The organism is Achromobacter sp. CF-sbj1-Ac2-l (assembly GCF_052698165.1).
This window is the reverse complement of the sequence record NZ_CP199855.1, coordinates 278,294-334,059: the sequence shown is the minus strand read 5'-3', so window position 1 is coordinate 334,059 and position 55,766 is coordinate 278,294. Positions and strand designations below refer to the sequence as shown.

General features: G+C 68.0%; 52 protein-coding genes (2 of these 52 running past the window's edge). 18 read left to right on the top strand and 34 right to left on the bottom strand.

Annotated features, from left to right (window positions below):
* The 3 genes in view from ACUDCK_RS01565 to fdnG are tightly spaced (at most 10 nt apart) and all read right to left on the bottom strand, a layout consistent with a single transcriptional unit that may run on beyond the window.
* On the bottom strand, positions 1-327 hold the 5' portion of the coding sequence (locus tag ACUDCK_RS01565) for a formate dehydrogenase subunit gamma (protein ID WP_049070779.1). The gene continues 321 nt to the left of window position 1, outside the view; 327 of the gene's 648 nt are visible here — the first part of the coding sequence; its start codon is at positions 325-327; its stop codon lies beyond the left edge, outside the window.
* Positions 320-1,219: a formate dehydrogenase subunit beta gene (gene fdxH / locus ACUDCK_RS01560; protein WP_175167235.1), complete on the bottom strand. Its 900-nt coding sequence runs from the start codon at positions 1,217-1,219 to the stop codon at positions 320-322. Before fdxH ends, ACUDCK_RS01565 begins: the two co-directional genes overlap by 8 nt.
* A gap of 10 nt (positions 1,220-1,229) precedes the next feature.
* Complete coding sequence (gene fdnG, locus ACUDCK_RS01555; RefSeq protein ID WP_155755547.1) at positions 1,230-4,298, bottom strand: formate dehydrogenase-N subunit alpha; 3,069 nt, start codon at positions 4,296-4,298, stop codon at positions 1,230-1,232.
* Between the two features lie 271 nt (positions 4,299-4,569).
* Here fdnG and ACUDCK_RS01550 point away from each other — a divergent pair, with 271 nt between their 5' ends.
* Both ACUDCK_RS01550 and ACUDCK_RS01545 read left to right on the top strand, forming a co-directional pair.
* The gene (locus tag ACUDCK_RS01550; protein WP_175167236.1) at positions 4,570-6,063 is read left to right on the top strand and encodes a DUF1254 domain-containing protein; all 1,494 of its coding nucleotides are present in this window, start codon (positions 4,570-4,572) and stop codon (positions 6,061-6,063) included.
* Between the two features lie 77 nt (positions 6,064-6,140).
* The gene (locus ACUDCK_RS01545; protein WP_054503644.1) at positions 6,141-6,638 is read left to right on the top strand and encodes an acyl-CoA thioesterase; all 498 of its coding nucleotides are present in this window, start codon (positions 6,141-6,143) and stop codon (positions 6,636-6,638) included.
* Positions 6,639-6,994: 356 nt separating this feature from the next.
* Here ACUDCK_RS01545 and ACUDCK_RS01540 read toward each other — a convergent pair whose 3' ends face one another.
* The 7 genes from ACUDCK_RS01540 to ssuE all read right to left on the bottom strand — a co-directional run bounded on the left by ACUDCK_RS01540 (position 6,995) and on the right by ssuE (position 13,106).
* The gene (locus ACUDCK_RS01540) at positions 6,995-8,008 is read right to left on the bottom strand and encodes a sterol desaturase family protein (protein WP_175167237.1); all 1,014 of its coding nucleotides are present in this window, start codon (positions 8,006-8,008) and stop codon (positions 6,995-6,997) included.
* 2 nt (positions 8,009-8,010) lie between these two features.
* The gene (locus tag ACUDCK_RS01535; RefSeq protein WP_175167238.1) at positions 8,011-8,805 is read right to left on the bottom strand and encodes a polysaccharide deacetylase family protein; all 795 of its coding nucleotides are present in this window, start codon (positions 8,803-8,805) and stop codon (positions 8,011-8,013) included.
* Positions 8,789-9,769 carry a YVTN family beta-propeller repeat protein gene (locus tag ACUDCK_RS01530; protein WP_443609984.1) on the bottom strand — a complete coding sequence of 327 codons (981 nt, stop codon included), beginning with the start codon at positions 9,767-9,769 and terminating at the stop codon, positions 8,789-8,791. Before ACUDCK_RS01530 ends, ACUDCK_RS01535 begins: the two co-directional genes overlap by 17 nt.
* 174 nt (positions 9,770-9,943) lie before the next feature.
* Complete coding sequence (locus ACUDCK_RS01525; protein ID WP_054503647.1) at positions 9,944-10,819, bottom strand: DUF2950 family protein; 876 nt, start codon at positions 10,817-10,819, stop codon at positions 9,944-9,946.
* 23 nt (positions 10,820-10,842) lie between these two features.
* The gene (locus tag ACUDCK_RS01520) at positions 10,843-12,144 is read right to left on the bottom strand and encodes a DUF3300 domain-containing protein (protein WP_175167239.1); all 1,302 of its coding nucleotides are present in this window, start codon (positions 12,142-12,144) and stop codon (positions 10,843-10,845) included.
* Between the two features lie 119 nt (positions 12,145-12,263).
* Positions 12,264-12,479, bottom strand: coding sequence for a TOBE domain-containing protein (locus ACUDCK_RS01515; protein ID WP_006227327.1), 216 nt, complete (start codon positions 12,477-12,479; stop codon positions 12,264-12,266).
* Positions 12,480-12,512: 33 nt separating this feature from the next.
* Entirely contained in the window at positions 12,513-13,106 is a 594-nt protein-coding gene (ssuE, locus tag ACUDCK_RS01510) for an NADPH-dependent FMN reductase (RefSeq protein ID WP_175167240.1), read from the bottom strand.
* Between the two features lie 183 nt (positions 13,107-13,289).
* On the opposite strand from ssuE, the gene ACUDCK_RS01505 reads away from it, so the two are divergent.
* Positions 13,290-13,727, top strand: coding sequence for a universal stress protein (locus ACUDCK_RS01505; RefSeq protein WP_175167241.1), 438 nt, complete (start codon positions 13,290-13,292; stop codon positions 13,725-13,727).
* Positions 13,728-13,748: 21 nt separating this feature from the next.
* Here ACUDCK_RS01505 and ACUDCK_RS01500 read toward each other — a convergent pair whose 3' ends face one another.
* From ACUDCK_RS01500 to ACUDCK_RS01485, 4 genes are all read right to left on the bottom strand, one after another.
* A complete protein-coding gene (locus ACUDCK_RS01500) occupies positions 13,749-14,765 on the bottom strand; it encodes a 2Fe-2S iron-sulfur cluster-binding protein (protein ID WP_175167242.1) in 1,017 nt (338 codons plus the stop codon).
* A gap of 11 nt (positions 14,766-14,776) precedes the next feature.
* A complete protein-coding gene (locus tag ACUDCK_RS01495) occupies positions 14,777-15,256 on the bottom strand; it encodes a GlcG/HbpS family heme-binding protein (protein ID WP_054503652.1) in 480 nt (159 codons plus the stop codon).
* A 24-nt stretch (positions 15,257-15,280) separates the two neighbouring features.
* Positions 15,281-16,741, bottom strand: a complete 1,461-nt coding sequence (locus ACUDCK_RS01490; RefSeq protein WP_175167243.1) for an aldehyde dehydrogenase family protein — start codon at positions 16,739-16,741, stop codon at positions 15,281-15,283.
* 117 nt (positions 16,742-16,858) lie between these two features.
* Complete coding sequence (locus ACUDCK_RS01485; RefSeq protein ID WP_054503654.1) at positions 16,859-18,391, bottom strand: hypothetical protein; 1,533 nt, start codon at positions 18,389-18,391, stop codon at positions 16,859-16,861.
* A gap of 222 nt (positions 18,392-18,613) precedes the next feature.
* Between ACUDCK_RS01485 and ACUDCK_RS01480 the strand changes: the two genes are divergently transcribed.
* Complete coding sequence (locus ACUDCK_RS01480) at positions 18,614-19,351, top strand: sulfite exporter TauE/SafE family protein (protein WP_054503655.1); 738 nt, start codon at positions 18,614-18,616, stop codon at positions 19,349-19,351.
* A gap of 77 nt (positions 19,352-19,428) precedes the next feature.
* Positions 19,429-20,145, top strand: coding sequence for a GntR family transcriptional regulator (locus tag ACUDCK_RS01475; RefSeq protein WP_054503656.1), 717 nt, complete (start codon positions 19,429-19,431; stop codon positions 20,143-20,145).
* Positions 20,146-20,215: 70 nt separating this feature from the next.
* On the opposite strand, the gene ACUDCK_RS01470 is transcribed toward ACUDCK_RS01475, so the two are convergent.
* From ACUDCK_RS01470 to ACUDCK_RS01455, 4 genes are all read right to left on the bottom strand, one after another.
* A complete protein-coding gene (locus tag ACUDCK_RS01470; protein WP_054503657.1) occupies positions 20,216-20,566 on the bottom strand; it encodes a 2Fe-2S iron-sulfur cluster-binding protein in 351 nt (116 codons plus the stop codon).
* Positions 20,563-20,904: a ferredoxin gene (locus tag ACUDCK_RS01465; protein ID WP_081273588.1), complete on the bottom strand. Its 342-nt coding sequence runs from the start codon at positions 20,902-20,904 to the stop codon at positions 20,563-20,565. Before ACUDCK_RS01465 ends, ACUDCK_RS01470 begins: the two co-directional genes overlap by 4 nt.
* A 61-nt stretch (positions 20,905-20,965) precedes the next feature.
* Positions 20,966-21,304, bottom strand: coding sequence for a 2Fe-2S iron-sulfur cluster-binding protein (locus ACUDCK_RS01460; RefSeq protein WP_054503658.1), 339 nt, complete (start codon positions 21,302-21,304; stop codon positions 20,966-20,968).
* A 62-nt stretch (positions 21,305-21,366) separates the two neighbouring features.
* The gene (locus ACUDCK_RS01455; RefSeq protein ID WP_006387284.1) at positions 21,367-22,098 is read right to left on the bottom strand and encodes a TenA family transcriptional regulator; all 732 of its coding nucleotides are present in this window, start codon (positions 22,096-22,098) and stop codon (positions 21,367-21,369) included.
* Between the two features lie 225 nt (positions 22,099-22,323).
* Between ACUDCK_RS01455 and ACUDCK_RS01450 the strand changes: the two genes are divergently transcribed.
* Entirely contained in the window at positions 22,324-22,533 is a 210-nt protein-coding gene (locus tag ACUDCK_RS01450; RefSeq protein WP_054503659.1) for a hypothetical protein, read from the top strand.
* A 97-nt stretch (positions 22,534-22,630) separates the two neighbouring features.
* On the opposite strand, the gene ACUDCK_RS01445 is transcribed toward ACUDCK_RS01450, so the two are convergent.
* A complete protein-coding gene (locus ACUDCK_RS01445; RefSeq protein ID WP_054503660.1) occupies positions 22,631-23,047 on the bottom strand; it encodes a ribosomal maturation YjgA family protein in 417 nt (138 codons plus the stop codon).
* A gap of 143 nt (positions 23,048-23,190) precedes the next feature.
* Between ACUDCK_RS01445 and sorA the strand changes: the two genes are divergently transcribed.
* The 4 genes from sorA to ACUDCK_RS01425 all read left to right on the top strand — a co-directional run bounded on the left by sorA (position 23,191) and on the right by ACUDCK_RS01425 (position 28,666).
* On the top strand, positions 23,191-24,426 hold the full coding sequence (sorA, locus tag ACUDCK_RS01440; RefSeq protein WP_175167244.1) for a SorA family sulfite dehydrogenase catalytic subunit: 1,236 nt from the start codon (positions 23,191-23,193) through the stop codon (positions 24,424-24,426).
* 14 nt (positions 24,427-24,440) lie between these two features.
* On the top strand, positions 24,441-24,764 hold the full coding sequence (sorB, locus tag ACUDCK_RS01435; protein ID WP_054503662.1) for a SorB family sulfite dehydrogenase c-type cytochrome subunit: 324 nt from the start codon (positions 24,441-24,443) through the stop codon (positions 24,762-24,764).
* Between the two features lie 118 nt (positions 24,765-24,882).
* Complete coding sequence (locus tag ACUDCK_RS01430) at positions 24,883-26,586, top strand: MFS transporter (RefSeq protein ID WP_175167245.1); 1,704 nt, start codon at positions 24,883-24,885, stop codon at positions 26,584-26,586.
* A gap of 16 nt (positions 26,587-26,602) precedes the next feature.
* Positions 26,603-28,666 carry a site-specific recombinase gene (locus ACUDCK_RS01425; protein ID WP_175167246.1) on the top strand — a complete coding sequence of 688 codons (2,064 nt, stop codon included), beginning with the start codon at positions 26,603-26,605 and terminating at the stop codon, positions 28,664-28,666.
* Positions 28,667-28,684: 18 nt separating this feature from the next.
* Here the strand turns inward: ACUDCK_RS01425 and ACUDCK_RS01420 are convergent, their stop codons facing one another.
* The 4 genes from ACUDCK_RS01420 to ACUDCK_RS01405 are packed head-to-tail and all read right to left on the bottom strand — an operon-like array spanning position 28,685 to position 33,337.
* The gene (locus ACUDCK_RS01420; protein WP_445659285.1) at positions 28,685-29,662 is read right to left on the bottom strand and encodes a Csu type fimbrial protein; all 978 of its coding nucleotides are present in this window, start codon (positions 29,660-29,662) and stop codon (positions 28,685-28,687) included.
* 8 nt (positions 29,663-29,670) lie between these two features.
* The gene (locus tag ACUDCK_RS01415) at positions 29,671-32,016 is read right to left on the bottom strand and encodes a fimbria/pilus outer membrane usher protein (protein WP_420867708.1); all 2,346 of its coding nucleotides are present in this window, start codon (positions 32,014-32,016) and stop codon (positions 29,671-29,673) included.
* Between the two features lie 56 nt (positions 32,017-32,072).
* Positions 32,073-32,792 (bottom strand): fimbrial biogenesis chaperone, encoded by a 720-nt coding sequence (locus tag ACUDCK_RS01410; RefSeq protein ID WP_217481217.1) that lies wholly within the window; start codon positions 32,790-32,792, stop codon positions 32,073-32,075.
* Between the two features lie 29 nt (positions 32,793-32,821).
* Positions 32,822-33,337, bottom strand: a complete 516-nt coding sequence (locus ACUDCK_RS01405) for a Csu type fimbrial protein (RefSeq protein WP_064527227.1) — start codon at positions 33,335-33,337, stop codon at positions 32,822-32,824.
* A gap of 509 nt (positions 33,338-33,846) precedes the next feature.
* On the opposite strand from ACUDCK_RS01405, the gene ACUDCK_RS01400 reads away from it, so the two are divergent.
* Together ACUDCK_RS01400 and ACUDCK_RS01395 are read left to right on the top strand one after the other, a co-directional pair.
* Positions 33,847-35,256, top strand: a complete 1,410-nt coding sequence (locus ACUDCK_RS01400) for an MFS transporter (protein ID WP_054503667.1) — start codon at positions 33,847-33,849, stop codon at positions 35,254-35,256.
* A 143-nt stretch (positions 35,257-35,399) separates the two neighbouring features.
* Positions 35,400-37,022, top strand: a complete 1,623-nt coding sequence (locus ACUDCK_RS01395) for a methyl-accepting chemotaxis protein (RefSeq protein WP_054503668.1) — start codon at positions 35,400-35,402, stop codon at positions 37,020-37,022.
* A 40-nt stretch (positions 37,023-37,062) separates the two neighbouring features.
* Here ACUDCK_RS01395 and hutI read toward each other — a convergent pair whose 3' ends face one another.
* From hutI to hutC, 6 genes are all read right to left on the bottom strand, one after another.
* Positions 37,063-38,280 carry an imidazolonepropionase gene (gene hutI, locus ACUDCK_RS01390; RefSeq protein ID WP_064527225.1) on the bottom strand — a complete coding sequence of 406 codons (1,218 nt, stop codon included), beginning with the start codon at positions 38,278-38,280 and terminating at the stop codon, positions 37,063-37,065.
* A 28-nt stretch (positions 38,281-38,308) separates the two neighbouring features.
* The gene (gene hutH / locus ACUDCK_RS01385; RefSeq protein WP_054503670.1) at positions 38,309-39,838 is read right to left on the bottom strand and encodes a histidine ammonia-lyase; all 1,530 of its coding nucleotides are present in this window, start codon (positions 39,836-39,838) and stop codon (positions 38,309-38,311) included.
* A gap of 29 nt (positions 39,839-39,867) precedes the next feature.
* Positions 39,868-41,298, bottom strand: coding sequence for a purine-cytosine permease family protein (locus ACUDCK_RS01380; RefSeq protein ID WP_054503671.1), 1,431 nt, complete (start codon positions 41,296-41,298; stop codon positions 39,868-39,870).
* Positions 41,299-41,364: 66 nt separating this feature from the next.
* On the bottom strand, positions 41,365-43,056 hold the full coding sequence (gene hutU / locus ACUDCK_RS01375; RefSeq protein WP_410546377.1) for a urocanate hydratase: 1,692 nt from the start codon (positions 43,054-43,056) through the stop codon (positions 41,365-41,367).
* A gap of 140 nt (positions 43,057-43,196) precedes the next feature.
* Complete coding sequence (locus tag ACUDCK_RS01370) at positions 43,197-43,799, bottom strand: HutD/Ves family protein (protein ID WP_175167249.1); 603 nt, start codon at positions 43,797-43,799, stop codon at positions 43,197-43,199.
* Complete coding sequence (hutC, locus tag ACUDCK_RS01365; RefSeq protein WP_175167250.1) at positions 43,796-44,539, bottom strand: histidine utilization repressor; 744 nt, start codon at positions 44,537-44,539, stop codon at positions 43,796-43,798. Before hutC ends, ACUDCK_RS01370 begins: the two co-directional genes overlap by 4 nt.
* Positions 44,540-44,672: 133 nt before the next feature.
* Here hutC and ACUDCK_RS01360 point away from each other — a divergent pair, with 133 nt between their 5' ends.
* Positions 44,673-44,963, top strand: coding sequence for a metal/formaldehyde-sensitive transcriptional repressor (locus tag ACUDCK_RS01360; RefSeq protein WP_006392430.1), 291 nt, complete (start codon positions 44,673-44,675; stop codon positions 44,961-44,963).
* Between the two features lie 25 nt (positions 44,964-44,988).
* The gene (locus tag ACUDCK_RS01355; RefSeq protein WP_054503674.1) at positions 44,989-46,098 is read left to right on the top strand and encodes an S-(hydroxymethyl)glutathione dehydrogenase/class III alcohol dehydrogenase; all 1,110 of its coding nucleotides are present in this window, start codon (positions 44,989-44,991) and stop codon (positions 46,096-46,098) included.
* Between the two features lie 137 nt (positions 46,099-46,235).
* Here ACUDCK_RS01355 and speB read toward each other — a convergent pair whose 3' ends face one another.
* From speB to ACUDCK_RS01340, 3 genes are all read right to left on the bottom strand, one after another.
* The gene (gene speB, locus ACUDCK_RS01350; RefSeq protein ID WP_054503675.1) at positions 46,236-47,282 is read right to left on the bottom strand and encodes an agmatinase; all 1,047 of its coding nucleotides are present in this window, start codon (positions 47,280-47,282) and stop codon (positions 46,236-46,238) included.
* Positions 47,279-48,679: a sodium:solute symporter gene (locus tag ACUDCK_RS01345; protein WP_175167251.1), complete on the bottom strand. Its 1,401-nt coding sequence runs from the start codon at positions 48,677-48,679 to the stop codon at positions 47,279-47,281. Before ACUDCK_RS01345 ends, speB begins: the two co-directional genes overlap by 4 nt.
* A 62-nt stretch (positions 48,680-48,741) precedes the next feature.
* On the bottom strand, positions 48,742-48,912 hold the full coding sequence (locus ACUDCK_RS01340; RefSeq protein ID WP_175143666.1) for a hypothetical protein: 171 nt from the start codon (positions 48,910-48,912) through the stop codon (positions 48,742-48,744).
* Between the two features lie 21 nt (positions 48,913-48,933).
* On the opposite strand from ACUDCK_RS01340, the gene ACUDCK_RS01335 reads away from it, so the two are divergent.
* The 4 genes from ACUDCK_RS01335 to ACUDCK_RS01320 all read left to right on the top strand — a co-directional run bounded on the left by ACUDCK_RS01335 (position 48,934) and on the right by ACUDCK_RS01320 (position 54,082).
* A complete protein-coding gene (locus ACUDCK_RS01335) occupies positions 48,934-49,851 on the top strand; it encodes a LysR family transcriptional regulator (RefSeq protein ID WP_054503677.1) in 918 nt (305 codons plus the stop codon).
* Positions 49,852-49,913: 62 nt separating this feature from the next.
* Positions 49,914-50,744, top strand: a complete 831-nt coding sequence (gene panB, locus ACUDCK_RS01330) for a 3-methyl-2-oxobutanoate hydroxymethyltransferase (RefSeq protein ID WP_175143664.1) — start codon at positions 49,914-49,916, stop codon at positions 50,742-50,744.
* 122 nt (positions 50,745-50,866) lie between these two features.
* On the top strand, positions 50,867-51,976 hold the full coding sequence (locus ACUDCK_RS01325; RefSeq protein WP_054488422.1) for a YcjF family protein: 1,110 nt from the start codon (positions 50,867-50,869) through the stop codon (positions 51,974-51,976).
* A 24-nt stretch (positions 51,977-52,000) separates the two neighbouring features.
* Complete coding sequence (locus ACUDCK_RS01320) at positions 52,001-54,082, top strand: sensor domain-containing protein (protein ID WP_116791698.1); 2,082 nt, start codon at positions 52,001-52,003, stop codon at positions 54,080-54,082.
* A gap of 21 nt (positions 54,083-54,103) precedes the next feature.
* Here the strand turns inward: ACUDCK_RS01320 and ACUDCK_RS01315 are convergent, their stop codons facing one another.
* Entirely contained in the window at positions 54,104-55,162 is a 1,059-nt protein-coding gene (locus ACUDCK_RS01315) for an ornithine cyclodeaminase (protein WP_175167252.1), read from the bottom strand.
* 172 nt (positions 55,163-55,334) lie between these two features.
* On the bottom strand, positions 55,335-55,766 hold the 3' end of the coding sequence (locus ACUDCK_RS01310; protein ID WP_175167253.1) for a LysR family transcriptional regulator. Its footprint extends 513 nt past the window's final position; only the last 432 of its 945 coding nucleotides appear in the window; its start codon lies off the right edge, out of view; it ends in the stop codon at positions 55,335-55,337.

Sequence of the window (55,766 nt, the reverse complement as noted above, 5' to 3'; positions counted from 1 at the left end):
GACTTCCGGCAGCTTGTCCTCGCGGTTCTCGACCACGTCGTTGAGCTGGCTGAGCCACTGGCGGTCGGCCTTGGTCATCAGATTGTGGCGCCACATATGACCGGCGAACACCACGAAGCAGAAGAACATCACCAGCCCGATGAACGGATGCAGGATGCGGGTCCAGGGACCGCCGCCGAACAGGTTGGTGAGCCAGAACATCGATGGATGGAACAGCGCCAGCCCGGACAGCGCCAACAGGATGAACGTGAGGGCGATGATCCAGTGGTTGGTGCGCTCGCCGGGGGAATAGCGCTTGATCCGGCGGTGATGGCGGTCGTCACTCATGGCGGATCTCCTGTTCGGCGCGACGTTCGTCTTCCTCGTCGACCTCGTTGCGGCCGACGCGGGCATAGTGGAAGAAGCCGGCCAGCGCCGTCAACGCCATGGCGGCCACGCCCAGCGGCTTGGCGATGCCCTTCCACAGCGAGACCATCGGGCTGATCTGCGGCTCCTTCGGCAGCCCGTGGTACAGCCCGGGCTGGTCGGCGTGATGCAGCACGTACATCACGTGCGTGCCGCCCACGCCCTGCGGGTCATACAGGCCCGCCTGCTCGAAACCGCGCGATTTCAGGTCCTCGATGCGCTCGGCGGCGTGCTGCTTCATGTCGTCCTTGGTGCCGAACACGATGGCGCCGGTGGGGCAGGACTTGACGCAGGCGGGCTCCTGGCCGACGGCCACGCGGTCGGAACACAGGGTGCACTTGTACGCCTTGTGGTCCTTCTTGCTGATGCGCGGCACGTTGAACGGGCAGCCGGTGATGCAGTAGCCGCAACCGATGCAGTTCTCTTCGTGGAAGTCGACGATGCCGTTGTTGTACTGGATGATGGCGCCCGGCGACGGACAGGCCTTCAGGCAGCCCGGATCTTCGCAGTGCATGCAGCCGTCCTTGCGGATCAGCCACTCCAGGTCGCCCTGCGGGTTCTCGTATTCCGAGAAGCGCATGACGGTCCAGGAATGCTCGGTCAGGTCGGCCGGGTTGTCGTAGACGCCGACGTTGGTGCCGATCTCGTCGCGCAGGTCGTTCCACTCCATGCACGCGCTCTGGCAGGCCTTGCAGCCGATGCACTTGGAGACGTCGATCAGCTTGGCCACGGACCCGGTGATGGGTTCGCGGATGCCGGGCGGCGGCGTGGTGGTGGCCGAGCGCCGTTTGATGTCGAGGGATTGCATAGACATGAGCGCTCTCCTAGATCTTCTCGACCTGCACCAGGAACGACTTGAATTCCGGTGTCTGCGAATTGCCGTCGCCCACGAACGGGGTCAGGGTGTTGGTCAGGAAGCCCGGTTTGGCAATGCCGACAAAGCCCCAGTGGATCGGGATGCCGACGTGGTAGACGGTCTTGCCCTCGATGGTCAGCGGGCGCAGGCGCTTGGTGACCAGCGCCACCGCCTTGATGTAGCCGCGGTTGGACGACACCTTCACGCGCGAACCGTTGGCGATGCCCAGTTCCTTGGCCATGACCTCGCTGATCTCGACGAACTGCTCGGGTTGCAGGATCGCGTTGATGCGAACGTTCTTGGTCCAGTAGTGGAAGTGCTCGGTGAGGCGGTAGGTGGTGGCCACGTAGGGGAACTTGTCCACCGTGCCCATCGCCGCCAGGTCGTCCTTGAACACGCGCGCCGCCGGGTTGCTGGTGACGCCCTTGGCCTTCGGATACAGCGGGTTGTAGCCCAGCGGCGTCTCGAACGGCTCGTAGTGTTCCGGGAACGGCCCCTCGGCCATGCCGGCGCGCGCGAAGAAGCGCGCCACGCCCTCGGGGTTCATGATGAACGGGCCCATGCCGCCGTCGGGGTTTTCATCCCCCTTGAAGTCGGGGATGTCGGCGCCGACCCAGGCCTTGCCGTTCCACGAGATCAGGCTGCGGCGCGGATTGAACGGCTTGCCCGCGACGTCACAGGAGGCGCGGTTGTACAGGATGCGGCGGTTGGCCGGCCAGGCCCAGGCCCAGTTCAGGGTCTGGCCGATGCCGGTCGGGTCGCTGTTGTCGCGGCGCGCCATCAGGTTGCCGCCGGGCCCCCAGGCGCCGGCGAAGATCCAGCAGCCGCTGGCGGTGGAACCGTCGTCGCGCAGCTCGGCAAAGCCGGCCAACTGCTCGCCGCCCTTGCGCGTGACCTTGGTCGGGTCCTTGGGGTCGACCAGGTCCACCAGCGCCTTGCCCGAGTATTCCTTGGCCAGCTCTTCCGCGGTCGGGCTCTGCGGGTTGGAGTACGGCCAGGACAGGTTGACGATGGGGTCGGGGTACTTGCCGCCCTCTTCCTGGTACATCTTGCGCAGGCGCGTGAAGATCAGCGACATGATCTCGATGTCGCTCTTGGCCTCGCCCGGAGGCTCGGCGCCCTTCCAGTGCCATTGCAGCCAGCGCCCGGAGTTCACCAGCGCGCCGTCTTCCTCGGCGAAACAGGTGGTGGGCAGGCGGAACACCTCGGTCTGGATCTGCCTGGGATCGACGTCGTTGGCCTCGCCGGCGTTGCGCCAGAATTCCGAGGTCTCGGTGACCAGCGGGTCCATGATGACCAGGAACTTGAGCTTGGCGAAACCGGCGTTCAGCTTGGCCTTGTTGGGCGCGGCCGCCAGCGGGTTGAAGCCCTGCGCCAGGTAGCCGTTCATCTTGCCCTGGTTCATCAGCTCGTAGACCTGCAGCATGTCGTAGAGCTTGTCGAGCTTGGGCAGGTAGTCGAACGCCCAGTTGTTCTCGGCGGTCGCGGCCTTGCCCCACCAGGCCTTCATCAGGCTCACGTGGAACTTGCCGTAGTTCTGCCAGTAGCTGAGCTGGTTCGGCCGCAGCGGCTTGAGCGCGCGCGCGGCGATGTACTTGCCGTAGTCCTGCTCGGGCTCGTTGGGCAGCGTCATGTAGCCGGGCAGCAGGTTCGACATCAGGCCCAGGTCGGTCAGGCCCTGGATGTTCGAGTGCCCGCGCAGCGCATTCATGCCGCCGCCGGCGATGCCGATATTGCCCAGCAGCAGTTGCACCATGGCGCCGGTGCGGATGATCTGCGAACCGATCGAGTGCTGCGTCCAGCCCAGCGCGTACAGGATGGTGGCGGCCCGGTCGGTGGTGGCGGTGGACGCCAGCATCTCGCAGACCTTCAGGAACTTGTCGCGCGGCGTGCCGCAGACGCGTTCGACCATCTCTTCGGTATAGCGCGAGTAGTGCTTCTTGAGCAGTTGGTAGACCGAACGCGGATGCTCCAGCGTCGGATCGGTCTTGACGTAGCCGTCGTCGCCGCGCTCGTAGTCCCAACTGGCCTTGTCGTAGGTCCGCTTCTCGGCGTTGTAGCCGGAGTACAGGCCCGCGTCGAACGCGAAGTCCTCGCGCACGATGTAGGAAAAGTCGGTGTAGTTGCGCACGTACTCGTGCTGGATCTTGTCGTGATCCAACAGGTACTTGATGACGCCACCCAGGAAGATGATGTCGGTGCCGGTGCGTATGGGCGCGTAGAAGTCCGCCACGGATGCCGAGCGCGTGAAGCGCGGATCCACGACGATCAGCTTCGCCTTGTTATGGGCTTTCGCTTCCGTGACCCATTTGAACCCGCAGGGGTGGGCCTCGGCGGCATTGCCGCCCATGATCAGTACTACGTCCGCGTTCTTGATGTCGACCCAATGGTTCGTCATCGCTCCACGGCCAAACGTCGGGGCAAGACCTGCCACCGTCGGGCCATGTCAGACACGGGCTTGGTTGTCGAACGCCAGCATCCCCATGCTGCGCACGGTCTTGTGCGTGATGTAGCCGACCTCGTTGCTGCTTGCCGAGGCGGCCAGCATGCCGGTGGTCAGCCAGCGGTTGACCGTCTTGCCGTCTTCGGTCTTTTCGACGAAGTTGGCATCACGGTCGGCCTTCATGAGCTTGGTGATGCGCGTGAGCGCGTCGTCCCAGGAGATCCGTTCCCACTTGTCCGAACCGGGCGCCCGGTATTCCGGGTACTTCAGGCGGTTGGGGCTGTGGATGAAGTCGATCAGGGCCGCGCCCTTGGGACAGAGCGTGCCGCGGTTGACGGGGTGGTCGGGGTCGCCCTCGATGTGCATGATGCTGGCGCGGGCATTCTTGGCGCCATCGCCCAGGCCATACATCAGCAGACCACAGGCGACCGAACAGTAGGGACAGGTGTTGCGCGTTTCCGTCATGCGCGCAAGCTTGTACTGGCGCACCTCGGCCATGGCCGTGCCGGGGGCTACCCCCAGCAATGCCAGGCTCGAGCCAGCCAGCGTGGTACCGGTCACCTTGAAGAACTGGCGGCGGTTCATGTTGACCATGAAGCACTCCTCTCCGGGTGAATAAGGGGAAAGCGCGGGCCGGTCCGGGGAAAAGCCCTACGATTTCCAAGGATTTGCAAGCAAGTATAGGCGCAGCGCGGGCGAGTTGCCATGCCTTGCGTCCCCGGAACGCAAAATCGGTCAATGAGAACGATTTACGCCCAGGATCGGCGTTTTTCGCGGATTTTGGATGATCGCGAGACTGCTACCATTGCCGACGGCGGGTTCCGGCCCGCTTTTCCGCCCGTCCCGCATTCCCGTTGGAGCGCCGATGCGCCGTCTTGCCCCCCTGGCCCTGTCCCTGTCGCTGGCCGCCCCCAGCCTGGCGCCCGTCCCCGCGACCGCCACGCCGGCGCTGAGCCCCGCCGCCGCCGCCACCGAGTCCGCCCGCGAAGCGGCGATGGAAGGCTATCTGTACTTCTATCCGCTGCTGACCCTCGACCTGACCCGGCGCCAGTTCACGCACCCCGCGCAAGGCGCCGACGGCGCGCCCGCCAACACCTTCCAGCACACGCGCACCCTGCCCCGCCCCGGCGCAGCCGCGCCCTGGGCCAACCCCGACATGCTGCGCAGCGCCGCCTGGCTCGACCTGACGGCGGGTCCCGTGGTGCTGTCGACGCCTGACAGCCATGGCCGCCTTTACACCCTGACCCTGCTGGACATGTGGAACGACGCCTTCGCCACGCTGGGCAAGCGCAGCACCGGCACGGCGCGCGGCAACACGGCGATCGTGCCGCCGGGGTGGAGCGGCACGCTGCCCTCCGGCATGCCGCGCATCGACGCGCCCACCGCCTACGTCTGGGCCCGCGTCCTGATCCAGGCCGACGGCCCGGCCGAGTACGCCGCGGTCAACGCGCTGCAGGACGGCTTCACGCTGACCCCGCTGGCGCAATGGAACCTGCCGCCGCAATCGCAGCGGATCAAGGCCGACCCCTCCCTGGATCTGAAGACCCCGGTGCGCGAGCAGGTCGATGCCATGCCGACCGACGCCTTTTTCGTCCGCGCCGCCGAGCTGCTGCGCCGCAACCCGCCGCACGCCACCGACCAGCCGGTGCTGGCCAAGCTGCGCCGGGTCGGGCTGATCCCCGGCCGGCCGTTCGATTTCGACAAGCTCGACAACCCGGTCAAGCAGGGCCTGCGCCGCGGCCTGCGCGAGGCGCGCGAACGCATGGAAGCCGCCGCTGGCGCCACCCTCAAGAGCGTCAACGGCTGGCAACTGGAGACGGCCAGCCTGGGCGCCTACGGCAATGCCTACCTGCGCCGCGCGCTGGCCGCCCAGGCCCAGCCGGGCTCGGGCCTGCCCGAGGACCTGACCGCATTGCTGCTGGCGGCCGACAGCCTGGGCCGACCGCTGGATGGCGCGCATCGCTATGTGCTGCATTTCGACAGCGGCCAGTTGCCGCCGGCCAGCGGCCTGTGGTCGCTGGCCGCCTATGACGGCCAGGGCCTGCCCATGGCCAATCCGGTGGACCGCTACTCGCTGGGGAGCCGCGATCCGCTGCAATACAACGCCGACGGTTCGCTCGACCTGGTGCTCAGCCGCGCCGCGCCGGAGCCCGGCGCCCAGGCCAACTGGCTGCCGCTGGCGGCCAGCGGCCCGGTCTACGTGCTGCTGCGCGCCTACGGCGCTGGCCCGGCGCTGTTGGACGGGCTGTGGACGCCGCCGCCCGCGGTGCGCGACGAGCCGGCGCCCGAACCCGAGGCGCAACCGGAGCCGGCGCCAGCCGCCCAGCCTCCGACGCCCGCGCCCGCGAAGAAACCCTGACAAACCTGCCGGGGACGGCGATATGACAGGGTTTCGCCACTACCATAGGCGTTTTGTCGCCGAGTAGAACGCCCGCCATGGACGAAGCCTTTAGCCACCAACTGTCGATGACCATCCTGATGACGCCCGATATGGCGAACTTTTCAGGCAATGTGCACGGCGGAACCATCCTCAAGTACCTGGACCAGGTCGCCTACGCCTGTGCGAGCCGCTACGCCGGCCAGTATGTGGTGACGCTGTCCGTCGACCAGGTCGTGTTCCGCGAGCCGATCCACGTCGGCGAGCTGGTGACCTTCCTTGCGGCGGTGAACTACACCGGCCGCACCTCCATGGAAATCGGCATCAAGGTGGTCACCGAGGACATCCGCAGGAAGCTGGTGCGCCACACCAATAGCTGTTACTTCACGATGGTGGCGGTGGACGACAACGGCGCCCCCACCGCGGTGCCGCCGCTGGCGCCGCGCAACCTCGAGGAAAGGCAGCGCTTCGAAGCCGCCCGCCTGCGCCGCGAGCTGCGCCAGGAAATGGAACGGCGCCACGACGAAATCAAGCGCGAAACCACCCATGAGGGGTGAATGCCCCCACGCCGCGCGTGCTTCGCACGCTAGCTGCCCCCCAAGGGGGCTGCCCGCCCTTGGGGCGGCCCGGCGGGCGGAAGGAAAGGGCCCCCACGCCGCGCGCGCTTCGCGCGCTAGCTGCCCCCCGCGGGGGCTGCCCGCCCTTGGGGCGGCCCGGCGGGCGGAAGGAAAGGACCCCCACGCCGCGCGCGCTTCGCGCGCTAGCTGCCCCCCAAGGGGGCTGCCCGCCCTTGGGGCGGCCCGGCGGGCGGGCGGCTATTCTTGCGACGAACGGCGTCCAGGTCACAGGTGAGCGGACATGAAAACCGGGCCTTGAGGCCCGGTTTTTTTTGGCGACGGCGCAACGCGGCGCGTCACGCGCCTTCGGCCGCGCCCGGCGGGCGCGATGGCGGCGCCGTCATGGCCGGTTCGCGGTCGCGGCCGACCATGCGCTTGAGGCCGAGCCACTGTTGCGACCAGAAGCCCTGGCCGTAGTCGCGGCCGCCCAGTTCCGGCTGCTGGTCATGGATGCCGGTGGGGCCATAGCCGACGCCGAAGCGGGCCGAGCGGAACAGTACGTCCCAGACCGGGAACAGCGCGGCGAAGTTGTAGCCGCCGGCCGGGCCCGGCGTCGAGGCGTCGTAGGCGATGGAATGGTGATGGCGGTGGAAACGCGGGCTGACCAGCAGGCGTTCGCCGATGGCGCCGAAGTGCATGCGCAGGTTGGCGTGCGAGAAGCTCTGCGCAAGCTGCGTGATGGCCACGATCGCCACGAACTGCGCGGGCGGCACGCCCACCAGTTGCGACACGAACACCACCACGACGTCGCGCAGCATGTCGTCCAGCAGGTGGTTGCGGTCGTCGCTCCACATGGTCATCTGGCGCTGGCTGTGGTGCACCGCGTGCAGCGCCCAGAGCCAGGCGAAACGGTGCTGGGCGCGGTGGTACAGGTAGTCCACCAGGTCGAACAGCAGCAGGTAGATGATCAGGCTGACCCAGGCCTGGTCGGTCACGCCGGGCCAGTACTGGTCGAGCTGGAACGGCGCGAAGCCCCAGATGTGCAACTGCCCGAAGATGCTGTCCCAGAACGGATCGATGGTGAAGAACAGCGCCAGGCGGAACACGCCCAGGCGATGGATCAGCGTGTAGAGCACGTCGATGCCGATCTGGCGGCGGTCGGTGACCGGCTCGACCGGGCGCAGGCGCTGCAGCGGGCCGAACACCAGCAGCAGCACGGCCACCTGCAGCAGGCCGACCAGCAGCCACATGGTGGCGTCGTAGCCGTCCTCGATGAAATTGCTCAAGCCCAGGTGGAACAGCGCCGGCTGCACCAGGGTTTCGAACAGCCATTGCTGGCAGTTCCCGAACCATTGACTAAGCGTATCCATGATCAGTGATGCGTGGCGATCCAGTCGCGGTAGGCGGGATGCGTATCCAAAGTGGCAAAACAATAGCCCTTGCGCTGCAGGCCTTCAATCAGCGGCTCCAGCACGGCGGGCGCCCAGGGGTCCTGGCGCGACCAGATGCCCAGGTGGGCCAGCAGGATGTCGCCGGGCTTGATGGTGCGCAGCGCCTGGTCCAGCAGCTTGGCGTTGGGGTACTTGTCGCTGGGCAGTTCGTCGCCCAGGAAGCCGGCCGGCGCCCAGCCCACGTGCTCGAAGCCGCAGGCCTTGGCCGCGCGCAACAGGGCTAGCGAGGTCTTGCCGCCCGGCGCGCGGTACAGCGGCAGCATCTGTTTGCCGGTCATCTGCGTGAAGCGGGCGGCGGAGCGCTTGATCTCGGCGCAGTACTGCTCGGCGGTCCAGGTCTCGCGCTTGCCCGTGTCGGGGCCGGCGCTGGGCTTGACGCGGAACTTGCCGTCCGGCAGGTCGCCCTGCCAGTAGACGTGGTCGTAGGTGTGCGAGCCGAACGCGTGGCCCTCGGCCGCGCGCGCCTTCCACCACGGCGCCCACTGGTCGTCCAGGCTGCTGCCGTCGGTCAGCGTGCGCTCGTTGGCCAGGAAGAACGTGACCTTGACGTGGTGGCGCGCCAGCACGTCGGCGATCAGCGGCGCCACGCCCATGTGGCCGGTGTCGAAGGTCAGGTAGACCGGCTTGTCACAGGACGCGGGGGCCGCCGTGGCGGCCTGCGCCGCCAGCGCCAGGCAGACGGCGGCGGCCAGTTGCCGTTTAGCGGGTCGGCGCATGGTTCAGCGTCCAGACGCCGTGCGGCGACTTGCCGACGTTGACCTGCTTGACGACTTTCTTCTGCTCCAGGTCGACCACGGTGAGCTTGCGGGCCCAGCGCGACGTGACCAGCAGGGTCTTGCCGTCGGCCAGCACGTCCATGCAATCGGGGCCGCCCGGCACCGGGAAGGTGTCGACCACGGCCAGCGTCTGCAGGTCGATGCGGCTGATGGAGTTGGCGGTGCGGTTGCTGACGAACAGGTGGCGCTGGTCGCCCTGGGCGCGGAAGGCGTGCGCGCCGGCGGCGGTCTTGATGCGCGAGATCAGCTTGGCGGGGCCTTTGCTGACGTCATAGGCCTCGACGTAGGAATCGCCGGTCAGCGCCACCAGCAGCGTTTTCTGGTCGGGCGTGAGGAACACGTCGGCTGGCGTCTTGCCCACGGAAACGGTCCACTTGGGCGTCTGCGTGGCCAGGTCGATGGCGATGAGCTGGTCGCTGTCCTGCAGCGTGACGTACGCCGTGGTGCTCTTGGCGTCGATCATGATGTGGCTGGGCGTCTTGCCGGCCGGGATGCGCTTGACCAGTTTCAGGTCGAAGCCCTTTTCCAGCGGCTTCCAGGCGTAGATGTCGATGTGGTCCAGGCGGTTGGCGGCCGTGACGAACCACTTCATGTCCGGCGAGAACTGCAACTGGTAGGGGTCGACGATGCCGGTCAGGGTGCGCTGCACCTCGCCGGTCTTGGGATCCATCAGCGTGATCGAGTCGCCGGTGGCGTTGGCCACCATCAGCGACTTCTTGTCAGGCGTGAGATACAGGTGATGCGGTTCCTTGCCCGTGGGGACGCGCCGCAATTCCGTGTACGTGGCGGGATCGACGATGCTGACGTTGGCGTCCAGGGAGTTCAGGACGAAGATCGGGGCCGACGCCGCGGCGGCGCTGAGCGCCATCCCTGCGCCCAGGATGGCGCAGCGGACAAAATGCAAGGGATTCAATTTCCAGGTCCGACAAAAGGGGATCGGGCACCGATCCCAGCGCTCGCCATTTTGGCATAGCCGCCTGTCAAAAAACCGTAAATCCGACCGTCCGGGCCATGCGACAGCCAGGTTGCGGCACGGCTACAACGCTCGCGCCGCCACACCTGCAACAATCGTAAAAAATCATTTGGCGCCAATGGGTTGCGGCGTGATGTTGTTCCAGGTTCCGAACGACACATCGGTGCCCTGGAGCGTGGCCGCGCGGCGTGCCGTGGCCGGGCCCAGGTCAGCCTCGCGCACCCCACCCCGCGCCCCGATAACAAAACTGCGGATGCCGGTATGCCCGTAGCGCGCGGGCCAGGCCAAGATCCCGTAGTCCTGCCCGTCGCGACCGGGCAGGACCTTGTAGCGATAGCCGTAGTAGGCGTCCGCCACCGGCACGTCCGGTCCCATCGCCAGCGCATCGGGGCCGAAGGCCTGCGGCGGGTAGCCGGGCAGTTCAGGCCAGTACAGTCCGTCCAGCGTGCCTGGCCGGCTCACCAGGCGGTCGGCGTAGCGGCCCTGGCCCACGCCGTCGCGGTAACGCGCCTGTGCCGCCTGCAACTCGCGCAGGGTGTCGATGGCGTTCAATTCGTTGCGGCCGATGCTGCGCCGCTGGATCTCCGCCTTGCCGGCGGCTGGATCGAAGCGCCATCCCCGCGCCACGCGCACAATGGGCACCGGCATGGTCCAGCCCGAATCGCCCACGCCCAGCCAGGCGCGCCGTTCGCCGTCGGCCACCACCTCGTGCTTGCGGGCCCAGGCGGCCAGGAAGCGGTAGACATCGTCCTGCCCGACCCCGCCAGGCACGATCTGGCGATGGTCCGGCCCCAACACCTTGGCGAGGGCCGCGGCATCGCTGGTAGCCAGCGCCTCGCCGAAGGCGTCGGCCGCGGCTTGCGGCGTGGGATAGACCGATTGCGCCACGGCGGGCGCGGCCAGCAGCGCCAGGGCCAGCCAGGCGGCGCCCGCAGCCCGGCGCGCCCATTGGCCGGGGGCACGGACGAGCGCATTCATCATCGAAACTCCGCTGATCATGGTGACTACCTCCGTCCGCCGAAATGTCCGCCACCGCCGCCGATATGACCGCCGCCTCCGCCATGCCAGCCTCCGCCCCCGCCGCGTGGCGCGACCCGGGACTCGCCGCCCCGCTGCACCTGCTGCCGCATGCGATCGCCATTGCCGGCGTCACGCAGGGCGCTGCCGCCGTTGTTGACGCGGGCGCGGTCGCGCGCGGCGGCCGCGTCGGCGCGCTGCCGCTGCGCCGCCGCCTGCCGGTCCTGCGCCGAAAGGTGGCCCGGCCCCTGGGCCCGCGTGCCCGCGCCGCCCTGCCCCAGGTTGCCGCCGCGCGGTCCGGTGTGTCCTTCGATGGGCTGGCCGGTGCGCCCCTGGAACGATTGCGCGGCGCGCTCGCGGGCCGCGTCGCGCGAGGCCGGCGCGGGCGTGGGCCGTCCCTGCGCCCGGTTCCGCAGCCCGGCCTGGCGCTGGCCGTCGAACTTCTGGCGAGTGGCCGCATCCGCGTAGGGCGCGTTGCCGCGGTTGGCGGCGTTATGCTGCCAGGCGACGTGGTTGCCGTTGATGTTGGCGGCGTTGATGCGCTGGTTGACGTTGATGTTGTTGTAGCGGTTGACGTTGATGTCCACGTCGTTGTGGCCCCAGTCGAAACCGCCCCACAGGGAATCGACCGCGGCCACGCCCAGCCCAAAGCCGATGCCGGCCACCAGCGAGGTGGCGAACACCGAGCCCGGCGGCGGCGGGTAATAGGCGGGAGGATAGGCCGGATACGGCCAGGCGCCATAGACCACGGTGGGGTTGTAGCTGGGCACGTAGATCACCTGCGGATCGGCCGGCTCGATCACCACCACGGTCTTGCCGCCGGTATCGGTCGAGGTGACCTTCTGCTGCGGCGTGCTCTTGAGGTTGCCGGCCTGCTTGGCCTGAGCCCGCAGCCGCTGCACCGAGTCCATGACGGCGTCAGGCTGCGCCAGGAAGGCGTCGCCCACCGATTTCACCCAGGCGGGCTGGCGCCCCATCATGTCCATGACCGAGGGAAACGCCACCAGCGACTTGACGCTGGGATCCCAGGATTCGCGCTCGACCGCCTTGACGGCCGCGTCGCCCGACTGGCCGGTATGCGCGGCCGACCATTGCGCCGCGGCGGCAATGTCGTCGGGATAGGTGGCCCCCATGAGGACCTGGGACAGAAGGGAGTCGGGGTAGAGCGCCACCGGCGCCAGCAGCTGGTCCAACTGCCCCTTGTCCAGCTTGGTCTGCGCCGTGGCGGGCAGGCAGATCGCCAACCCGAGGCACAGACAGCCGAGGAACCACGCTTGCAGTCGACGCATTTCCCGTTCTCCGTGATCGCAACGCAAAAGCCACAAACCTGGAGTGAACCGCCGGATACCGCGCAGACAATATATACCGAAACCGGCGCCGGACAAGCGCCGATTTCGGCGGCGGGCGCCTACAGCTTGGCGACCGAAACCTCGGTGGCCTTGACGAAGGCCAGCACCTCGGTGCCCACCTGCAGATCGAGTTCCTTGACCGAGCGGGTGGTGATGACGGACGTGACGATGCCGGCGGGGGTGTCCACGTCGACCTCCGAGACCACCGGGCCCAGGATGATTTCCTTGATCTTGCCGCGGAACTGGTTGCGGGCGTTGATGGATTGAATGCTCATGGTCCTGCTCCTGAAAAAAACCGCGGGTGAATTTCAGATACCGAAGCCGCCGGCCAGGGCGAGCTGGCCCAGGTTGAACGCCGCGGCGATCTGGCCGGGCGGCGGCTCCGTCAGCTCCGCCACCCGCTCGATGGATTCGTCCAGCCGCGCACGCACGTCTGCATCGATGAAAACCTCTCCCTCGCCGCCCAGCCGCACCTGCTTGTCGGTGGCATAGACCCCGGCCAGGATATGGCGCGCGCCCAACGCCGATAGCACCGGTTTGAGCCCATATTCCAGCGCCAACAGGTGCGCCGGGCTGCCGCCGGTGGCGATGGGCAGCACCACCTTGCCCGCCAACGCCTTCTCGTCCAGCAGGTCCAGCACGGCTTTCAGGCCGCCAGCGAACGAAGCTTTGTAGACCGGGGTCGAAATGAGTACGGCGCCAGCTTGCGACACACGGGCGCGCAGCGCCACAGCCGCCTCGCCGGCGTAATGGCCCTGGATCAGATCCTGCGCCGGAATGTCAAGCAAGCCCATCGCATCGACCACGCGTCCCAGAGTCTGCAAGCGCTCGCTGGCATGGCGCAGCAAGGCGGACGAGCGCGACCGCGCGGACGGGCTGCCGGCAAGAGCGAGAAGGCGCATTGGACGGGTTCCAGGGGATGACGAAGACGGGATGAGATGGGGACGAAGAAGGGATGGGGCGATTCTGTCATCGCCGGGCGGGCCGGGAAAATACTTACTCGGCATGAGGTTATGCGGGCCTGGGCACGGGCCTATACTGGATTCGCCCTTGCTGGACGTTCCTTTTCTCAAAGGAGACGCAACATGTACAGGCATCTGCTCATCGCCGTGGACGGCTCCCTGCTGTCCGAGTCGGCCTTCAAGAAGGCGCTCGTTTTCGCCAAGGAAATGAACGCCACCATCACCCTGCTGCGCGCCATCCCGGAGGATCACCTGACCGTCTACCAGGCGGAAATGCTGGGCGCCCACCAGCCGCAGCATACCGACCAGGCACGCAAGAACGCCACCGGCTACCTGGAAGGCCTGGAGGCCGAGGCGCGCCACGCCCTGGTGCCTTGCGAGAGCGCCGTGGTGGTCAACGACCACCCGCACGAAGCCATCGTCGACACGGCGCAGCAACGGGGCTGCGACCTGATCGTGATGGGGTCGCACGGCCGCCACGGCATGACCGGCTTCCTGCTCGGCAGAGAGACCCAGCGTGTGCTGGCGCGCACCAAGCTGCCGGTGCTGGTGTTCCGCTAGGGATCGCCGCGCGAGCCCGCGCTACGGCATCGCCGCCGTGGCCGGCGCATGCTGGAAGGTGAAGCTGTCGGCGTACACGTGGTCGAGGCTGGCGCCGCGCCCCGCCAGCAGCGTGGTCGCCTCGCTGATCATCGCCGGCGCGCCGCACAGGTAGAAAGCGTGTTCGGACAGGTCGCCGTGGTCCGCCAGCACTGCCTGTTGCACATGGCCGCGCCGGCCCTGCCAATCGGCGCCCGCGCGCGACAGCACCGGCACGAAATTGAACTCGTACAGGCGCCCGGCCCAGCCCGCGATCTGGTCGCGCAGATACAGGTCGGCCTCGGTCCGCATGCCCCAGTAGAGCGTCACCGGCGGGCAGTCGTCGTTGTCCAGCAACGATTCTAGGATCGCCTTGATCGGCGCGATGCCGGTGCCGGTGGCCATCATGATCATCGGCCGCCAATCTTCCTCGTGATAGCTGAACACGCCCAGCGGCGCCTCGATCTCGAGCGCCGCGCCCGGCCGCGCCTGCCCCAGCCACTGGTCGGTGTAGCGGCCGCCCGGAATGCGGCGCACGTGGAAATCCACCAGGTTGCCGGCGGGCGCCGAGGCCATCGAGAAGCTGCGGGTGGCGCCGTCGGGCAACACCACGTTCATGTACTGGCCCGGCGCGTAATCGAGCGGCGTGTCCGGCGGCAGCGCCAGCGTCAGGTGGATGACGTCGTCGCACAGCGCGGCGATGCGGTGCACGGTGGCGTCCAGGCGCCGCGGCTCGGCGAATTGGCGCGGGTTGGCGACGCTGATGCACAGATCGCTGCGCGGCCGCGCCTGGCAGGCCAGCGCATAGCCCTGGGCCGCCTCTTCCGGCGTCAGCGCCATCGGGAATTCTTCGTAGTCGACCGCCCCTTCGGCCAGCTTGATACGGCAGGTGCCGCAGCCTCCGAAGGTGCATTCGTGCGGCAGCCGCACCGAGGCGCGCTCGGCCGCCTGCAACACGGATTCATCCGGCGCGACCATGAAGGCCTGGCCGGTCTCGAGGATCTGGACACGGTATGCCATGACGACAGCGCCTATTTCTTGATGTCCGCCTGCACCAGCACCTTCAGGCCGCGCGGCTCCAGCATTTCGGCCAACGCCCCCAACGCGGCCAGGCCGGCCTGGGTGTCCTGCTCGCCGTTGCCGCCGCTCAGGCCCACGCCGCCGATGACCTCGTCGTTGACCACGATGGGAAAGCCGCCCACGAACGCGGCGAACCTGCCTTCGAAGCTCCATTGGATGCCGAAGGCTTCGTTGCCGGGCAGCGCCGGCCCGTTGGGGGGGGTGGTGAACAGGTGCGTCGAGCGCTTGTGGCCGGCGGCGGTGAAGGCCTTGTTCCAGGCGATCTGCGGGCCGGTGATGCGGGCGCCGTCCATGCGCTCCAGCGCGATCGGATAGCCGCCGTCATCAACGATGCACACCGATTCCAGCACGCCGATCTGTTCCGAGCGAGCGATGGCGGCGCGCACCATGAGGCGCGCTTCTTCGAGTTCCAGCCGATAGATCTGCTTCATGTTGCTTGACTCCAGGTAGGGCCGTCAGCCTGCGCGGTAGACGGTCTTGATCTGCGTGTAGAACTCCAGCCCGACCCGGCCCGATTCACGGAAGGTCGAGGTGCTGGAACTTTTCAGGCCGCCGAACGGCGCGTTGATGAGATTGCCGGTGGTGGTGCGGTTGATCTTGACGGTGCCGGCCTGGATGTCGCGGGCGAAGCGATGGGCGTAGCGCGCGTCGCTGGTGGCGATGGCGGCGGACAGGCCGTATTCGGTGTCGTTGGCGCAGGCGATGGCCTCGTCGTAGCCGTCCACCGCGATCAGCGCCAGCACCGGTCCGAAAATCTCCTCGCGCGCGATCCGCATCTGCTGCGTCACGTCGGTGAACAGGGCCGGCGTCACGTAATAGCCGCGCTCGAAGCCGGGACCGTCCAGGCGCTCGCCGCCGATCAGATGGGTGGCTTCCTGCTTGCCCAGCGCGATGTAGCTCAGCACCGTGTCGAGTTGTTTACGGGTGGCCAGCGGACCCAGGTCGAAATTGCCCTCCAGGCCATTGCCGATGGTCAGCTTGGCCATGCGCGCCAGCAGCTTCTCGGTGAACGCCGCCAGCACCTTGCGGTCGACCAGCAGCCGGCTGGTGCCGGTGCAGGCCTGGCCGCTGAGCGAGAACCCGCCCTTGACCGCCAGGTCCACCGCGCGATCCAGGTCGGCGTCGGCCAGCACGATCAGCGGGTTCTTGCCGCCCAGCTCCATCTGCGTGCGCGTGGTCAGGCCGGCGCCGCGGTGGATCTGCTCGCCAGCGGCGGTCGAGCCGGTGAAGGAAATGGCGCGCACCGCCGGCGCCGTGGTGATGGCCTGGCCCACCTTCGAGGCCGGTCCCGTCACGAAATTCAGCACGCCCGGCGGCAGGCCCGCCTCGACCAGCGCCTGCGCCAGCCGGTAGCCGGACAGCGGCGCGTCCGACGACGGCTTGAACACCACTGTGTTGCCGGTGATCAACGCGGGCGCGATCTTGCGCGCCGGAATCGAGATCGGGAAGTTCCACGGCGAGATCACCGTCACCACCCCCAGCGGCTCGCGCTGGCTGTAGACCACCATGTCCGGATCGTCGTTGACGAAGGTCTCGCCGGTGAACGACTGCCCTTCCACCGCGTAGAAACGCAGGGTCTGGGCCGAGCGCAGCACTTCGTCGCGGGCCAGCGCCAGGCCCTTGCCTTCCTCGCGAGTCAGTTCGCGCGCCACGCTGTCGGCGCGGTCCTCCAGCAGTTGGGCGGCGCGGAACAGGATGGCGGCGCGCTTGGAGATCGGCGTGTCGCGCCAGGCGGGAAAGGCGGCGGCGGCCGCCGCCACGGCGCGGGCGCCATCGGCCGCGTCCGATTGCTGGAACCGTCCCACCACGTCGGCGCTGTCGGCCGGGTTCAGGTTCGGCACTGTCGCGCCCGAGGCGCAGGCGACCCATTCGCCCCCGATGTGATTCAGAAATGCCTGCTGCGAAAGCTCGTCCACGGAAGTCCTTCCTTTGCCGGGCTGGCCGGGATGCCCGGAAATTGGCCGTCTGAGGTAATTTCTGAACATTGTATACTTTAATCTAAATGGTTCGATCCACGTAAACCCGAACCGGCGTCAATGCCAGATCAGCACGGCGCAGATCGTGGACACGAACAGCGCCAGCAGCACGGGCAGCAGCAGCGCCCGCACCAGCGACAGCACGTGGACCCGCGCGAACCCCGCCACCGCGATCAGCGACGACCAGGCGATCAGGGTGCCGCCCCCGGTCCACACCGCGCCCATCTGGCCCACCGCCGCCAGCGTCGCCGGATCCACCCCGACCACCGGTCCCAGCGCGCCCGACAGCGTGCCGGTCAACGGCAGGCCGGCGAAACCCGAACCGTCGATGCCGGTGATCATCCCCACCAGCAGCACGCCGAACGCCACCAGGAAATGGTTCTCCGGGATCAGGTGCTGGCCCGCCGAGATCACTTCGAACAACAGCCCGGGAGCCTGGGCCTGCGGCATGCCCAGGATCTGCGCGGCCGTCTCGTTGGCGCCGACGAAGAAGAAGCCGGCGATCGGCAGCACCGAGCCCATCGCCTTGAAGGCGAACACGAAGCCGTCGGTGACGTGCTCGGGGCAGACGTCCAGCATCTTGCGCGGCCCTTCGGCCGCCAGCGTCACCAGCATCATCACCACGAACGCCACGCCGCCCACCAGCGCCGCCGCGTCGCCGCCGCGCAGCGCAGGCAGCGACGGGAACAGCCGCGGCAGCACCATCACCGCGATCACGCCCAGGAAGGCCAGCGGCGTCACCACCGCGAACACGCGCGACCAGCGCACCCGGCGCCGTTCCTCGTCGTTCAGCCCCGGGCCGCGCGGCAGCGCCGGGTTCGCACCCATGGTGCCGCGCGCGAGTTCGGCCTTGTCGAACGATCCTGAGTGCTCGATCTCGGCCAGGCTGCCGTCCTGGGCGCGCGCCTGCCAGGCCGACAACAGGCCCGGGTCGGCCGGCACGATGTGCTTGCGCACCAGCAGGTAGGCGACGGTCAACGCCACCGCGCCGGTGATCAGCGACAGCACCAGCGCGCGGTCCGCCACCACCGCGGCGCTGACCGCGGCGCCCGCGGCCTTGGCGCTGATGCCGGGCGCCACGCCAATCACGTAGTCGGACGACAGCGCCATGCCCTGACCGGCGATGGCGATCGCCATGGCCCCCGCCAGCGGCGGCAGCCCGGCCGCGATGGCCGCCGGCAGCAGGATCGCCGAGACCAGGGGCACCGCCGGCGTCGGCCAGAAGAACAGCGAGATCACATAGGTACAGAGGGCGATGATGAGGAACGACGAATGGCCGCCGCGCATCACCCGCCGGAACGGCTGCACCATGCGCACGTCCGCCTGCAGCGTCTTGAGCGCATTGAGCAGGGCGGTCATGAAGGTGATGACCAGGAAGATGTTGAAAAGCTCTTTGGCGGCCACGAAGCTGGCCGAGAAGATGCCGATCAGCGCGCTGATCGGGTTGCCGGTGATGGCCAGCACCACCAGAAAGGTGCCGATGACCGACGGCACCACCACATTGGCCCGCAGGATCATCGTCAGGATGATGGCGGCGACGCTGACCAGGTACATCCAGTGAGCGGCGTTGAGGACGACGTCCGATTGCATGCGCTATTCCCCTTGTGACGTGGCTGTTGAATCGCCACTTCGGTATACTATATTTCGTTATGCGTCATACCAACCGAAATATGCATCGCCTAGGGAAACCGATAATTCTGAAATTTCGATGAATATTCGAGGAAAATCAGTGCATTAAGTTGGCGCATAGGCCCAATCTTGGTGCATGGGCGATTTTGATTCAGACTACGGTATACAAAAAGAGACTGCTGCATGCCCATCGCCGTTCCCGATCTCTGGCATTTCGCCGCCATGGCCGCGGTCGTCTTCGGCGCCGCGCTGGCGCAGGGCGTGGGCGGCATCGGCTTTGCCATGTTCGCCGCGCCGGTGGCGGCGCTGTGCTTTCCGCAGTTGGCGCCCGGCCCGCTGCTGACGCTGGGCGGCTTCATCTCGCTGCTGACCGCGCTGCGCGAACGCGGCGCGATCGACTGGCCGGCGGTCGGCTATGCCCTGACCGGGCGCGCCGCCGGCACCCTGATCGCCATCTACGCCATGGCGCGCTTCGCGCCGCAGGCGCTGGGCCTGCTGTTCGCCGCCATGATCCTGGCCGCCGTCGGACTCAGCGCCGCCGGCCTGCGCTTTGCCGCCACCCCCGGCCGGGTCTCGGGCGCCGGCGTGGCCTCGGGCATCATGGGCACCATGACCTCAGTGGGCGCCCCGCCGATTGCCCTGGTGTTGCAGCACGCCGAGCCGCCGCGGCTGCGCGCCACGCTGGGCATGGTGCTTTTCCTGGGGTCGATCTTCTCGCTGGCGATGCTGGCGCTGGCCGACCGCTACACCGGTTACCACGCCGCGCTGGCGCTCAGCCTGGCGCCGTTCCTGCTGGCCGGCTTCGCGGTTTCCGGCCGGCTGCGCTCGCGGCTGCCGCCGCGCGCGGTGCGCGCCGTGCTGCTGGCCGCCTGCGCCATCGGCGCGCTCGGGGTGATCGCCAAGGCCCTGTGGCTCGGCTGACGCCACTCGCCAACACCGTCGACGCGCCGCCCGGTAATACAATGAAGACTGTATCCATTCCGCCAGACCCGCTCGCCATGACCACTTCGCCCGTCAGCTCGCAAGCCGTAGACATGCAGCAATCTGCTCCGCTGAAGATCGGCGAGCAGCACCCGCAGTTGTTCGCGGTCATCCGCGACAAGCTGCGCGAGCGCATCCTCAGCGGCGAATTCACGCCGGGCGACCGCCTGGTCGAAGGACGCCTGTCGGAGGAAATGGGCGTGTCGCGCATCCCGGTGCGCGAAGCGCTGCGGGCGCTGGCCGCCGAAGGGCTGGTCACCATCGAGCCGCGCCGCGGCGCGTCGGTGTCGGTGCTGTCGGACGCGGTGGCCTACGACATGGTGGAAGTGCGCGCCACGCTGGAAGGCCTGAACGCCAAGCTGGCCGCGCAACGCCGCGACGACAAGACCGTCGAACGCCTGCAGGCGTTCCTGCGCGAAGGCACCGAGGCCGCGCGCAGCGAGCAGTTGGACAAGTTCCTGGCGCTGAATTCGCAGTTCCACGAAATGCTGGCCACCATCGGCGGCAACGTGGTGCTGACCGACCTGATGCGTTCGCTGCGCGACCGCACCGCGCTCTTGTTCGCCCCCAGCAACATGCACCGCGCCAAGCAGAACTGGGACGAGCACTCGCAGATCCTGAACGCCGTCATCGCCGGCAACGGCGACCTGGCAGCGCTGCTGGCCAGCCAGCACGTGCACAACGCCGCCAAGGCCTACACCGAGACGCGCCAGGCGCACTCATCGGCCGCCTGAGCGCGGGCGCGGCACCCCGGCGCGTTCGCCGCCGCCCGACCGTTGCGATGTGGCGGCCAGCGCGCGACCGTCATGGCGCGGCGGGCGCCGCTTGCGCCGCCGCGTCCGTCACCACGCCCTTGCCGTCGCGCACCACCCACGACACGGCCACATCGCCCAGCACGAAGGTCTGGCAAGCCATGCGATAGCCGGCCTCGAAGTCCTCGGGCCGCAGGTGCTTGCGTTCCTTGGGCTTGATGGCGTCGGTGTTCTCGATCCCCTGCTCGATGCGGCACTTGCAGGTGCCGCACAGGCCGCCGCCGCACTTGAAAGGAATGCCACCCTTTTCCTTCAGCGACACCCGCAGCAGATTGCTATTCTCCGGGGCCTCGGCCACCTTGCCGCCATTCGATATAAACGTGATCTTGACCATGCTGCTCATTGCTCCGCGGCGACGCGGTCGGGATGCCGCGTCAGGGTGGTATCGATGCTGCCGAAGCGGGTCAGGTGGATAAGCTCCTGGCGCGCGGCGTCCAGCGACGCGAAGGCCTCCAGGAACTTGGACGGCACCCGGTTCACCACATAGGGCGGCGTTTCCTCGGTGACCACCAGCCGGCTCGGTCCGCGCAGCCGCGCGATGCTGAAGACGGCGCGCAGGCGGCCATCGCAGGCGTAGTCGTAGGTCTCGACGATCTCGGCCAGCGCGTCCGCCTCGGTGCGGTACACGCCCGGCTTGGACGTCAGAATCACGAACACGGCGTCATTCGCGTCGCGGGTCATGCGGGGTTCCTTTGCGGATTGTGTTCGGGGAGGGCCTGGCGGCTGCCGCCGTGGACGACGGCTAGCGCTGCTCGGCGGCGGCAACGACCTCGCGCGGCGGCGCCGTCTCGACGTCCTGCGCCAGTTCGATATCGTGGTCGAGCCATAGCTGGCAGGCCAGCCGGTAACCCGCGTCGATGCGCTCGCCCAACTGCTTCTTTTCCTTCCAGTTCACCGGCGGCAGGTGTTCCCCCCCCGACAGCACGCGGCAGGCGCATTTGGCGCATTTGCCCATGCCGCATTCGTAACGCAGGTGCGGAAAGGGAAACTGCCGGATGCCGGCGCGCACCACCAGGTTGGCGTTGTCCGGCACCACCCCGGTATGGGTCTGGCCGTCTTTGTGGAATACGACGGTAGGCATGGATCAGGTATCCGGTAGCGCCCGCCGCCGCCCGCGCGGGCGGACGGCGGCGGGCTGGGGACTCAGGCGGCCAGGCCGAGCTCGGGCAGCGCGATTTCCTGCTGCACGTAGTCGGTATAGAGCGCGGTGGTGTAAAGCAGCCGCATCTGCGCGCCGATCTCGCAGATCTTCAGGCAGCGCTGCTGCAGCTCCACCGTGTTGGCGTGCTCCAGCACGATCTGGTAGCCGCGCTCGCCATGGATCTCGTCGGACACGATGTGCAGATCGAAGAACTCGACTTCCTCGTCGGTGAAGCCATATTTCTCGCGCAGGGTCGGCGTCTGCTTGCGGTAGATCGACGGCACCTGCGATTCCAGTCCCACCACCAGGCCGGCCACGGCCACGATCGGGTCTTCGCGCATCGCCACGGCGTAGCACCAGCTTTGCAGCGCTCGCGTGGTGGGCGACATGTTGTCCGGATTGGTGACCCGTTCGCGGGTGGTGCCGCAGGCCTCGGCGAAGCGGATCAGCAGGTCGGTATGGCGGTCGCCGCCAATTTCCTCTTCATACATGTTGGCCAGCAGAAAATCCTTGGCCTCGGTGTAGGTGTCAGGCGTGCGGGCGTACAGGTAGCCCAGGTAGTCGGCGAACGGGCCGACGTAGTGGTAGTGGTTCTCGGCCCAGCGCGACAGGTGTTCGCGGCTGAGCTTGCCTTCGGCCCAGGCGATCGAGAACGGCGAGGCATTGGCGCTCTTGCCCTTGATTGCGTTTTCCAACGCGGTACGGAATTCATCTCGGTTCATCAGTTCAGCCATGACACGCTCCAGGTCTGGTGAGGGAGGGGCGGCCGAAGTCTTCGACCGATTATGAACATTGTATACCGTCTACCGTTTTGATCGACTAGGGTATTCCCGTTGCGGGTCGCCCATAAAAGGGACGGCCTCCTCTGGTATCAAGGACTTGGCGCCGGTTGCCACGGTTGGCGGCGAGGGCGACCGACTGGTACAATGAATACACTTTCAATGCAATACGGAAATACCATGACCACCCGCCATCCCCTGGGAGACGCCCCCATCGGCCAGCAGTTGCTGGCGCACTACGCCGGCCGCGATGCCGTGCGCCATGCCACGCCCCTGTTCCCCTCGTCGTGGTCGGAATGCCTGGCGCCGTTCCGCAACGCCCGGCTGCGGCCGCAAGCCGCGCCGTCGGCCCAGGCCGACAAGCGCACCCCGGCCATCCAGCCGGGCTGACGCCGGCCGCCTGCGTTCCCGTCACGACGGGCGCGATCCATCCGGGGCGCCTCGCGCGCCCCGTCGCCTGAAAATTGATTGCTCGAGGCCCGACGGCCTAGGTCCCGGCGACCCGGGAGCCGACCGATTGGCGACCCGACTGCCACCGCCGCCGCGCCCCGGCCAGCAGTAGCACCAGGAAGAACCCCAGCGTGTAGGCCAGCACATCCCACCAGTCCGGCACGCTGCCCAGCAGGATGCGCAGCACCGGCTGTTCCAGGCGCCAGCCGAACAGCCGCGCCAGGTACTGTCCGAACTCCACCGCGTAGCCGGTCAACAGCGCGGCGATGGCCAGCGGCAGCACGCCGGCACGGATGAAGCTGCGATACACCAGATAGGCCCACCCCACCGCCACCACATCGCCCACGAACCCGCGCAACAGTGGGTAGGGCTTGCCCAGGGTGGCGATCAGCGCCTCCACCACGGTCACGGCAAGCAGGGCGGCGAACGCCGATCGGTCGAAGGTCAGTCGCATCGGGAGGTCAGGCGCGCGGGGCGCGGAAAACGCGGTTATTGGAACGGCCGACGCAACTGTTAACGCATTTGTCAGGCCGGCGGGCGTAGCCTGATTCGACCACGCCGCAGGCGAGGGTACTAGAAAAACACGAGGAGACATGCATGAGCGCATTCGATACGGATGGGCGCAGGCGCTTCCTGCGCCAAGCCTGTACCCTGGGCGCGACCGGCACACTCGCCGGCCACGCCCTCGCCAGCCTGGCGGCCCCCGCCACCGTCACCCTGCCATTCGCCAATGGCGAACGCGACCTGATCGCCTACCCCCAAAAACGCCCCCTGATCCGCCAGACATCGCGGCCGCCGCAGTTGGAAACGCCGTTCGCGGTCTTCAACGACAGCGTGATCACGCCCAATGACGCCTTCTTCGTGCGCTATCACCTGGGCAACATCCCCACCGCCATCGATGCCGCCGCCTACCGGCTGCGCATCGGCGGGCGGGTAAACACGCCGCTGGAACTGTCGCTGGCGGACCTGAAGCAGCAATTCGGCCAGCCGGTCGAGCTGGTGGCCGTAACCCAGTGTTCCGGCAACAGCCGCGGCTTCTTCGAGCCGCGCGTGGGCGGCGGCCAGCTCGGCAATGGCGCCATGGGCAACGCCCGCTGGCTCGGCATCCCGCTCAAGCGCGTGCTGGAGAAGGCCGGCATCCAGGCCGGCGCGCGCCAGGTCACGTTCCAGGGGCTCGACCGCCCGGTGCTGCAGGGCACGCCCGCCTTCGTCAAGGCGCTGGACGCGGCCCATGCGCTGGACGGCGAGGTGATGCTGGCCTACGCCATGAACGGCGCCGACCTGCCGATGCTCAATGGCTATCCCGTGCGGCTGGTGGTGCCCGGCTATTACGGCACGTACTGGGTCAAGCACCTGGCGGACATCCAGGTGCTTGACCAGGAGTTCGACGGCTTCTGGATGCAGAAGGCCTATCGCATCCCCGACAACGACTGCGCCTGTACGCCCGCGGGCAAGGCGCCGGAGAAGACCCGCCCCATCGGCCGCTACAACGTGCGCAGCTTCATCACCAGCCTGGCCGATGGCGCCCGCGTCGCCAAGGGCGCACGGATGCAGGTGCGCGGCATCGCCTTCGACGGCGGCCGCGGCATCCGCGAGGTGCAGTTCTCGGCCGACGACGGCAAGACCTGGCACGCCGCCACGCTGGGCCCGGATCTGGGACGCTACTCCTTCCGCGAATGGCATGCCGACTTCACGCCGGCCCGGGCCGGCCGCTACGCGCTCAAGGTGCGCGCCACCAACCAGGCCGGCGACACCCAACCACTGGAACCGCTGTGGAATCCGGCCGGCTACATGCGCAACGTGGTCGAAACCGTGCGCATCGACGCCGCCTGAGCCAGGAGCCCGCCATGATCCCCTTCGCCCGCCTTGCCCTGGCGCTGGCCGCCGCCGGCGCCGTCGCGCCCGCGTACGCCCTGGACATCCAGTTGCCCCAGGAAACCGCCACGCTGCATCCCGGCGCCGGCCCCGGCGCCCAGGCCGCCACCCTGTGCCTGATGTGCCATTCGGTCGATTACCTGTCATCTCAGCCGCCCATGCCCCTGGGCTTCTGGGATGCCGAGGTCAGAAAGATGGTCGGCACCTACGGGGCGCCGATTCCGGCCGAACAGGTCCCTCTGATCGTCGAGTACCTGAACCAGGCCTACCCCGGCCCGGCCCCCGCCAAACCCTGATCGCGTCCGCCGCGCCGCGCTCGACGGGCGCGCGGCGTCTTGCCTTAACCCGGACCCTCAATAGGCGTACCATTGGACAGCCCCCGCCCGCCGTCGCCGGGCGATCACCGAGGCTTCCATGCTCCAGCCCGTTTCGGCCAACAACGATCTGCCTCCTTCCTCGCCGGGCGCGGCCGCCGCCGCCCCCAAACCCGTCCTGCGGGTCAGCACGCTATCCCCCTTCGCCTTCCCGGCGTTCCGCATCATCTGGATCGCCAACCTGTTCGCCAACCTGGGCACCTGGGCGCAATCGGTCGCCGCGGCCTGGGTCATCACCACAGAGCAGAGCAGCCCGCTGATGGTCGCCATGATCCAGGTGGCCGCCGCCTTCCCGCTGGTGGCGCTGTCGATCCTGACCGGCGTGCTGGCCGACAACTACGACCGCCGCAAGGTCATGCTGGTCGGCATGCTCCTCGAGCTGGCCGGCGGCATCTTCATCACCGTGCTGGCGTTCATCGGCCTGCTGCACCCCATCACCCTGATCGTGTCGGTCTTCTGCATCGCCATCGGCAGCGCCATCGTCACCCCCGCCTGGCAGGCGGCGGTGGGCGAGCAGGTGCCGCGCGAGCACATCGGCAGCGCGGTGCTGCTCAACAGCGTCAACTACAACGTGGCGCGCGCGGTGGGGCCGGCCATCGGCGGCCTGCTGCTGGGCGCCGCTGGCGCGCCTGTCGTGTTCCTGCTGAACTGCGTCTGCTACGGCAGCCTGATCTGGGCCATCTGGCGCTGGCGCCGCGATGTGCCGCCACGGCGGCTGCCGCCCGAACGGCTGCTCGAAGGCGTGGTCGCCGCCCTGCGCTACACCCAGCATTCCACCGTGACGCGCGTGGTGATGCTGCGCGCCTTCGCCTTCGGTCTGTCGGCCAGCGCGCTGTGGGCGCTGCTGCCGCTGCTGGCGTACGCCCACGAAACCGGCAACGCGTTGCTGTACGGCTACATGCTGGGCGCGCTCGGCGTCGGCGCCATCCTCGGCAGCGCCGTGGTGCGTCGCCTGCAGGCGGCCTGGGGCGCCAGCGGGCTGGTGACGGTCGCCGCGGGACTGCTGGCCGCCTGCCTGCTGATGCTGGGCCTGACCAGCACGCTGTGGCTGGCGTTTCCGGCGCTGCTGGTGTCCGGCGCCTGCTGGATCGGCGTGCTGGCCACCTACAACACCACCGTGCAGATGCTGGTGCCCGACTGGGTCAAGGCGCGCTCGCTGGCGCTCTACCAGACGGCGATCTTCGGCGGGCTCGCGGCGGGCTCGTTCATGTGGGGCCACTTCGCCGGCACCATGGGCGTGTCCGGCGCGCTGTCGGCGGCGGGCGTGATGCTGGCCATCACCGTCGCGCTGCTGTACCGCTCGCGGCTGCCGGAGCAGGTCAACACGCAATCGCTGGCGCGCGCCGACGCCACCGAACCGGCGCTCTCGGCCGCCGGCTTCGACACCCGGCACGGCGCCGTGCTGGTGGCGGTGCAATACCTGATCCCCAGGGAAAAGCTGTCGGCCCTGATCGACGCGGCGCGGCCGTTGCGCCTGTTGCGGCTGCGCAATGGCGCGCAGCAATGGCAGTTGTTCCGCGACCTGGAGCGCGACGGCATCTGGCGGGAAGTGTTCCTGGTGGAAAGCTGGATGCAATACCTGCGCATGATCGACCGCATGACGCTGGCAGACAAAATGGTGCTGGACGGCCTGCTGGCGCTGCATGAGGGCGACACGCCGCCAGTGGTGTCGCGCAACGTCAGCTATCTGGCAATGAACGAGGCGCAGGGCTTCTCGCTGCGCCGGGAACCCGAATCCCTCTGACCCGCGAGGTCCGACCATGGCGATCTCCCTCTGGCGTAAATGGCGCGCAGCGCGCCATGGCGGCCCGCAACTGGACACCCTGCTGGCGAGCGCCGACCCGGACGCGCCCCTGGCGCAGCGCAACCTCTGGATGGTCGACCTGTGCCGCTGGATCGACCGCCCCGCGCGCGACCCGGCCGAGGACGGACGCCATCCGCAACACGCCCGCCTGCGCTACGTGCTGCAGGTGCTCGAGAATAATCCGGCGCTGGCGGCGCCGGTGGCCGCCACGCTGCGCTCGCTCATCACCGACAACGACCCCACTTCGCTGCTGTGCGATACCGGCGTGGCCTCGCACCCCGGTTTCTGGGGCGAGTTCTGGGAACGGGCGCAAGCGCGGCTGCTGCCGCCCCCGCCCAATCGCAGCGACATGTTCGGCCTGTTCTCGCTGATCTTCCGCAAGGCCCACGACGCCGCCTGGATCGAAGCCCTGGACGAGCAGACCCGCGCCCGCCTGCGCCGGCTGCTGCGGCAGGGCGACGGCCTTGCCCACGCCGACCCGATGGCGCCCGAGCCACCGCCGCAGCACCTGGTCGAGGCCCTGACCAGCAGCATCCAGGTCCTGGCCAGCCAGGTGCGCGCCACCGGCCTGAGCCAGGACATCCGCAGCCGCCTGCCGGGCCGGGTGCGCGAGAGTCCATTCTTCGCGTTGGCCGGCGCCGCGGCGGAACTCTGCGACAGCGGCCCGGATACGCCGCGCGACGTCTTCGGCAGGCGGCTGAACGTGTTCCGGGCGTTGCTGGACAGTTGCCGCGACGCCACCCGCGGCGTCTACGCCGAGCTGGAACAGAACGGCGTATCGGTCGAAGTGGTGTTCCAGATCGAGCGCATGAAGCTGCGGCTGGCCCGCATCGAACTGCTTCTGGGCGTGTGGGTCGATCCCACCCAGCGCAACAAGTATGCCCACCTGATCGCCGAACTGGTCCGTTCGACCCAGGCGCGCAGCAGCATCCGTCACCTGGCGGCGTCGTCGTTCGCGCAACTGGCGCGGCGCGTCATGGACCGCACCGCCGAGACCGGCGAGCACTACATCGCCCGCGACGCCGCCGAATACCTGTCGATGCTGAAGGCATCGGCGGGCGGCGGCCTGGTGATGGTGCTGACCGTCTACCTGAAGTTCTTCATCGTCTCGCTGCACCTGGACAAGTTCATCGAGGGCCTGCTGGCCTCGCTCAACTATGCCGGCGGCTTCCTGGCGATCCATTTCGCGCATTTCACGCTGGCCACCAAGCAGCCGGCCATGACCGGCCCGGCGCTGGCGCACCGGCTCGACGAGGCCAACACCCCCGAAGGTCGCGAGGCCTTCCTGGACGACACCCTGTCGATGATCCGCTCGAACGCGGCGGCTATCCTGGGCAACCTGGCCGTGGTGTTCCCGCTGGCGTGGGCCGTGCAGTGGGTGGCGCAGCATTGGCTGCAACGGCCCCTGATCGATGCCGAGAAGGCTCAGGCCACGCTGGACTCGTTTTCCCTGTGGGGACCGACGCCGATCTACGCCGCCGCCACCGCCGTGCTGCTGTGGCTGTCCAGCCTGATCGCGGGCTGGGCCGACAACTGGTTCGCCCTGCATCGCGTGCACGACGTCATGGCCTACGACCGCCGCATCCGCCATCTGTTCGGCGCGCGCGGCGCGGCGCGCTGGGCTGGCTTCTGGCAGCGCAACATCTCGGGCATCGCCGGCAACGTGTCGCTCGGGCTGATGCTGGGCCTGGGACCGGCCATCGTCAGCTTCTTCGGTCCCCACGTCGAAGTCCGCCACGTCACGCTCAGCGCCGGCCAGATCGGTTCAGCCATCGGCGCGCTGGGATGGGAAGTCGTGCACACGCATGCGTTCTGGATGGCGGTGGCGGGCACCGCCGTGACCGGGCTGTTGAATGTCGGGGTGAGTTTCGCGCTGGCCTTCAATGTCGCGCTGCGCTCGCGCAACCTGCGCCGCGGCGATCGGCAGGCGCTGGCGCTGGGAGTGCGCCAACGCATCTGGCAACGGCCGGCCACGCTGTTCTGGCCGGTCAAGCCGCGCGTCGCGCCGCCCGCGGCCTGATGCCGGGCGCGGCGCCACTCAGAAAGTGATGGTGACCAGCACGGTGTCCTTGTAATTGCCGGGGCGAGGCGTCGTCTGCGCGGGCACCCGCCCATACACGGTGAACACCTGATTGGCGCCGGTGCCTGTGCGGTTGAGCGTGGTGCCTCCGGTCACGCCGTCGCCCCAGACCGTCGCGTAGTTCGCATCCTGGTAAAGCTGATAGCCGACCGTATCGGCCTGTGTCTCATGCTTCATCTTGCGCGCCGACACATTGTTGGCCACCGAGCCGCCATTGAGCGCGACCGCAAACGCATTGCTGTTGGTGCATCGCACCGTGACCTGCGCATTCCCGGTGACGGCCTGATTGAGCAGACCCTGCGGCGGGAACGCCAGGTTGGTGGTGTTGATCGTGCAGTTCTTCTGCACCGTGGCCTGCACGGTCAGCGGGATGGACAGCCGCTGGGTCGGCGCGGCGATCGGGCAATTCACCAGCAGGGAGGCCAGCAACCCGATGGCGATATCCACATAGCCGGTGGTGGTGTAGCTCTCGCTGTAGAGCGTATTGGCGTTGCCGACGGTCGAGACCGTGTTCTGGCCGCCGGGCAGCTTGGCATAATAGGAAAACGTCGCCGACGCGTTGCCCCCCAGCGCGGGCCCGCTCAGCAGCACCGAGGTCGGCGCCGTCGTGCCCGCGGTGCTCCACACCTGAGTGTGGCCGCTGTCCGTGTATAGGTTGTAATTCATGCGCAAGGCGCCCGCGCCCAGGGCCCTTGCCGCGGTGCTGGGGCTGGTGTTGCCCACGCCCATGTAGAAGCACAGCCGCGCGCCCAGCGCCAGCGCGGTGAAATTGCAATTGACGACGACGCTGTTGGCATCCGCGAAGGTATCAGTGGCCAACAGCGGATTGACCGAGCCGAAGTTGATCGTCGACGTCGTGCCCGCCCCCAACGAGCATGAACTGGCCTGCGCATCGACGGTCGCGCCCAGCCCGAGCAAGGCACCCAGAACGAACAAGGCGGATTTCATTGGCCGGGCTCCTTCAGCGGCTGGCATACGAACGGCCCCAGCGTGGGCAGCGGGCGCGCCGGATCGTGACGGTATGGAAATTCCGCCACGCACGACACGCCGCTGCCTTTCACGCGCAAATGATTCTCGACCTGCAGGTCTTCGACAAAAGCGATGCCGTCGTAGCCCACCACCGACTGCTTGCCGCTTTCGACGTGCGCGACCCGCGCCCCCACCGGCAACACCGAGCCGTCCGGCAGGTGCAGGATGACCGACGCCGCGGCATAGCGTTGCAACTGGAACTTGACCAGCACGCCGGACCCCGCCTGCGGCACCGCCACCGCCTTGGTCGACTCCAGTTTCATGTCGACCGGCAGTTCGTCCGGATCGATGGACAGGCGGTTGATCTGATAGGAATTCAGGTCCGGCACCAGCAGGTGGCCCGCGCTGTTGGTGCGGCCCAGCTTGCGGTTCTCGTGCAGCACCGCCACGTCCGGCGTGCCGTCGGTGCTGACCAGCGCGAAGCCGTCGTTGATCCGGCGCGACGGCGTCAGCGAACCATCCATCAGCACCACCGCGCCGACGGCCTGCAGCGCCGCCTGACTCTTGCCGCCGTAGTCCTGCCCCAGCGCGGTCAACTGGCCATAGCGGCCCAGGAACTGCAGCTTGCCCTGGTTGTACTGCCTGCCGCCGCTGCGGCCATTCTCCACGCCCCAGCCCCAGCCGCCGTCGTAATCCACATTGCGCTGCGCGCCGGCGCTATAGGTATCCTGCTCACCCTGACGGCCGACCGAGGCGTTGAACTGCGTGTTGTCGCCCAGCAGGATGGAAAAGCCGAGATAGACGCCGTGTGAATTGGTCTGCGCGAAATCGTTGTACGCGCTGAGGTTCATGGATACGCGGCTGTGCAGATTGGCGGTGTACGAGGCCGACCCGATCTTGGCGGCCGGCACCTGCGGCATGCGAAAGCCGATGTAGCTCAGCGACACGCTCTGCGACTGGGTCAGCGGCAGCGAGAACGTGACGCGGTCGGTCTGCCGCGGCACCGGCGCGTCCTCGCGCGAGCCCAGGTCGCCGTAATTTCCCAGGGCGCGCACCGTTTGCAATTCGACGCTGAAGGCCGGCTCGACGTATTGGTAGCCCAGGCTGACCTGGCCGCCGTCGTAGTGGCCCGCGCTGCCGGACAGCGCGCCATTGACCACGCCCGCCTGTCCCAGCCTGACGAGCGCGCCCGCGCCGACGTTGTAGACGCCGGCGCTCATTTCACTGTGGCCCTCCAGGGTCAGCGCATCGTCCAGGCCATAACCCCCCGACGCCGTGACGGCGGGCCGCTTGTCGTAGTCGAACGAGCGCACGCTGAACTGGCGCCGCGCGAAGCCGGCCTCGACGGAATAGCTGGACAGGCCGGCCGCCAGCATGCGCGTATCGATGTAGAGCGGCACCGAGGTGCTGACGCTGCGTCCCAGCGCGTCGCGCGTGACCAGCGTGGCCTGGCCCGATCCCGTGACGCCGGGAATCTGGTTGACCACGAAAGGGCCGGCCGGGACGTTGCCCGAATACTGCTGCACGCCATTGACGTACAGGGACACGGAGGAGGGCACCACCGATGAAGCGCTCAGGGACGACACCGGGAATGTCACCAGATCCGGACGCAAGGCGAAATTGCGCCCCCACTGGACTCCGGCCACCCGCACCGAGCGCGACCAGTTCAACGACGAGGTGATGGTGTCGCCGACCCGCAGCGTGCGCAACGTGTCCTGGTCGGAATGGGTCCAGTAGGTGTCATAGCGGATGTAGCGGTCGGCCCGACCGCCGAGGTAGGCCGTGCCGGTGTTGTTGAACGTGCCGCGCGGATCGAAGTAGCGCTGCTCGGTGTACATCGACACCTTGTTGTAGGCATCGGTCTGCGCATAGGCCTCGTAGTTCAGGACCAGCCCGCGGCCCGAGGTGGCGCGCGGTGTCTGCGGCAAGCCGCGGGTATCCACCTGGAATGGGAGGCGCAACGCGTCGGGCACCACCAGATTCACCGTCTGCATGGCGGCGTTGTAGGTGTAGCGCAGGCCGGCAATGTCATCGAGCGGGATCTCGCTGTCGCGGGGCGCGCCGAGCTTGCTCACGTCCACCCCGATGGACCCCAGCGCCCCCGGGCTGGCGGACAGCCGGCCCTGCGCATCCCGGAAACGCAATAGCTGCGTGGTATTCACGCCGTTGATACTTACCTCCAAATACACATCGCGCTCGGCGATATTGCCGAACGACACCAGTTGGATGGGCAAATCCGCCGCCGCCGACGTCGCGCCGGACAGTGCGAGCGCGAGGCGGCAGGCGCAGCGCCCGCAAGCACGGATCGCACGTACTGCCATGGGCTGCCTTCTCTTACCCCAACGGCCGCCAAAAGGGCGGCGCGGGACGCAATCAGTCAGTCGACTCGCGGCGTGACGGTGACGGTGCTGCCGTTCACCATGGCCCGGATCCTGATCTGGCCGGCCGCGTCCTGTTTGGCGGGAAAGCGCCAGAGCCGCTCGCGGCGGGCCAGCGCATATCCCAGCAGGCCGTCCACTTTCGCCAGCGGCGCGTCGGCGCCGGACAGCAGTTGCAGCGACGCCACCTGCGCATAACGGGTGCCGGAGTTGTCGAGCCGCAGCACCCATTCCTTGCCCTGGCGCGACAGGTGCCAGGCCAGCTCGGGCACCGGCTCGGGCGTGGCGCCGGCCACGAAGACCGGCACGGAGTAGCGCATGCGCAGCACCACGCCATTGACCATTGGCGTGGACGGATCGGGAATCTCGTCGATCACCAGCCGGTAACTCTGTTCCAGCGCCGCCAGTTCCTTGCCGGCACGCACCAGACGCACCAGTTGTTCACCTTTGGGCGGCACCTGGATGATCGGCGGGCTGGCCAGGATCTCCTGCGTCGGCGTCAGCACGTCTTCACCCTGCGCCTGGTCCCAGGCGTAGACGCGCACCTGGCCGTAGACGGGCGTCACGCCCGGATTGCGCAGCATGATGCCGGTGGCGCTCTGCTGCGGCTGCAAGTCCACCAGCACGGGCGATATCTGCAGCGTCGCCGCCCGCGCCGGCACGGCCAGGACGCTCCAGGCGGAAACCGCGCCGACCAGTATGCGGAAGATACGCCCCACGAATGGGCGGCCCGCGAATGGGCGGCCCACTAGAAATACACCGTCGCGGTCACGGTCGAGGAATAGGTATCGGGCGCCGGCGTACTCTGCACGGGCACCGTGCCGTTCACGGTGAGCGCCTGCGATGAGCCATTGCCGACGCCGCCGACGCGATCGCTGGAGCCGGTATCGCCCCAGACCACCGTCTGGTTGGGCGCGGGCTGGTACAACTGATATCGCACCGTGCTGGCGGTATTGCCCGTCGCGGTCCCGTTCATATAACGGGTGGCGAAGGTGGATCCCGAACCGGTCCCGGCACTCAGGCCGACGGTATAGGGCGTGGTATTGGTGCAGGTCACGTTGACCGTGGTATTTCCCGTGACCGCGGTGGTGAGCAGGCCGTGACTGCCGAAGCTCAGGTTATTCGCGGCGATGGTGCAATTGGCGGTAATGGTCAGCGTCACCGTCATGTTGGCCGTGGTCTGAGCCAGCGCCGCCTGGGGCAGGGCGCCGGCCGCCGCAAGCGTCAAAGTCAGAGTCGTCGCGCACAAGGACAAGCGTTTCATGAATCACTCCCACGAAATACTGCTGCACTGTCAGACCTGCATAACAACCATGGTACGGCGAATAAAGTGGCCGGGCACAATTTGGTTAAATTCAAACTCGCATCGCTTACCACTTCTCACCAGACGGATTAAGAATCCCGGACAACGAATTGAATTATCTCTATGAAAACACGATTAATCCGGGATGGGATATTTTGTTGTAATTCAGCACACAGGACAATTTCAATTAGTAACCGGCGTTCCCAGAAACGAGAGAAATCCCGGCCGCGGGATTATTCGTTGATGATTATTCCGACGCCGCCGCGTGACCGCCCGGTCGCATTAATGCCGAGCGGCCGATAATCACCGCGCGTCCGCCATTGCGCGTGCCGTCCCGGCGCGCTGGCCGCCCCGGGCGCCCACGGCACGGCCACGTCCGCCCGGCTGACGAAGCGTTGAATCGACATGTCGCACTAGAATCAACGCTCGCCCACAGCCCTCGGCCCCGGCGTTTCGCCGCGCGTCTCCTCATGTTCTCCTTCTCAAGCAACACCATCCATCCGGCGGGCCGCGGCCTGCCCGCGTCCGAACGCCTGGGCGCGCTGCTGGCCGTCATGCTGGCGGTCTGCATGGCCAGCCTCGACACCGCCATCGCCAACACCGCGCTGCCCACCATCGCTCGCGACCTGCAGGCCAGCGACGCGGGTTCCATCTGGGTCATCAGCGGCTACCAACTGGCGATGGTCGCGGGCCTCTTGCCGGCGGCGGCGCTGGGCGAGATCCTGGGACACCGGCGCGTCTACATGGTCGGCATCGTGGTGTTCACCCTGGCCTCGCTGGCCTGTGGGCTGGCGCCCTCCCTGCCGGTGCTGGTGGCGGCCCGCATCCTGCAGGGCCTGGGCGCGGCCGGCGTCATGAGCGTGAACGCGGCCTTGCTGCGCTTCATCTATCCGGCCCCGGTGCTCGGCCGCGGCATGGGCCTGAACGCGATGGTGGTGGGCCTGTCGTTCGCCGCAGGGCCGACCGCGGCCTCCACCATCCTGCTGCTGGGGTCATGGCACTGGCTGTTCCTGATCAACGTGCCGATCGGCCTGCTGGCGGTGGCGCTGGGCCTGCGCGGCCTGCCCCTGACCACGCGCGCGCCGCACGGCTTCGACGGCCTGGCCGCGGCGCTGTGCGCCATGACGCTGGGGCTGTTCGTGCTCGGCTCGAACGAACTGGCGCATAGCGCGCCGTGGCCGCGCGTCACCCTGGAATGGGGCCTGGCGGCGGCCAGCCTGTGGCTGCTGATGCGGCGCCAGGCCGGCCACCCGGCGCCGATCCTGGCGGTGGACCTGTTGCGCCGACCGCTGTTCGCACTGTCCGCCGCCACCGCGGTGTGCGCGTTCGCGGCGCAGGCGCTGGCGTTCGTGTCGCTGCCGTTCCTGTTCCAGACGGTGCTCGGCTACACCCAGGTGCATACCGGCTTTCTCATCACGCCGTGGCCGGTGGTGGTGGCGATCATGGCGCCCATCGCCGGGCGCATGTCCGACCGCTATCCGGCCGGCATGCTGGGCGGCGTGGGGCTGGCGCTCCTGGCCCTGGGCATGGCGTCGCTGGCGCTGCTGCCGGCCGCGCCCTCGGCCTGGGACATCTCTTGGCGCATGGCACTGTGCGGCGCCGGCTTCGGTTTCTTCCAGTCGCCCAACCTGCGCGCCATCATGACCTCCGCGCCGCCCTCGCGCGCGGGCGGGGCCAGCGGCATGATCGGCACGGTGAGGCTGCTGGGCCAGGCCACCGGCGCGGCGCTGGTGGCCGCCTGCTTCAACGTGTCAACCACCCACGGCGCCGTGATCGCGCTGTGGCTGGGCGGCCTGTGCGCCGCGCTGGCCAGCCTGGCAAGCTTCGCGCGGCTGCGCTTTGGCGCGATCGAGCCGGCCGAAACGCCCGCCACGCGATGAAAAGACGCTTTTATTGCGGTTAATGTCGTTATATATCGCTGACAGGCCGACACATACGTAAGATGTGCAACACGCGCTAAATATCAAAGGGGCCGGGCCGTTGTCCGGGGTGAGGCAGTCTCCTACCCCCAAGAAAGACGCGTATGACACAGTTCCTGAAAGACATCACCATCCGCCGCATGATCCTGAGCACGTTGCTCCTGATCAGTGTCCTGTTCGCCGGCCAGGCAGCCATCAGCGTGAACGGGTTGCGCCACGCCAGCGACGCCCTCGAAGCCAGCAACGACCTGCTGAACGAAGTTTCCTCGCTTTCCCTCATCAACGACCAGATCATGCGCGCCCGCCTGCGGCTGGCGCGGCAGCTTGAATACGCCCGCGACGGCCTGGCCGCGCCCGCCGCCGAAGAAGGCCGCGCGATCGACGCGGCGCTGGAGGAAGCCCGCAAGAACCAGCAGGCATTCCTGGAGTCGGCCAAGAACGATACGCCCGCGTCGATCCTCGACCCATTGCGCAACGACTTCGATGCGCTGGTCAATGGCGGCATCGCGGTGCAGCGCAACTTCCTGGCGCAGGACGACATCGAGAAGGCGCGCGCCCACGCCGCCGGACCGGTCGTCACCGCCAGCCGCGCCTTCGGCAAAAGCATCGAAAACTACCAGGCCTACGCCAGGCAGCGCCAGGAGGCCCTGATCGAACGGTCCATGACCGAGCGCCGCGAAGCGTTCGCGGGCATCGGCATCGTGCTGGGCGTCAGCCTGCTGCTGCTGGTGCTGGGCGACCGCTATGTCGTGCACTTCATGCAGCGGCCATTGAACGTGGTCAAGCGCCACTTCCAGCATATCGCCGCGGGCGACCTGACCGCGCCCATTGCCCCGTTTGGCAACAACTGCGTCGGCCAGTTGATCCCTTACCTGCAGGAAATGCAGGCCAGCCTGGTGCGGACGGTGCATTCGGTGCGCGACGGCGTGGCTGAAATCAACACCGGCTCCAGCGAGATCGCCGCCGGCAACCAGGACCTGTCCAGCCGCACCGAGCAACAGGCCGCCGCGCTCGAGGAAACCGCGGCCAGCATGGAACAGTTGCTGTCGACCGTCACCAGCAACGCCGACAACGCGCGCCAGGCCAACGCCATGGCCGCCGAGGCGTCGGAAGTGGCCCGCCGTGGCGGCGCCGCGGTGCAGAGCGCAGTCGCCACGATGCGAGAAATCGCGCAGGACTCGGGGCGCATCGAAGACATCGTCGGCGTGATCGACGGCATCGCCTTCCAGACCAACATCCTGGCGCTGAACGCGGCGGTCGAAGCCGCGCGCGCCGGCGAGCAGGGCAAGGGCTTCGCCGTGGTGGCGGGCGAAGTGCGCTCATTGGCGCAACGCAGCGCCAGCGCCGCCAAGGAAATCAAGCAGTTGCTGGGCGCCTCGGGCGCGACGGTGCAGGCCGGCGCGGCCCAGGTCGAGACCGCCGGCCGCACCATGGAGGAAATCCAGGCGGCGATCGAGCGGCTGACCACGCTGGTCGGCGACATCGCCAGCGCCTCGCACGAACAGGTCACCGGCATCGATCAGGTCAACACCGCGGTGACCCAGATGGACCAGGTGACGCAGCAGAACGCCGCGCTGGTCGAACAGGCCGCCGCCGCCGCGGCCTCGCTGGAATCGCAGGCGCAGCGCCTGCAGCATTCGGTCAGCACCTTCCGGCTGCCGGCTGGCCAGCAGGAATACGCGCCGCCGGCCCTGCCGGCGCGTGAGCGCCTGGCGCTGTCGGCCTGATCCGCGCGCGCGGCGCCGGCCGCGGACCGGCGCCGCCGCGTCAGTCCAGCGCGGTCGCGCAGACCGGCTCGCCGTGGCGGATGACCCGCTTGGGCAGTTCGCCGCCGATCCAGTACGCCAGCTCGGCCGGATGGGCGATGTCCCACGCCACGAAGTCGGCGACCTTGCCCGGCGCCAGCACGCCGTGGCTGGCCTGCAGGCCCAGCGCGCGCGCCGCGTGGACCGTAGCGCCGGCCAGCGCCTCCTGCGGCGTCAAGCGGAACAGGGTGCATGCCATGCTCAACATCAGCCGCAGAGACAACGCAGGCGAGGTGCCCGGGTTGAGGTCGCTGGAGATCGCGATCGGCACGCCGTGCCGACGCAGCAGGTCGATCGGCGGCAGTTGCGTTTCAAGCAGCGCGTAGAACGCGCCCGGCAACAGCACCGCCACCGTGCCGGCCGCCGCCATGGCGCGGACGTCGGCCTCGGTCAGGTATTCCAGATGGTCGGCGGACAATGCGCCGTAGCGCGCGGCCAGGCTGGCGCCGTGCAGCGACGACAATTGCTCGGCATGCAGCTTCACCGGCAGGCCCAACTGGGCCGCGGCCTGGAATACCCGCTCGACCTGCGCCGGCGAGAAGGCCAGGTGCTCGCAGAAAGCGTCCACCGCGTCCACCAGCCCTTCGGCCGCCAGCACCGGCAGCATGCGACGCGCGACCTCGTCGATATAGTCATCGGCGCGGCCGGCGAATTCAGGCGGCAGCGCATGCGCCGCCAGACAGGTGGCGCGCACCGTCAACGGCAGCGTCTGCCCCAGGTGGCGCGCCACCCGCAGCATCTTGCGCTCATTGGGCAGGTCCAGGCCGTAGCCGGACTTGATCTCCAGCGTGGTGACGCCATCGCGCAGCAGATGCAGCGCGCGTCGCCGAGCGCTGGCGTACAACTGCGCCTCGGTGGCGGCGCGGGTGGCGCGCACCGTGCTGGCGATGCCGCCGCCCTGGGCCGCGATCACCGCGTAGTCCATGCCCTGCAGGCGCTGTTCGAACTCCTGGCTGCGGTCGCCGCCGAACACCAGATGCGTGTGACAGTCGATCAGCCCCGGCGTCACCCAGGCGCCGCCCAGGTCGTGCTCGGCCGCCTCGTCGCCGCGCGGCAGGTCGGCTTCCGCGCCGACCCACTCGATGTGCTGGCCGCGCGTCACCAGCGCGGCGCGTTCGACGGCGGCGTATTCGCCGCCGGCCATCGTCGCCACGTGGCAGTTGCGCCAGATCTGTTTCATGCGCGTACTCCCCTTATCGTCGATGCGCTCAAAGGCTGGGCAACAGGCCAGCCGGCATCAGCGCGTTCAGGTGACGGCCAGCGATCAACCGACTGGCGGCCTCGATGTCGGGCGCGAAGAAGCGGTCCTTTTCGTAGTGCGCGACCTGCTCGCGCAGCAGGCCGCGGGCGCGTTCCAGCTTGGGAGAGGTCTTCAACCCGGCGCGGAAGTCCAGCCCCTGGCAGGCGCCCAGCCACTCGATCGCCAGGATGTCGCGCACGTTGTCGGCCATCGGCCAGAGCCGCTTGCCGGCATTCGGCGCCATCGACACGTGGTCTTCCTGGTTGGCCGAGGTCGGCAGGCTGTCGACGCTGGCAGGATGCGCCAGCGCCTTATTGTCGCTGGCCAGCGCGGCCGCCGTGACCTGCGCGATCATGAACCCCGAATTGACGCCGCCGTTGCTCACCAGGAACGGCGGCAGTTGCGACATGTGCTTGTCCATCATCAACGAAATGCGGCGCTCGGACAGCGCGCCGATCTCGGCCAGCGCCAGGGCCAGGTTGTCGGCCGCCAGCGCCACCGGCTCGGCATGGAAGTTGCCGCCCGACAGCACGTCGCCCTGTTCGGCGAACACCAGCGGGTTGTCGGACACGGCGTTGGCCTCGATCTGCAGCACCTGCGCCACGTGGCGGATCTGCGTCAGGCAGGCCCCCATCACCTGCGGCTGGCAGCGCAGCGAGTAGGGGTCCTGGACCTTGTCGCAGTCCACGTGCGAATGGCCGACCTCGCTGTCTTCGGTCAGCAGGTCGCGGTAGACGGCGGCCACGTCGATCTGGCCTGGCTGGCCGCGCGCTTCGTGGATGCGGGCGTCGAACGGCACGCGCGAGCCGAGCATCGCTTCCACGCTCAGGCTGCCGCAGACCAGGCCCGCGGCGAGCAGGTCCTCGGTCTCGAACAGGCCGCGCAGCGCGTAGGCCGTGGACACCTGGGTGCCGTTCAGCAGCGCCAGGCCCTCCTTGGCCGCCAGCGTCAGGGGCTCCAGTCCGGCGCGGGCCAGCGCCGCCCTGGCCGGCAGCCACTCGCCGTCGCAGCGGGCGCGGCTCTCGCCCAGCAAAAGCAGCGACATGTGCGCCAGCGGCGCCAGATCGCCGGAAGCGCCCACCGAGCCTTTCAGCGGGATATGCGGATACACGCCGGCATTGACCAGCGCGATCAGGCTGTCGATGACCTGGCGGCGGATGCCCGAGCGGCCGCGCGCCAGGCTGTTGATCTTGAGCACCATGATGAGCCGCACCATGGCGTCGTCGAGCGGCTCGCCCACCCCGGCGGCATGCGACAGCACCAGCGAGCTCTGCAGCGCCTGCAGGTCTTCGCGGGCGATCTTGGTCGAGGCCAGCAGGCCGAAGCCGGTGTTGATGCCATAGGCCGTGCGGCCTTCGGCAATGATGCGCTCGACGCAGGCGACGCTGGCGTCGATCTGGCCGTAGGCGGCCGGATCCAGCGTCACGCGGCCCGCTTGCTGGTACACCTGGCGCAGTTGCGCCAGCGTCAGGTGGCCAGGATTCAAGTGCAGATCCATTTCTTATTCTCCAGGACGGATATCCGATGTCATGCGATGTCGTGTCCGCGCAGGGTCGGGTGGGGCGCAGGCGTCTGCCCGCGGCGGGCGAACACGTAATAGAGCAGGCCTGGCACGATCAGCCCGATGATCCACGAGATGTCCACGCCGCCCAGGCGCGCGACCATCGGACCGGTGTAGAGCCTGGTCGAGATGAAGGGCATCTGCACCAGCACGCCCGCCACGTAGACCAGGATGCCGGGCCAGTTCCAGCGCCCGTAGCGGCCATCGGGATCCGACAGCGCGGCGACGTCGTAGCGCTCGCGGTTGATGAAATAGTAGTCAACCAGGTTGACGGCGCTCCAGGGCGTGAAGAAGGCCAGCAGGAACAGGATGAACGATTTGAACGCGTTCAGGAACGAATGCTGCCCCACCAGCGCCACACAGGTGGCCGCGCCGACGATCAACAGCACGAACACCAGCCGCTGGCGTCGCGAGATCTCCACATGGCCGCGAAAGCCGCTGATGATGGTGGCGATGCACATGAAGCTGCCGTAAGAGTTCAGCGTCGAGATGGTGACCTTGCCGAAGGCGATGCTGAAGTACAACAGCGCAGCGGTGGCGCCGGCGCCGCCCAGTCCGACGATGTAGGCCACTTCGCGGCCGGCGAACTGGCCCGCCGCCATGGCCGCCGCCAGCACGCCGAGCGTCATCGCGATCTGCGCGCCCGCGACCGAACCCAGGCCCACCGCCAGGAAGGTCCTGGACGACGAGGTGCGGCTGGGCAGGTAGCGCGAGTAATCCGCCACGTAGGGGCCATAGGCGATCTGCCACGAGGCCGCCAGCGACACCGCCAGCAGGAACGAGGTCCAGTTGAAATGGCGGATCTGCAGCAACTGGCCCACGTCGCCCAGCGTCATCACACGGCTGAACAGGTAGACGAACGCGATCAGCCCCAGCACGCTGGCCACGCGCCCGATCATGTGGATCGTGCGGTAACCGAACACCGTGACCAGCACGATGACGGCGGCGAACAGCAGGATGCCTGCGCTGTCGCTGACGCCCAGCAACTGGCCGATGGCCTGCCCCGACAGCACGGCGCCTGTAGCCGTGAACCCCAGATACATCAGGCACACCAGCACGATCGGGATGGCCGCGCCGTAGACGCCGAACTGCACGCGGCTGGAGATCATCTGCGGCAGGCCCAGCCTGGGCCCCTGGGCCGCGTGCAGCGCCATGACGGCGCCGCCGAAGACCTGGCCGATGAACAGCCCGACCAGCGACCAGAACACGTCCCCGCCTAGCACTACCGCCAGCGCGCCGGTGACGATGGCGGTGATCTGCAGATTGGCGCCCAGCCACAGCGTGAACTGACTGTAGAGCCTGCCATGGCGTTCGGCCTCCGGAATGAAGTCGATCGAGCGCCGCTCGATCAGCGCTCCGTCGTGCGCCCCATTGCGCGCCTCGCTGTCCTGCTCCATGCGTTGTCTCCTGGCGGGCGCCGCGCGGCGGAGCCCGGTTGTGGTGCCGTGGCCGCCGGCCCCGGATCAGCGTTGCGCGTTGACCATGGGCAGGTCCAGGCCCTGCTCGCGGGCGCAATCGGCCGCGGCCTCATAGCCCGCGTCGGCATGGCGCATCACCCCGGTGCCCGGATCGTTCGTGAGCACGCGCGCGATACGCTCGGCCGCCGCATCGGTGCCATCGCACACGATCACCATGCCGGCGTGCTGCGAGAAGCCCATGCCGACGCCGCCGCCGTGATGCAGCGACACCCAGGTGGCGCCCCCCGCGGTGTTCAGCAGCGCGTTGAGCAGCGGCCAGTCGGAAACCGCGTCGGAACCGTCGCGCATGGCCTCGGTTTCGCGGTTGGGACTGGCGACGGAGCCGGAATCCAGATGGTCGCGGCCGATCACCACCGGCGCCGACAGCTCGCCGCTGCGCACCATCTCATTGAATGCCAGGCCCAGCCTGGCGCGCTGTCCCAGGCCGACCCAGCAGATGCGCGCCGGCAGGCCCTGGAACCGGATGCGCTCGCGCGCCATGTCGAGCCAGCGGTGCAGGTGGGCGTCGTCGGGGATCAGTTCCTTGACCTTGGCGTCGGTCTTGTGGATGTCCTGCGGGTCGCCCGACAGCGCGGCCCAGCGGAACGGGCCAACGCCGCGGCAGAACAGCGGGCGGATGTAGGCGGGCACAAACCCCGGAAAATCGAAGGCGTTGGCGACGCCTTCTTCCATGGCCATCTGGCGGATGTTGTTGCCGTAGTCGAACGTCGGCACGCCCCGACGATGGAATGCCAGCATGGCCTGGACGTGCACCGCCATCGACTGCTTGGCGGCCTTGACCACGGCGGCGGGCTCGCGCCTGCCGCGCTCGCGGTATTCGGCCCAGGTCCAGCCGGCGGGCAGGTAACCATTGAGCGGATCGTGGGCGCTGGTCTGGTCGGTGACCATGTCCGGGCGCACGCCGCGCCGCACCAGCTCGGGCAATACCTCGGCGGCATTGCCGCACAGCGCCACCGACACGGCGCGACGCGCCTTGGTATAACGCGCGATGCGGGCCAGCGCGTCGTCCAGGTCGGCGGCCTGTTCGTCGACATAACGGGTGCGCAGGCGGAAGTCGATGCTGGCCTGCTGGCATTCGATCGTCAGCGAGCAGGCGCCGGCCAGCGTCGCCGCCAGCGGCTGCGCGCCGCCCATGCCGCCCAGGCCCGCGGTCAACACCCAGCGGCCGGCGAGCTTGCCGTCGTAATGCTGGCGCCCCGCCTCGACGAAGGTCTCGTAGGTGCCCTGCACGATGCCCTGGCTGCCGATGTAGATCCAACTGCCGGCGGTCATCTGCCCATACATGGCCAGGCCTTTGGCGTCGAGTTCGTTGAAATGCTCCCAGGTGGCCCAATGCGGCACCAGGTTGGAATTTGCGATCAACACGCGCGGCGCGTTGGCGTGGGTCTTGAACACGCCTACCGGCTTGCCCGACTGCACCAGCAGGGTCTCGTCGTCCTCCAGGCGCTTGAGCGTCTCGACGATCTTGTCGTAGCAATCCCAATCGCGCGCGGCGCGGCCGATGCCGCCATAGACCACCAGTTCCTTGGGATTCTCCGCGACGTCCGGATCGAGATTGTTCATCAGCATGCGCAACGGCGCCTCGGTCAGCCAGCTCTTGGCGGTGAGCTGGTTGCCGCGCGGCGCGCGGATCTCGACGTCGCGGTAACGGTTCGATTGTTCCAAGGCGGTCTCCATGATCGATGGCGCGGCGCGATGCGCGGCCTGCTGGCGGAATCATAGGATGCCTATGCTTGTATATACAAGCTGGTCGGACCCGGTTACCGATCAGGGATTTCCCGTACGACGCCGCGCTCGGCGGGCGTCGCACCCCGGCATCAGCCCTGGCGCGGCTGCAGCTCGATCAGGCAGGCGTCCAGCACCGTGGCCGATTCCAGGCGGTATTCGGCCAGCCCTTCCGCGCTCTCCAGGTGCAGGCAGTCGTAGCGCGCCGGCTCCGGCAGCACATGGCCGTCGCGCCGCGCCGTGAGCGCGTCGCCCGCATTGAACAGCAGCACGGTGGTGGCCGCGCTGTGGAAGGTCCAGTCGCGCGCGCCGCCAATCCATTGCAGCCGCGCGTGGTGGTGGCGCGGCGAATAGATCAGGTTGAAATCGCGGATGGGGCCGTCCAGCAGGCGGCAATCGACCCGCGCGTCGCCCGGGAAGGCGTAGGCCTGGCGCGCCCGCAATGGCGCCTGCGCGCGGCCGTCGACGGTCAGCGCGATGCCCGCGCCTTCCAGCACGGTAATGACGCGCTGCAACCCATTGAACGCGGAAAAGCCGCCGTCCTGGGCCACCTCGGCGATCGACAGGCGCCAGGTGAACGCGGCGCTGCTGCCTCCGGCGTTGCACGCCACCTCCTGCGTGGTGCCCCCGCCATTGCGCCATGGCATGCGGGGATAGTCCTGTGCGCGGTACAGGCGCACGTCTGGCGAAGTCATGTGGAGAATTTTCCTTCCAGGCGGTGGCGCGAGCCAGGGTGGATCAGGCGCGCCAGGGTGACGGCGCGCTCGCCCGACCAGGTGCGCCGGCGGATCAGCAGGCACGGCTCGCTGCGCTCGATCTGCAGCAACTGGCATTCGCGCGGTTTGGCGACGATGGCCTCGACCACGTGCTCGCCTTCGGTCAGCGGCGCCACGCGCGTCAGGTATTCATAGGGCGTGTGGCGAGTGAAATCCTGCTTGAGGTAGTCGGGCGCCAACCGCACGTTGACGTAGCGGTCTTCGAGCTGGATCGGCACGTCGTCCTCGAAGTGCACAATGAGCGAATGAAACACCGGCTGGCCTTCGCGGATGTCGAGCGCGGCGGCCTGCTCGCTGCCGGCCGCTTCCTCGAGCAGCCGCACCACGCGGCTGTGATGGCGATGGCCGCGGGCCACGATCTCGTCGGCGATGTTGTTGACCGCGAACAGCGCCGAGCGCGTCTTGGGCTGGGCCACGAACGTGCCCACGCCCTGCATGCGCACCAGCAGGCCCTCGGCCGTCAGCTCGCGCAGCGCGCGATTGATGGTCATGCGGGAATAGCCCAGCTCCTGCACCAGTTCGCTTTCCGACGGCACGCGGTAATGCGCCGGCCAGGCGCCGCTGCGGATCTGCTGGGCGATCATCTGCTTGAGTTGCGCATAGAGCGGCGCGGGCAGGGCATTGGCCTGGGCCGGCAGCCGGGGCGGATTGGAAGCCACGGAATATCCTGTGTCGTGCCGTTGGACGAAAACCGATTATAGGGGCCACTAGACATGTACAGACAGGCCGCCCGCATTGGACGCGGACGCCATGCCTGCGTATACTCCCCCCCTGTATCTACCGGAGCCCAGTGTGCCCCATTCCCCCGCAGAGAAAAAGCGCGTCACAACACGCCTGCGCCGCATCCAGGGCCAGGCGCTGGCGCTGGAGCGCGCCGTCAACGAAGGCACGGAATGCGGCGCGCTGCTGCAACAACTGGCCGCCCTGCGCGGCGCGGCCACCGGCCTGATGGCCGAAGTGCTCGAAAGCCATCTCCGGGAGACCTTCCTCCAATCCGCCCAGGGCGGACGGCCCGGCGCCACGATCGAACCCGAAGCGGAAATCGATCAGATCATGCGCATCGTCCGTTCCTATCTGAAATAACGCCATCGACATCGTGGAGCAAGCTATGAAATCACGCGCAGCAGTTGCATTCGGACCCGGCAAGCCGCTGGAAATCGTTGAAATCGACGTCGCGCCCCCGCAGCGCGGCGAAGTGCTGGTGCAGATCACCCACACGGGCGTCTGTCACACCGACGCCTTCACCCTCAGCGGCGACGACCCCGAAGGCCTCTTCCCCGCGGTGCTGGGCCATGAAGGCGCCGGCGTGGTGGTCGAGGTCGGCGAGGGCGTGACCTCGCTCAAGCCGGGCGATCACGTCATCCCGCTCTACACGGCCGAGTGCCGCGAGTGCAAGTTCTGCCTGTCGGGCAAGACCAACCTGTGCCAGAAAGTGCGCGCCACCCAGGGCAAGGGCGTGATGCCCGACGGCACCTCGCGCTTCAGTTATGAAGGCAAGCCGCTCTACCACTACATGGGCTGCTCGACCTTCAGTGAGTACACCGTGGTCAACGAGATCTCGCTGGCCAAGATCAACCCGGCCGCGCCGCACGAGAAGGTCTGCCTGCTGGGCTGCGGCGTCACCACCGGCCTGGGCGCGGTGCACAACACCGCCAAGGTCAAGGAAGGCGACACCGTGGCCGTGTTCGGCCTGGGCGGCATCGGCCTGGCGGTGATCCAGGGCGCGGTGCAGGCCAAGGCCGGCCGCATCATCGCGGTCGACACCAACCCCAACAAGTTCGTGCTGGCCAGCGCCATGGGCGCCACCGACTGCATCAACCCCAAGGACCACGACAAGCCGATCCAGGAAGTGATCGTCGAGCTCACCGACGGCGGCGTGGACTTCTCGTTCGAATGCATCGGCAACGTGCACGTGATGCGCGCCGCGCTCGAATGCTGCCATAAGGGTTGGGGCGAAAGCATCATCATCGGCGTGGCCGGCGCCGGCCAGGAAATCAGCACGCGCCCGTTCCAACTGGTCACCGGCCGCGTCTGGCGCGGCTCGGCCTTCGGCGGCGTCAAGGGCCGCACCCAGCTTCCCGGCATGGTCGAGGACGCGATGAACGGCAAGATCGACCTGGATCCGTTCGTCACCCACACACTGCCGCTGGACCGCATCAACGAGGCCTTCGACCTGATGCATGAAGGCAAATCGATCCGCACCGTGATCCACTTCTGACACCGGCGGATGTTCCCGAGGGCCCGGCACATGCCGGGCCTTTTTTTCCGGCATGACAGATCTGCGACGGCGACAGGACCCTTGCCAACGTGCCTGCTGCGCGGCGCCAAAGCATCGGCGCGCCGGGCCCCGACGCCTCAGCGCGCGCCGCGCAGCCGCATCAGGCTCAGGATCTCGAACAGGATCTGCGCGCCCGCGTGCGCCGTATTGGCGGTGGCGTCATACGACGGCGCCACTTCCACCAGGTCACCGCCGACGATGTCCAGGCCCGCCAATCCACGCAGCATGGCCTGGGCCTCGCGCACGGTCACGCCGCCGACCTCCGGCGTGCCGGTGCCGGGCGCGAAAGCCGGATCCAGGCAATCGATGTCGAACGACACATACACGGGCGCGTCGCCGACCACGGCCCGCGCCTGGGCGATGATGGCGTCCACTCCCAGGCGCGGAATGTCCTCGGCGTGGATCACCGTCATGCCCGACTCGTACGAGAACTCCCACAGGTACTCGGCCGAGCCGCGGATGCCGATCTGGATCGTGCGGGTCGGGTCGAGCACGCCTTCCAGCACCGCTTGCCGGAACGGCCCGCCATGATGAAAGCGGCTGCCGTCGAACGGACCGCCGGTATCGCAATGCGCATCGAAGTGCACCAGCGCCACCGGCTGCCGCGCCCCCAATGCGCGCAGGATCGGCAGCGTCACGGAATGGTCGCCGCCCACCGACAGCGGCGTGACGCCGGCCGCCACGATCTTCTCGTAGGTCGCGTGGATGTCCTCGTGCGACTGTTCCAGGCTGTAGCGGCTGCGCATCGGCACGTCGCCGATGTCGGCCACGCGCAGCTCGCGCACCGGCGTGCATTTGAGCGCGTGGTTGTACGGCCCGACGCGCTCGATGGCGCGCAGCGCGCGCGGTCCGAAGCGACAGCCGCTGCGATTGCTGGCCCCCAGGTCCATCGGCACGCCCAGCAGCGCCACCTGCAGATCGCCGAAATCCGGCCGGCTCCAGTCGATCTGCCGGGCCGGCGCATCCAGCAGTGTCGGCATGCCGGCATAGGGCGCGCTGCGCGTGCCGCTGTCGTCGATGACGTTGGCCGCCACCGCGCGAAAGTGCGGATCGTGGATGACGGCTTCGTTGGCGCCGCCGAACCGGGCGCGCAACGCGGCCAGCTTCTCGGGGGTGAAACTCATGGGGTGCTCCTGGAAGATGAATCGCCGTGGACCGGCGCCGCCGCCTGTCCCATCAGGCTGACGATGATGAAGCTGACGGCGCTGACGGCCAGGCTGGCGTAGATCGGCGTATTGGCCGCCAGGCCGTCGCGGATCATGAAGCCGATCGCCGTGGCGCAGCCCAGCAGCATGCTGGCGATCGCGCCCGTGGTCGTTCCGCGGCGCCACCAGATGGCGCCCAGGATCGGCACCAGCATGCCGCCGACCAGCAGGTTGTAGGCGCAGGTAAGCGCGTCCAGCACGTCATCGACCACCAGCGCGATGCCGAGCGTGGCCACGCCGACCAGCAGTGTCATCAGGCGATGGCTGCGCACATGGGTGAAGCCGCGGCCGCCGCGCAAGGCCGGCAGCAGGTCCTCGGCCAACACGGTGGAAGACGCCAGCATCGCCGCGCTGGCCGTGGACATCATGGCCGCCAGCGCCGCCGCGATCACCAGGCCGCGGATGCCGGCGGGCAGCTCGGCCTGCACGATGGCGGCAAAAGCGTTGTTGACGTTGTCCAGGTCGGGCAGCAAGACCCTCGCCGTCATGCCGATCAGCGCGCCCACCAGGCCATAGACGATGCAATACAGCCCCGCCGCCGCCCCCGCCAGCCTCGCCACCCGCTCGCTGCGGGCGGTGAAGACGCGTTGCCAGATGTCCTGGCCGATCAGGATGCCGAAGAAATAGATCAGGAAATACGTCACGATGGTGGGCCAGCCGATCGCGGTCGGCGCGAAGCTGGCCGCCGGCAGTTTCGCCACCAGTTGGTCCCAGCCGCCGACCCGCGACAGGCAGATCGGCAGCAGCACGGCCATCAGGCCGACGGTCTTGATCAGGAACTGCACGATGTCGGTCAGGGTCAGCGACCACATGCCGCCCACCGCCGAATAGACCACTACCACGCCGCCGCCCACCAGTATCGCCAGCCAGAAGGGCATGTCGAACAGCACCTGCATCACCGTGCCGGTCGCGATCACCGAGGTCGCGGCCAGCATCAGCGCGTAGGCCATCATCACCAGCGCGCTGACATGCCGGGTGCGCGCGCTGTAGCGGAACTCCAGGATCTGCGTCACGGTGAAGATGCGCAGCTTCAGCAGCGGCCGGGCCAGGAACACGTTCAGCACGATGATGCCCAGGCCCAGCATGGCGCACAGCCAGAAGCCGGAGATGCCATGCACATACCCCAGCCGCACCGTGCCGACGGTGCTGGCGCCGCCGAGCACCGTGGCCGCCATGGTGCCCATGTAGAAGGCCGGTCCGAGATTGCGGCCCGCCACCAGGAAATCCTCGTGCGTCCTGGCCCGCCGCATGCCGTACCAGCCCAGTAGCAGCATCGCGGCAAGATAGGCCACGACAACGCCTATGTCGACAAACATGTCCTTCCCCTTGTCTCGTCGCGCGCGATCCGCGCGCTGAATGACCGCCGCCGGCTAAACAACTATTTACGTAGAAGTGAATCCGGAAAAAATCGATTCTCCGGGCTGCCGATTGCCTGTTGGCCGCCGACGGCACCGGCGCCAGGTTGAATCGGCAACACCGGTGGAATAATAGGAATCCACTCTTTTTCCATCCATATCTGGTTCGGAAAATTCACATCGATTTTCGTCAATGTTTTGTCGGTAGTTACCCTATGCTCTCGAACGTCTCCGACCTCGACCTGCGGCTGATCCGCGTCTTCCTGACCATCGTCGACGCTGGCGGCGTGTCGGCCGCGCAGGCCCTGCTGGGCGTGGGCCAGTCCACCATCAGCAGCCAGCTCGCCACGCTCGAAACCCGGCTTGGCTTCACCCTGTGCGAACGCGGGCGCGGCGGCTTTCGCCTGACCGCCAAGGGACAGCGTTTCGACAAGCTGGCGCGCCGCGCGCTGGCGTCGCTGGATGACTTCAGCGCGCAGGCGCGCAATATGCATCGGCAACTGGTGGGCAACCTGACGCTGGGCCTGATCGGCAACGCCACCATGGCGCAGAACGCGCGCATCGGCCACGCCATCGAGAGATTCCGCCGGCGCGACGAGGCCGTGCGCCTGTCGGTGCTGATCCGCAGCCCGCGCGAACTCGAAGAGCTGATCCTCAAGGACGAGATGCAGGTCGCCATCGGCTACTTCCTGCACCGGGTGCCGATGCTGGACTACACCGCGCTGTTCCAGGAACGCCAGATCGCTTACTGTGGCGCCACCCATCCGCTGGCGGCGCGCGCCGGCCGCGTCACCGAGCAGGATCTGGCCGACGCCGACTGGACCTGGCGCACCTACCCCTTGCCGGAGTCGTCGTTCGCCGGCCGGCCGCGCCACATCACCTCCGAGGCCGACAACATGGAGGCCGCGCTGATCCTGATCCTGTCGGGCGCGCACCTCGGATACCTGCCCGAGCACTATGCGGCGCCGTACGTGGCCGCCGGCCTGCTGCATGCGCTGGACGCCAACGTCTACCACTACGATGTCGAGATCAGCATGGTGGCGAAACGGCGCAGCCACCTGGACGACATCGCCGCGACCTTTCTCGAAGACATGCGCGCGGCCCTGCTGGAGGCGCCGGCCCCGCCGCCGTGATATACCTGTGCCGCGCGCGGCGTCCGCACCAGGCCCCGCGCGCCGCAGACCAGGAGCCCCGCATGTCCACCACCGCCACCCTGAATTCCGCGGCCGCCGCGCCGCGCCGCATGACCGTCCCGGCCTTTCGCGCCCGCAAGCGCGCCGAGCCGCTGGTCATGCTCACCGCCTACACCGCGCGCATGGCCGAATTGCTCGATCCCCACTGCGACGCGCTGCTGGTGGGCGACAGCCTGGCGCAGACCATCTATGGGCTGCCGTCCACCGTGCCCGTCACGCTCGACATGATGATCGCGCACGGCGCCGCCGTCGTGCGCGGCGCGCGCCAGGCGCTGGTGGTGGTCGACATGCCCTTCGGCAGCTATGAGGAAAGCCCCGAACAGGCTTTCCGCTCGGCCGCCCGCGTCCTCAAGGAAACCGGCGCCAGCGCCGTCAAGCTGGAAGGCGGCCAGGCCATGGCGCCGGCCATCGCCTGCCTGTCGGCGCGGGGCATTCCCGTCATGGCGCACATCGGCCTCACGCCCCAGGCCGTCAACATTCTCGGTGGCTACGGCGCGCGCGGCCGCGGCGATGCCGAATACGCCCGCATCGCCGCCGACGCCACGGCCGTGGCCGACGCCGGCGCCTTCGCGGTGGTGATCGAGGGCGTGGTCGAGCCACTGGCGCTGGCCATCACCGAAGCCATCGCCTGCCCCACCATCGGCATCGGCGCGTCCGCCGGCTGCGACGGCCAGGTGCTGGTGGTTGACGACATGCTCGGCATGTTCGACCGCACCGCCCGCTTCGTGAAGCGCTACGACACCCTGTCGGCCCGCATCCAGGATGCCGCCCGCGACTACGCCGCCGACGTGCGCGCGCGCCGCTTTCCGGACGCGGAGCACCTGTACGGCTGATCCCGCGTCGGCCGGGCGGTAAGGCCCAGTCCGCCCGGGCGGTAAGGCCCAGTCGGCGTTTGTCGCTAGAATCGAGCCATATCCGATCCCCGCGCCCGCCGCGCGCCCTGCCCTTGCCAACCATGACTCCGCCCCGCCACGACACGCCCCAGTTGCAGGACGCGATCGCCGATGCGATCAGCACCGCCACGCGCGGCGCCGGCCGCGTCAACATCCTGGTCGCCGGCAAGACCGGCGTAGGCAAGAGCACGCTCATCAACGCGGTGTTCCGCGGCGACCTGGCCAAGACCGGCGCCGGCAAGCCGGTCACGCAGACCACGCAGGAATTCTCGCGGCCCGGCCATCCGCTCACCATCATCGACACCCGCGGCCTGGAAGTTGGCGATTACGCCCGCTCGCGTCAGCAACTGGCCGACCTGATCCGCGAGCGCGCGGCTTCGGAAGACCAGGACCGGCATCTGCATGTGGCCTGGCTGTGCATCCAGGACAGCAGCCACCGTGTCGAAGATGCCGAGATCGAGCTGTGCGCGCTGCTGGCCGATGCCGGCATACCGGTCATCGGCGTGCTCACCAAGGCGCGCAAGAACAGCCCCTTCCTGGAACAGGCGCGGGCGCTGCTGCCGCGCGCGCGCCAGGTGGTGGCGGTGCGCGCGCTGCCCGAACGCATCGAGGAACTGGACGCCGACCTGCCGCCAATGGGGCTGGACGCGCTGATCGAAGCCACCGCCGCGTTCATTCCCGAATCGCAGCAGCGCGCCTACGCCAACGCGCTCTCGACCCGCAACCAGAAAGCGCTGGAAGTAAAAAAAAAGCGGGCTGAAATAGAGGTCAACGTCGCCGCCGGCCTGGCCGCGTCGGCCGCCGCCGCGCCGATCCCGTTCTCCGACGCCGTGGCGCTGGTGCCGATTCAGGTCGGCATGATCGCCAAGATCGGCATCACCTTCGGCATGGAACTGAACACCGCCGCCATCAGCACGCTGGTCACGTCCACGCTGGGCGCGTCCGCGGCCACGCTGGTCGGGCGCTCGGTGGTGTCGGGCCTGCTGAAGTTCATCCCCGGCGCCGGCAGCGCGATCGGCGGCACCATCGCCGCCACCACCGCCGGCGCCATCACCAAACTGCTGGGCAACGCCTACATCGCGGTGTTGTACGACTTCTGCCAGAAGCATCCGGGCCAGGATCTCGACATCCCCATGATCACGCAGGCCCTCAAGCAACGCATGAAACCCTGAGCCTGTTACGCCTGCCCACTCTCAATGATCATCGACCATTCCGACGTCATGTATCGGCACCTCGTGCAAGGTGTCGTTGACTACGCCATCTACATGTTGAACCCCGACGGCACCGTCGCCAACTGGAACGCCGGCGCCGAGCGCGCCAAGGGGTATACGCGGGACGAAATCGTGGGGCGGCATTTTTCCTGCTTCTACAGCCCCGCCGACCAGGCCTCGGGCCTGCCGGGACGCGGCCTGAGCATCGCCCGCGAGCAGGGCCGCTTCGAGGCCGAAGGCTGGCGCATCCGCAAGGACGGCGCGCCGTTCTGGGCCCACGTGGTGATCGACGCCATCCACGACGACGCTGGCGCGCTCATCGGCTACGCCAAGATCACGCGCGATTGCACCGAACGGCGCGAACGCGAACTGCAGGTGCTGCATGCCAAGGAACTGGCCGAGCGCTACAACAGCGAGCTGACCTCGCTGTCCAGCTTCCTGGAAGCCGTGGTCTCGCACATCCCGTCCTGCGTGCTCGTGCTGGACGCGGTGTCGCGCCGCATCCTGCTGGCCAACCGGCAGACCGAAAACGTCTTCGGCGCGCGCCGCGAGCAGATGCAGGGCCGCACCATGCAGCAATGTTTGCCGCCCGCGGTCCATGAATTCTTCGAGCGCCTGACCAATGACGCCCTGCGCTCCGACGGCGCCCTGCGCGAGGCCGGTCAGGAAGAGGTCGTCACCGGCCGCGGCCCGCGCACGCTGCGCAGCAAGACGCTGGTGTTTCACAGCAGCGACCCGCGTTCGCGCTACGTGCTGCTGATCGCCGACGACATCACCGACGAGAACGCGGCCCAGGCCCAGGTGCGCTACATGGCACACCATGACACGCTCACCGGGATACCCAACCGCCGCCTGTTCCGCGAGCGGCTCCTCAAGGCGCTGTCGCCCGAGGGCCGGGAACGCAGCGCCGCGGTGCTATGCCTGGACCTGGACAATTTCAAGAGCGTCAACGATACGCTTGGCCACCAGTACGGCGATGAGCTGCTGCGTCAATTGGCACGGCGCCTGGCCAAGAACCTGCGCGAGCAGGACACGCTGGCGCGACTGGGCGGCGACGAATTCGCGGTGGTGCTGCCCGGCATCGAGAAGACCGACGACCTGCGCCATATGGCGCAGCGCCTCATCGATGCGGTGCGCGAGCCGTTCCAGGTCGATGGCCACACGGTGCCGGTCAGCGTCAGCATCGGCATCGCCCGGGCTACCGCGCAGGAAGCCAGCGCCGATCACCTGCTGCGCTACGCCGATATGGCGCTGTACGAAGCCAAGCGCAATGGCCGCAACTGCCTGGCGTTTTTCAAGCCCGAAATGGAAGCGGCCGCGCTCAAGCGCCACGAAATGGAAATGGACCTGCGCCAGGCGATCCTGTCGCAGCAGCTACAGTTGTACTACCAGCCGATCAAGGACATCACCCACGTCCGCACGGTGGGGCGCGAGGCGCTGATGCGCTGGCAGCATCCGGCCAAGGGCCTGATCATGCCCAACGACTTCATCCCCATCGCCGAAGAGACCGGCCTGATCCACGAGCTGGGCGCCTTCACGCTGCACGAAGCCTGCCGCGAAGCCATGACCTGGGACGCGCACGAAACCGTGGCGGTGAACCTGTCGGCCACGCAATTCACCAACAACGCGCTAGTCTCGCTGGTGGAGTCCGCCCTGGCCACCTCCGGCCTGCCGGCGCGGCGGCTGGAGTTGGAAATCACCGAATCGGTGCTGCTGGCCAATTCGGAGGCCAACCTGACCACGCTCAACCGGCTCAAGCAACTGGGCGTCAAAGTGGCGCTGGACGATTTCGGCACCGGCTATTCATCGCTGGGCTACCTGCGCACCTTCGAGTTCGACAAGATCAAGATCGACAAGTCCTTCACGCAGGACGTCGAATCGAGCAAGGAAGCGCTCGCCATCATCCGCGCCATCAACGGCATCGGCCGCAGCCTCGATATCCCGACCACCGCCGAGGGGGTGGAGACCGCGGCCCAACTGGAAAGGCTGACGCAGGAAGGCTGCTCGCACTTCCAGGGCTTCCTGCTGGGGCGGCCGGTGTCGCACGAGCCGGCGCAATCCGAATAGGCCGCGGCGCCCTGGCGCGGCTCAGTCCTTGAGCAGCGCCGGGTTGGCGCGGGCCGCGGCCTGGCGGCCACGCACCAGTTCGAACAGATTCTTCGGATCGGCCAGTCTCGGCGCCACTTCCACGCGGGAGCCGATGCCATGCTTGACTGCGCTGTCGCGCAGCCAGCGCAGGGCCGAGAAGTCCTCGAGCGCGAAACCGACGGAGTCGAACACGGTGATGTCGTGATCGCCCTGCCGGCCGGCGCTCTGGCCCGTCAGCACGCGCCACAACTCGGTCACCGCGAAGTCGGCGGGCATCTGCTGCAGGTCGCCCTCGATGCGCGTCTGCGGCTCGTATTCGACGAATACCGGCCCAGCCCGCAGCACGTCGGCGTGCAGCTCGGTCTTGCCCGGGCAGTCGCCTCCCACGGCGTTGATGTGCATGCCCGGCTCGATCATGTCGACGGTCAGGATGGTGGCATAGGCCTTGTCGGCCGTCACCGTGGTCACGATGTCCGCGCCCTTGGCGGCGGCGGCGGTGCTGTCGCAGCGTCGCAGTCGCAGGCCGGGCACGCCGGCCAGATTGCGCTCGAGCTTGTCGGTGGCGGCCGGGTCGACGTCATACAGATGCAACGTGTCGATGCCGAGAATGTGATGGAACGCCAGCGCCTGGAATTCGCTTTGCGCGCCGTTGCCGATCAACGCCATGCTGCGCGAGCCCGGACGAGCCAGGGCGCGGGCGGCCAGCGCCGACGTGGCGGCGGTGCGCAGCGCCGTGGTCAACGTCAGTTCGCTGATCAGCAGCGGTTCGCCGGTGCTGACCTGCGCCAGCGCGCCAAAGGCCATCACGGTGCTCAAACCGGCCGCCGGATTGCCAGGATGGCCGTTGACATACTTGAAGCTGTAAAGATCGTTGTCGGCCGTGGGCATCAGTTCGATCACGCCGGTCGCCGAATGGCTGGCGACGCGCGCGCTCTTGTCGAACTCCTGCCAGCGCAGGAAATCGGCCAGCAGATAATCCAGCAGATCTTCGAATACCTTGCGCGGGCCCTGTGCGGCCACGATCTTCGCGACGTCGGTGGTGGTGAGCAGTGTCGTCATTATTTTCCCCTGATGTTTCGGTACAGAAATTCTGTCCGATGCCCAGGTCAATGCCTAGCGCCCACTTTCCACACAAAATGCAAGGAAGCTGCCATTCTGGCAACGGCCGATGCCACTTGTCGCAATCCGGCCGCGGCGCTGCTGGTAATCCCTGATATGCCGCGATCTGCGCCTAAACCGCGTCACTCGCGCGCAACTCCGCGGGCAGATGCTCGCGCATGACCTCGATGAAACGCCGCAGCCGCGGTGGTTGCAAGCGAGACGGGGCGTAGACCAGATAGACAGGCAAGGGCGGGGCGAACCAGTCCGGCGCCAACTGCACCAGTTGGCCGCTGGCCAGTTCCTCGCGCAGCGCCCAGGCCGACGCGATACCCACGCCCAGGCCTTGCAGCGCGGCCTTGCGCAGCGCGTACAGGCCGTCGGTGGACAGGCGCGGCACGATGTCGATGCGCACCACCTCGCCAGTGCGGACGTGCGTCAGGCTGACTTCGTCCCGGTAGAACGTGCGCAGCGCGAGCCACGGCAGCGCCGCCAGTTCGGACGGATGCCGGGGCAGGGGGCCGCCGCCCAGCAGCGACGGCGCCGCCATGACGCTGCGCGCCAC

What these genes read in the sequence shown, in the direction of transcription:
- fdxH (WP_175167235.1), bottom strand. Translation starts at nt 1,219, where the DNA reads ATGTCTATGCAATCCCTCGACATCAAACGGCGCTCGGCCACCACCACG.
- ACUDCK_RS01550 (WP_175167236.1), top strand. Translation starts at nt 4,570, where the DNA reads ATGCGCCGTCTTGCCCCCCTGGCCCTGTCCCTGTCGCTGGCCGCCCCC.
- ACUDCK_RS01545 (WP_054503644.1), top strand. Translation starts at nt 6,141, where the DNA reads ATGGACGAAGCCTTTAGCCACCAACTGTCGATGACCATCCTGATGACG.
- ACUDCK_RS01540 (WP_175167237.1), bottom strand. Translation starts at nt 8,008, where the DNA reads ATGGATACGCTTAGTCAATGGTTCGGGAACTGCCAGCAATGGCTGTTC.
- ACUDCK_RS01535 (WP_175167238.1), bottom strand. Translation starts at nt 8,805, where the DNA reads ATGCGCCGACCCGCTAAACGGCAACTGGCCGCCGCCGTCTGCCTGGCG.
- ACUDCK_RS01525 (WP_054503647.1), bottom strand. Translation starts at nt 10,819, where the DNA reads ATGATGAATGCGCTCGTCCGTGCCCCCGGCCAATGGGCGCGCCGGGCT.
- ACUDCK_RS01520 (WP_175167239.1), bottom strand. Translation starts at nt 12,144, where the DNA reads ATGCGTCGACTGCAAGCGTGGTTCCTCGGCTGTCTGTGCCTCGGGTTG.
- ACUDCK_RS01515 (WP_006227327.1), bottom strand. Translation starts at nt 12,479, where the DNA reads ATGAGCATTCAATCCATCAACGCCCGCAACCAGTTCCGCGGCAAGATC.
- ssuE (WP_175167240.1), bottom strand. Translation starts at nt 13,106, where the DNA reads ATGCGCCTTCTCGCTCTTGCCGGCAGCCCGTCCGCGCGGTCGCGCTCG.
- ACUDCK_RS01505 (WP_175167241.1), top strand. Translation starts at nt 13,290, where the DNA reads ATGTACAGGCATCTGCTCATCGCCGTGGACGGCTCCCTGCTGTCCGAG.
- ACUDCK_RS01500 (WP_175167242.1), bottom strand. Translation starts at nt 14,765, where the DNA reads ATGGCATACCGTGTCCAGATCCTCGAGACCGGCCAGGCCTTCATGGTC.
- ACUDCK_RS01495 (WP_054503652.1), bottom strand. Translation starts at nt 15,256, where the DNA reads ATGAAGCAGATCTATCGGCTGGAACTCGAAGAAGCGCGCCTCATGGTG.
- ACUDCK_RS01485 (WP_054503654.1), bottom strand. Translation starts at nt 18,391, where the DNA reads ATGCAATCGGACGTCGTCCTCAACGCCGCTCACTGGATGTACCTGGTC.
- ACUDCK_RS01480 (WP_054503655.1), top strand. Translation starts at nt 18,614, where the DNA reads ATGCCCATCGCCGTTCCCGATCTCTGGCATTTCGCCGCCATGGCCGCG.
- ACUDCK_RS01475 (WP_054503656.1), top strand. Translation starts at nt 19,429, where the DNA reads ATGACCACTTCGCCCGTCAGCTCGCAAGCCGTAGACATGCAGCAATCT.
- ACUDCK_RS01470 (WP_054503657.1), bottom strand. Translation starts at nt 20,566, where the DNA reads ATGAGCAGCATGGTCAAGATCACGTTTATATCGAATGGCGGCAAGGTG.
- ACUDCK_RS01465 (WP_081273588.1), bottom strand. Translation starts at nt 20,904, where the DNA reads ATGACCCGCGACGCGAATGACGCCGTGTTCGTGATTCTGACGTCCAAG.
- ACUDCK_RS01460 (WP_054503658.1), bottom strand. Translation starts at nt 21,304, where the DNA reads ATGCCTACCGTCGTATTCCACAAAGACGGCCAGACCCATACCGGGGTG.
- ACUDCK_RS01455 (WP_006387284.1), bottom strand. Translation starts at nt 22,098, where the DNA reads ATGGCTGAACTGATGAACCGAGATGAATTCCGTACCGCGTTGGAAAAC.
- ACUDCK_RS01450 (WP_054503659.1), top strand. Translation starts at nt 22,324, where the DNA reads ATGACCACCCGCCATCCCCTGGGAGACGCCCCCATCGGCCAGCAGTTG.
- ACUDCK_RS01445 (WP_054503660.1), bottom strand. Translation starts at nt 23,047, where the DNA reads ATGCGACTGACCTTCGACCGATCGGCGTTCGCCGCCCTGCTTGCCGTG.
- sorA (WP_175167244.1), top strand. Translation starts at nt 23,191, where the DNA reads ATGAGCGCATTCGATACGGATGGGCGCAGGCGCTTCCTGCGCCAAGCC.
- sorB (WP_054503662.1), top strand. Translation starts at nt 24,441, where the DNA reads ATGATCCCCTTCGCCCGCCTTGCCCTGGCGCTGGCCGCCGCCGGCGCC.
- ACUDCK_RS01430 (WP_175167245.1), top strand. Translation starts at nt 24,883, where the DNA reads ATGCTCCAGCCCGTTTCGGCCAACAACGATCTGCCTCCTTCCTCGCCG.
- ACUDCK_RS01425 (WP_175167246.1), top strand. Translation starts at nt 26,603, where the DNA reads ATGGCGATCTCCCTCTGGCGTAAATGGCGCGCAGCGCGCCATGGCGGC.
- ACUDCK_RS01415 (WP_420867708.1), bottom strand. Translation starts at nt 32,016, where the DNA reads ATGGCAGTACGTGCGATCCGTGCTTGCGGGCGCTGCGCCTGCCGCCTC.
- ACUDCK_RS01405 (WP_064527227.1), bottom strand. Translation starts at nt 33,337, where the DNA reads ATGAAACGCTTGTCCTTGTGCGCGACGACTCTGACTTTGACGCTTGCG.
- ACUDCK_RS01400 (WP_054503667.1), top strand. Translation starts at nt 33,847, where the DNA reads ATGTTCTCCTTCTCAAGCAACACCATCCATCCGGCGGGCCGCGGCCTG.
- ACUDCK_RS01395 (WP_054503668.1), top strand. Translation starts at nt 35,400, where the DNA reads ATGACACAGTTCCTGAAAGACATCACCATCCGCCGCATGATCCTGAGC.
- hutI (WP_064527225.1), bottom strand. Translation starts at nt 38,280, where the DNA reads ATGAAACAGATCTGGCGCAACTGCCACGTGGCGACGATGGCCGGCGGC.
- hutH (WP_054503670.1), bottom strand. Translation starts at nt 39,838, where the DNA reads ATGGATCTGCACTTGAATCCTGGCCACCTGACGCTGGCGCAACTGCGC.
- ACUDCK_RS01380 (WP_054503671.1), bottom strand. Translation starts at nt 41,298, where the DNA reads ATGGAGCAGGACAGCGAGGCGCGCAATGGGGCGCACGACGGAGCGCTG.
- hutU (WP_410546377.1), bottom strand. Translation starts at nt 43,056, where the DNA reads ATGGAGACCGCCTTGGAACAATCGAACCGTTACCGCGACGTCGAGATC.
- ACUDCK_RS01370 (WP_175167249.1), bottom strand. Translation starts at nt 43,799, where the DNA reads ATGACTTCGCCAGACGTGCGCCTGTACCGCGCACAGGACTATCCCCGC.
- ACUDCK_RS01355 (WP_054503674.1), top strand. Translation starts at nt 44,989, where the DNA reads ATGAAATCACGCGCAGCAGTTGCATTCGGACCCGGCAAGCCGCTGGAA.
- speB (WP_054503675.1), bottom strand. Translation starts at nt 47,282, where the DNA reads ATGAGTTTCACCCCCGAGAAGCTGGCCGCGTTGCGCGCCCGGTTCGGC.
- ACUDCK_RS01345 (WP_175167251.1), bottom strand. Translation starts at nt 48,679, where the DNA reads ATGTTTGTCGACATAGGCGTTGTCGTGGCCTATCTTGCCGCGATGCTG.
- ACUDCK_RS01335 (WP_054503677.1), top strand. Translation starts at nt 48,934, where the DNA reads ATGCTCTCGAACGTCTCCGACCTCGACCTGCGGCTGATCCGCGTCTTC.
- panB (WP_175143664.1), top strand. Translation starts at nt 49,914, where the DNA reads ATGTCCACCACCGCCACCCTGAATTCCGCGGCCGCCGCGCCGCGCCGC.
- ACUDCK_RS01325 (WP_054488422.1), top strand. Translation starts at nt 50,867, where the DNA reads ATGACTCCGCCCCGCCACGACACGCCCCAGTTGCAGGACGCGATCGCC.
- ACUDCK_RS01320 (WP_116791698.1), top strand. Translation starts at nt 52,001, where the DNA reads ATGATCATCGACCATTCCGACGTCATGTATCGGCACCTCGTGCAAGGT.
- ACUDCK_RS01315 (WP_175167252.1), bottom strand. Translation starts at nt 55,162, where the DNA reads ATGACGACACTGCTCACCACCACCGACGTCGCGAAGATCGTGGCCGCA.